Source organism: Mucilaginibacter hurinus (assembly GCF_003324525.1).
Lineage (GTDB): Bacteria > Bacteroidota > Bacteroidia > Sphingobacteriales > Sphingobacteriaceae > Mucilaginibacter > Mucilaginibacter hurinus.
The window spans coordinates 345,076-402,746 of record NZ_QGDC01000005.1; the positions used below are offsets into that span (position 1 = coordinate 345,076).

At 42.9% G+C, this 57,671-nt stretch carries 50 protein-coding genes and 1 tRNA gene (2 of these 51 only partly in view); 26 read left to right on the top strand and 25 right to left on the bottom strand.

Features of this window, described 5'->3' with window-relative positions; translation table 11 throughout:
- Nucleotides 1-312: the beginning of an NRAMP family divalent metal transporter gene (locus DJ568_RS10955; protein ID WP_114005310.1), read on the bottom strand. It extends 1,200 nt beyond the left edge of the window; the window shows 312 of its 1,512 coding nt (coding positions 1-312); its start codon is at nt 310-312; the stop codon falls past the left edge of the window.
- A 347-nt stretch (nt 313-659) separates the two neighbouring features.
- Here DJ568_RS10955 and DJ568_RS10960 point away from each other — a divergent pair, with 347 nt between their 5' ends.
- Both DJ568_RS10960 and DJ568_RS10965 read left to right on the top strand, forming a co-directional pair.
- Nucleotides 660-1,052, top strand: a complete 393-nt coding sequence (locus DJ568_RS10960) for a DUF6660 family protein (RefSeq protein ID WP_114005311.1) — start codon at nt 660-662, stop codon at nt 1,050-1,052.
- A gap of 53 nt (nt 1,053-1,105) precedes the next feature.
- Nucleotides 1,106-3,292 carry a TonB-dependent receptor gene (locus DJ568_RS10965; RefSeq protein WP_114005312.1) on the top strand — a complete coding sequence of 729 codons (2,187 nt, stop codon included), beginning with the start codon at nt 1,106-1,108 and terminating at the stop codon, nt 3,290-3,292.
- Nucleotides 3,293-3,485: 193 nt separating this feature from the next.
- Here DJ568_RS10965 and purU read toward each other — a convergent pair whose 3' ends face one another.
- Nucleotides 3,486-4,313 carry a formyltetrahydrofolate deformylase gene (purU, locus tag DJ568_RS10970; RefSeq protein WP_114005396.1) on the bottom strand — a complete coding sequence of 276 codons (828 nt, stop codon included), beginning with the start codon at nt 4,311-4,313 and terminating at the stop codon, nt 3,486-3,488.
- A 470-nt stretch (nt 4,314-4,783) separates the two neighbouring features.
- Between purU and DJ568_RS10975 the strand changes: the two genes are divergently transcribed.
- The gene (locus tag DJ568_RS10975) at nt 4,784-5,740 is read left to right on the top strand and encodes an acetyl-CoA carboxylase carboxyltransferase subunit alpha (protein ID WP_114005313.1); all 957 of its coding nucleotides are present in this window, start codon (nt 4,784-4,786) and stop codon (nt 5,738-5,740) included.
- Between the two features lie 91 nt (nt 5,741-5,831).
- Here DJ568_RS10975 and DJ568_RS10980 read toward each other — a convergent pair whose 3' ends face one another.
- The 6 genes from DJ568_RS10980 to DJ568_RS11005 all read right to left on the bottom strand — a co-directional run bounded on the left by DJ568_RS10980 (nt 5,832) and on the right by DJ568_RS11005 (nt 11,309).
- The gene (locus tag DJ568_RS10980) at nt 5,832-6,179 is read right to left on the bottom strand and encodes a Spx/MgsR family RNA polymerase-binding regulatory protein (RefSeq protein WP_114005314.1); all 348 of its coding nucleotides are present in this window, start codon (nt 6,177-6,179) and stop codon (nt 5,832-5,834) included.
- 9 nt (nt 6,180-6,188) lie between these two features.
- Entirely contained in the window at nt 6,189-8,621 is a 2,433-nt protein-coding gene (locus DJ568_RS10985; RefSeq protein WP_114005315.1) for an outer membrane beta-barrel family protein, read from the bottom strand.
- 91 nt (nt 8,622-8,712) lie between these two features.
- Nucleotides 8,713-9,273: an aminoacyl-tRNA hydrolase gene (pth, locus tag DJ568_RS10990; RefSeq protein ID WP_114005316.1), complete on the bottom strand. Its 561-nt coding sequence runs from the start codon at nt 9,271-9,273 to the stop codon at nt 8,713-8,715.
- Nucleotides 9,274-9,436: 163 nt separating this feature from the next.
- Nucleotides 9,437-10,015, bottom strand: a complete 579-nt coding sequence (locus tag DJ568_RS10995; RefSeq protein WP_114005317.1) for a 50S ribosomal protein L25/general stress protein Ctc — start codon at nt 10,013-10,015, stop codon at nt 9,437-9,439.
- Between the two features lie 107 nt (nt 10,016-10,122).
- Nucleotides 10,123-11,067 (bottom strand): ribose-phosphate pyrophosphokinase, encoded by a 945-nt coding sequence (locus tag DJ568_RS11000; protein ID WP_114005318.1) that lies wholly within the window; start codon nt 11,065-11,067, stop codon nt 10,123-10,125.
- 171 nt (nt 11,068-11,238) lie between these two features.
- Nucleotides 11,239-11,309: transfer RNA gene (locus DJ568_RS11005), tRNA-Gln, on the bottom strand.
- A gap of 215 nt (nt 11,310-11,524) precedes the next feature.
- Here DJ568_RS11005 and DJ568_RS11010 point away from each other — a divergent pair.
- From DJ568_RS11010 to DJ568_RS11045, 8 genes are all read left to right on the top strand, one after another.
- On the top strand, nt 11,525-14,662 hold the full coding sequence (locus tag DJ568_RS11010) for a DUF2723 domain-containing protein (protein WP_114005319.1): 3,138 nt from the start codon (nt 11,525-11,527) through the stop codon (nt 14,660-14,662).
- Nucleotides 14,663-14,796: 134 nt separating this feature from the next.
- Entirely contained in the window at nt 14,797-16,770 is a 1,974-nt protein-coding gene (locus DJ568_RS11015) for a M1 family metallopeptidase (protein WP_114005320.1), read from the top strand.
- 69 nt (nt 16,771-16,839) lie between these two features.
- Entirely contained in the window at nt 16,840-17,259 is a 420-nt protein-coding gene (locus DJ568_RS11020; RefSeq protein WP_114005321.1) for a GNAT family N-acetyltransferase, read from the top strand.
- 68 nt (nt 17,260-17,327) lie between these two features.
- Nucleotides 17,328-18,440 carry a M42 family metallopeptidase gene (locus tag DJ568_RS11025; RefSeq protein WP_114005322.1) on the top strand — a complete coding sequence of 371 codons (1,113 nt, stop codon included), beginning with the start codon at nt 17,328-17,330 and terminating at the stop codon, nt 18,438-18,440.
- A 91-nt stretch (nt 18,441-18,531) separates the two neighbouring features.
- Nucleotides 18,532-19,431, top strand: a complete 900-nt coding sequence (locus DJ568_RS11030) for a nucleotidyltransferase family protein (RefSeq protein ID WP_114003536.1) — start codon at nt 18,532-18,534, stop codon at nt 19,429-19,431.
- 149 nt (nt 19,432-19,580) lie between these two features.
- Nucleotides 19,581-21,845 (top strand): glycoside hydrolase family 31 protein, encoded by a 2,265-nt coding sequence (locus DJ568_RS11035; RefSeq protein ID WP_114005323.1) that lies wholly within the window; start codon nt 19,581-19,583, stop codon nt 21,843-21,845.
- Between the two features lie 132 nt (nt 21,846-21,977).
- Nucleotides 21,978-23,165, top strand: a complete 1,188-nt coding sequence (locus DJ568_RS11040) for a class I SAM-dependent rRNA methyltransferase (protein ID WP_114005324.1) — start codon at nt 21,978-21,980, stop codon at nt 23,163-23,165.
- 44 nt (nt 23,166-23,209) lie between these two features.
- Nucleotides 23,210-23,668 carry a YciI family protein gene (locus DJ568_RS11045; protein WP_114005325.1) on the top strand — a complete coding sequence of 153 codons (459 nt, stop codon included), beginning with the start codon at nt 23,210-23,212 and terminating at the stop codon, nt 23,666-23,668.
- A gap of 46 nt (nt 23,669-23,714) precedes the next feature.
- Here DJ568_RS11045 and DJ568_RS11050 read toward each other — a convergent pair whose 3' ends face one another.
- The 5 genes from DJ568_RS11050 to DJ568_RS11070 all read right to left on the bottom strand — a co-directional run bounded on the left by DJ568_RS11050 (nt 23,715) and on the right by DJ568_RS11070 (nt 27,672).
- Nucleotides 23,715-24,479, bottom strand: a complete 765-nt coding sequence (locus DJ568_RS11050; RefSeq protein WP_114005326.1) for a TerC family protein — start codon at nt 24,477-24,479, stop codon at nt 23,715-23,717.
- A 72-nt stretch (nt 24,480-24,551) separates the two neighbouring features.
- A complete protein-coding gene (locus tag DJ568_RS11055) occupies nt 24,552-25,877 on the bottom strand; it encodes a hypothetical protein (protein ID WP_114005327.1) in 1,326 nt (441 codons plus the stop codon).
- The gene (locus DJ568_RS11060; protein WP_114005328.1) at nt 25,858-26,421 is read right to left on the bottom strand and encodes a hypothetical protein; all 564 of its coding nucleotides are present in this window, start codon (nt 26,419-26,421) and stop codon (nt 25,858-25,860) included. Before DJ568_RS11060 ends, DJ568_RS11055 begins: the two co-directional genes overlap by 20 nt.
- Nucleotides 26,418-26,978 carry an RNA polymerase sigma factor gene (locus tag DJ568_RS11065; protein ID WP_114005329.1) on the bottom strand — a complete coding sequence of 187 codons (561 nt, stop codon included), beginning with the start codon at nt 26,976-26,978 and terminating at the stop codon, nt 26,418-26,420. The genes DJ568_RS11060 and DJ568_RS11065 overlap by 4 nt, the downstream gene beginning before the upstream one ends.
- Before the next feature lie 151 nt (nt 26,979-27,129).
- Nucleotides 27,130-27,672 carry an AAA family ATPase gene (locus DJ568_RS11070; protein ID WP_114005330.1) on the bottom strand — a complete coding sequence of 181 codons (543 nt, stop codon included), beginning with the start codon at nt 27,670-27,672 and terminating at the stop codon, nt 27,130-27,132.
- Nucleotides 27,673-28,287: 615 nt separating this feature from the next.
- On the opposite strand from DJ568_RS11070, the gene DJ568_RS11075 reads away from it, so the two are divergent.
- Both DJ568_RS11075 and DJ568_RS11080 read left to right on the top strand, forming a co-directional pair.
- Nucleotides 28,288-29,427: an acyl-CoA dehydrogenase gene (locus DJ568_RS11075; RefSeq protein WP_114005331.1), complete on the top strand. Its 1,140-nt coding sequence runs from the start codon at nt 28,288-28,290 to the stop codon at nt 29,425-29,427.
- A gap of 26 nt (nt 29,428-29,453) precedes the next feature.
- Nucleotides 29,454-30,689, top strand: coding sequence for a TlpA disulfide reductase family protein (locus tag DJ568_RS11080; protein ID WP_114005332.1), 1,236 nt, complete (start codon nt 29,454-29,456; stop codon nt 30,687-30,689).
- 43 nt (nt 30,690-30,732) lie between these two features.
- On the opposite strand, the gene pepT is transcribed toward DJ568_RS11080, so the two are convergent.
- Nucleotides 30,733-31,992 carry a peptidase T gene (pepT, locus tag DJ568_RS11085; RefSeq protein WP_114005333.1) on the bottom strand — a complete coding sequence of 420 codons (1,260 nt, stop codon included), beginning with the start codon at nt 31,990-31,992 and terminating at the stop codon, nt 30,733-30,735.
- A 92-nt stretch (nt 31,993-32,084) separates the two neighbouring features.
- On the opposite strand from pepT, the gene DJ568_RS11090 reads away from it, so the two are divergent.
- Entirely contained in the window at nt 32,085-32,435 is a 351-nt protein-coding gene (locus DJ568_RS11090; protein WP_114005334.1) for an MmcQ/YjbR family DNA-binding protein, read from the top strand.
- An 8-nt stretch (nt 32,436-32,443) separates the two neighbouring features.
- Nucleotides 32,444-33,064, top strand: a complete 621-nt coding sequence (locus DJ568_RS11095; RefSeq protein WP_114005335.1) for a rhomboid family intramembrane serine protease — start codon at nt 32,444-32,446, stop codon at nt 33,062-33,064.
- On the opposite strand, the gene DJ568_RS11100 is transcribed toward DJ568_RS11095, so the two are convergent.
- Nucleotides 33,061-34,050 (bottom strand): hypothetical protein, encoded by a 990-nt coding sequence (locus DJ568_RS11100; protein ID WP_114005336.1) that lies wholly within the window; start codon nt 34,048-34,050, stop codon nt 33,061-33,063. The genes DJ568_RS11095 and DJ568_RS11100 overlap by 4 nt on opposite strands.
- A gap of 54 nt (nt 34,051-34,104) precedes the next feature.
- On the opposite strand from DJ568_RS11100, the gene DJ568_RS11105 reads away from it, so the two are divergent.
- Nucleotides 34,105-35,115: a dipeptide epimerase gene (locus DJ568_RS11105; protein WP_114005397.1), complete on the top strand. Its 1,011-nt coding sequence runs from the start codon at nt 34,105-34,107 to the stop codon at nt 35,113-35,115.
- 6 nt (nt 35,116-35,121) lie between these two features.
- Here the strand turns inward: DJ568_RS11105 and DJ568_RS11110 are convergent, their stop codons facing one another.
- From DJ568_RS11110 to DJ568_RS11120, 3 genes are read right to left on the bottom strand one after another with little or no spacing between them, the layout of a single operon-like run.
- On the bottom strand, nt 35,122-35,613 hold the full coding sequence (locus tag DJ568_RS11110) for a hypothetical protein (protein ID WP_114005337.1): 492 nt from the start codon (nt 35,611-35,613) through the stop codon (nt 35,122-35,124).
- Between the two features lie 21 nt (nt 35,614-35,634).
- Nucleotides 35,635-35,823, bottom strand: coding sequence for a DUF6358 family protein (locus DJ568_RS11115; protein ID WP_114005338.1), 189 nt, complete (start codon nt 35,821-35,823; stop codon nt 35,635-35,637).
- Nucleotides 35,824-35,825: 2 nt separating this feature from the next.
- Complete coding sequence (locus tag DJ568_RS11120) at nt 35,826-36,140, bottom strand: rhodanese-like domain-containing protein (RefSeq protein ID WP_114005339.1); 315 nt, start codon at nt 36,138-36,140, stop codon at nt 35,826-35,828.
- Between the two features lie 187 nt (nt 36,141-36,327).
- Here DJ568_RS11120 and DJ568_RS11125 point away from each other — a divergent pair, with 187 nt between their 5' ends.
- The 8 genes from DJ568_RS11125 to DJ568_RS11160 all read left to right on the top strand — a co-directional run bounded on the left by DJ568_RS11125 (nt 36,328) and on the right by DJ568_RS11160 (nt 47,333).
- Nucleotides 36,328-37,446, top strand: a complete 1,119-nt coding sequence (locus tag DJ568_RS11125; RefSeq protein WP_114005340.1) for a DUF4407 domain-containing protein — start codon at nt 36,328-36,330, stop codon at nt 37,444-37,446.
- A 49-nt stretch (nt 37,447-37,495) separates the two neighbouring features.
- The gene (locus DJ568_RS11130) at nt 37,496-39,394 is read left to right on the top strand and encodes a M61 family metallopeptidase (RefSeq protein ID WP_114005341.1); all 1,899 of its coding nucleotides are present in this window, start codon (nt 37,496-37,498) and stop codon (nt 39,392-39,394) included.
- A gap of 1 nt (nt 39,395) precedes the next feature.
- The gene (locus DJ568_RS11135) at nt 39,396-40,709 is read left to right on the top strand and encodes a M20/M25/M40 family metallo-hydrolase (RefSeq protein ID WP_114005342.1); all 1,314 of its coding nucleotides are present in this window, start codon (nt 39,396-39,398) and stop codon (nt 40,707-40,709) included.
- Between the two features lie 63 nt (nt 40,710-40,772).
- Nucleotides 40,773-41,837 (top strand): sensor histidine kinase, encoded by a 1,065-nt coding sequence (locus DJ568_RS11140; protein WP_114005343.1) that lies wholly within the window; start codon nt 40,773-40,775, stop codon nt 41,835-41,837.
- Nucleotides 41,838-41,884: 47 nt separating this feature from the next.
- Entirely contained in the window at nt 41,885-42,535 is a 651-nt protein-coding gene (locus DJ568_RS11145; RefSeq protein WP_114005344.1) for a DUF47 domain-containing protein, read from the top strand.
- 15 nt (nt 42,536-42,550) lie between these two features.
- On the top strand, nt 42,551-43,561 hold the full coding sequence (locus DJ568_RS11150) for an inorganic phosphate transporter (protein WP_114005345.1): 1,011 nt from the start codon (nt 42,551-42,553) through the stop codon (nt 43,559-43,561).
- A gap of 31 nt (nt 43,562-43,592) precedes the next feature.
- Nucleotides 43,593-44,330 (top strand): DUF4197 domain-containing protein, encoded by a 738-nt coding sequence (locus tag DJ568_RS11155; protein ID WP_114005346.1) that lies wholly within the window; start codon nt 43,593-43,595, stop codon nt 44,328-44,330.
- Nucleotides 44,331-44,456: 126 nt separating this feature from the next.
- Nucleotides 44,457-47,333: a M16 family metallopeptidase gene (locus DJ568_RS11160; protein ID WP_114005347.1), complete on the top strand. Its 2,877-nt coding sequence runs from the start codon at nt 44,457-44,459 to the stop codon at nt 47,331-47,333.
- A 110-nt stretch (nt 47,334-47,443) separates the two neighbouring features.
- On the opposite strand, the gene uvrA is transcribed toward DJ568_RS11160, so the two are convergent.
- From uvrA to DJ568_RS11195, 7 genes are all read right to left on the bottom strand, one after another.
- On the bottom strand, nt 47,444-50,311 hold the full coding sequence (uvrA, locus tag DJ568_RS11165; RefSeq protein WP_114005348.1) for an excinuclease ABC subunit UvrA: 2,868 nt from the start codon (nt 50,309-50,311) through the stop codon (nt 47,444-47,446).
- A 159-nt stretch (nt 50,312-50,470) separates the two neighbouring features.
- Nucleotides 50,471-51,157, bottom strand: coding sequence for a fatty acid desaturase (locus DJ568_RS11170; protein ID WP_114005349.1), 687 nt, complete (start codon nt 51,155-51,157; stop codon nt 50,471-50,473).
- Between the two features lie 100 nt (nt 51,158-51,257).
- Nucleotides 51,258-52,109, bottom strand: a complete 852-nt coding sequence (locus DJ568_RS11175; protein ID WP_114005350.1) for a 4-hydroxy-3-methylbut-2-enyl diphosphate reductase — start codon at nt 52,107-52,109, stop codon at nt 51,258-51,260.
- Nucleotides 52,110-52,150: 41 nt separating this feature from the next.
- Nucleotides 52,151-52,828, bottom strand: coding sequence for a carotenoid biosynthesis protein (locus tag DJ568_RS11180; RefSeq protein WP_114005351.1), 678 nt, complete (start codon nt 52,826-52,828; stop codon nt 52,151-52,153).
- Nucleotides 52,807-53,895 carry a glycosyltransferase gene (locus tag DJ568_RS11185; protein WP_114005352.1) on the bottom strand — a complete coding sequence of 363 codons (1,089 nt, stop codon included), beginning with the start codon at nt 53,893-53,895 and terminating at the stop codon, nt 52,807-52,809. The genes DJ568_RS11180 and DJ568_RS11185 overlap by 22 nt, the downstream gene beginning before the upstream one ends.
- Nucleotides 53,896-54,513: a lysophospholipid acyltransferase family protein gene (locus DJ568_RS11190; protein ID WP_114005353.1), complete on the bottom strand. Its 618-nt coding sequence runs from the start codon at nt 54,511-54,513 to the stop codon at nt 53,896-53,898.
- A gap of 8 nt (nt 54,514-54,521) precedes the next feature.
- The gene (locus tag DJ568_RS11195) at nt 54,522-55,745 is read right to left on the bottom strand and encodes a 3-deoxy-D-manno-octulosonic acid transferase (protein WP_114005354.1); all 1,224 of its coding nucleotides are present in this window, start codon (nt 55,743-55,745) and stop codon (nt 54,522-54,524) included.
- Between the two features lie 116 nt (nt 55,746-55,861).
- Here DJ568_RS11195 and DJ568_RS11200 point away from each other — a divergent pair, with 116 nt between their 5' ends.
- A complete protein-coding gene (locus DJ568_RS11200) occupies nt 55,862-56,842 on the top strand; it encodes a UDP-glucuronic acid decarboxylase family protein (RefSeq protein WP_114005355.1) in 981 nt (326 codons plus the stop codon).
- Between the two features lie 5 nt (nt 56,843-56,847).
- On the top strand, nt 56,848-57,671 hold the 5' portion of the coding sequence (gene galE, locus DJ568_RS11205; protein WP_114005356.1) for a UDP-glucose 4-epimerase GalE. The gene runs 199 nt beyond the window's last position; only the first 824 of its 1,023 coding nucleotides appear in the window; the start codon lies at nt 56,848-56,850; its stop codon lies beyond the right edge, outside the window.

Sequence of the window (57,671 nt, forward strand, 5' to 3'; positions counted from 1 at the left end):
CCAATTTGCACGCTTTGTACGCGGGCCGGGTATACCGTTTAAAGCGTCTAAAGGAGTTTTAGACCAGATTACCGTATGCCGGCCAAACTCTACCTGGGTAAATATTTTGATAATGCATCCGATAAGGATAAGCCACAATAGTGTGAAACCTGCCTCGGCACCTAATAGAGTAGTCGCAATTAACTCGCCTGATCCTACTATTGAACCGGCAATGATAATTCCCGGCCCGAGGTATTTTAGCGTTTTAAGAAATGACCGTGGCGGATCAATTACACTATTTGCGGCGGCTTGCTGATCTGCTTCCGTTTTCATAAACAAGGTTTAACGTTTGTAGGATGGTAAACCTAAAATAAAAAACTTGCAAACACAAGTTGCTTGATATTAGCCACTCAGGACACAGTGACTGAAGATTTTTGGTATCCCCGCATGGATATTTAAGATTTGCAGAGATCAGCGCGCAATTTTTAACCTTCCAAAGCTGCTAGCATCACAACCAAAACTACCGCAAGCGCCAGCCTGATAAAAACACTGGATTTTTTCTTGGAGGACAGAAATTGAGGTAAATAACTTGAATTAGTATACAATTTATCCATATGGTTTATACTGATGGACGGCAAATATACATTATTTAATCGATTTAGTATATCAGAAAGTTAAGCATGCAGCCAATTACGTACCGGGCATCAGGTATAATCAACAGGCAGTTTTTAGGGTTATATGCTAAAAAAACATACATTAGCGGCGTGAACTTCCTGTGCATCATACTGTCGTTTTACGTGATATTATTATCAGTTAAGCCATGCTGTACAAATGATTCATGTAATCAACAGACAACTGTTAAGGAATATCCCCAAAAAAATGCGGTGGACGATGACTGCTCGTCATGCTCACCATTTTACCGGTGTGGTAATTGCGCAGGCTTTATAGCTTTGATGCAGGAAACGCAAAACTTACTAATAGCCGAATCTGCTCATTTCACCGGCACGATATATAAGCAGACATACCTACAGCAGGTGCCGCTAGCTATATGGCAACCTCCGCGCTTAAGTTAATATCATAAACGACAAAGTCGTACTCTTCGATTATTAACTTACAATGAATGCTCATGATAAAAAAAATTTTCGTGCTGGCTATAGCTTTATTGGCTTATACAACTGCCGGTGCACAACATATTTTTAAAGCCGTAATTAAGGATGCCCTAACAGGTGAACCATTACCCGGGGCCACACTCTACCTGCCTTTAACCGGCACGGGCACCTCTGCTGACAGTGCCGGGCACATTAAGCTGGATAATATACCGGCCGGCAAGCAGATATTAACTTACCGTCATATCGGTTATAAAAGCAAAACTGATACTACAAATTTTCCGGCTGCCGCAGACACATCCGTCATTGTGCTCATGTTTGCCAATGAAGAGAATGAACTGGAAGAAATATATGTTTCAGCCACGCGTAGCAGTCGTACTATTGCCAATATACCAACGCGGGTAGAAGTAATATCAGGCGAAGAGCTTGATGAGAAAAGTAATATGAAACCAGGTGATATCCGCATGCTGCTGTCTGAAACAACGGGGATACAAACGCAGCAAACCTCTGCCACTAGCTCTAACTCAAGCATACGGATACAGGGACTTGATGGACGGTATACCCAGATTATACGTGACGGATTGCCATTGTACTCAGGTTTTTCCGGAGGACTTGGCCTGCTGCAGATAGCACCGCTTGACCTGAAGCAGGTGGAAGTAGTAAAAGGTTCATCGTCAACCCTGTATGGCGGGGGGGCGATAGCAGGTTTGGTTAACCTGGTATCCAAAACGCCGACAGACGAGCCACAATTAAATTTTTTACTCAACGGTACGTCGGCAGCAGGTGCAGATGCAAGTGCATTTTATGCGGCGAAAAATGAAAAGACAGGCGTCACGGTTTATACGGCGTACAATCACGGGTCGCCTTATGATCCTGCAGGCATCGACCTTACCGCAATACCCAAATATGACCGTTTTGTATTAAATCCAAAGCTGTTCCTTTACATTAATAACCGTACAACGCTAAACTTTGGCATTAATGCCACTACCGAAAACCGAATCGGCGGCGACTTGCATTATATAAATGGCAAAGGCAATGCGCAGCACGCTTATTTTGAACGAAACAAAACAGGCCGTTATTCCACTCAACTGCATTTTGATCATAAGCTTAGCGAACAAAGCTCGCTGATAGTTAAAAACAGCTTAAGCTACTATGACCGCGAGATTACTCTACCCGATTATATATTTGCGGGTAAACAATATTCAAGTTACAGCGAGGCTGCCTACAGCCACAATGGCAAAACTTCTGACTGGGTAGGCGGTCTTAATTTACTGACTGATAGATTTAGCGAGAAAAAAGAAGGTACTTTCCCACTGCGTGATTATGCGCATACCACAATTGGTGGGTTTATACAAAATACCTGGGATATTAACAAGCGGTTTACCTTAGAGAGCGGCTTACGGGCAGACCATCATAACCAATACGGCATCTTTTTACTGCCGCGCCTTTCGGCCTTATGGAAAATATCCCAACACTTCACCAGCCGGTTGGGGGGCGGGTTGGGCTATCAGGCGCCCACTGTTTTTACTGAAGACGCCGAAAGAATACAATTCAGAAATGTTCAGCCTATTATAGCCGCTAATGCCCGTGCCGAACGCTCATACGGCGCTAATTATGATTTAAACTTTACCGCCGGGTTATTTGATAATAATGTGAGTTTAAGTATTAACCAATTGTTGTTTTATACGCGTATCAATAACCCGATTATACTTACTGACTTACATAGCGGGAGTTTGCAATTCATGCAACCTGGCGGTGATATTAACACTAAAGGCGCCGAAACCAATGTGAAGCTGGTTTATAACAGGTTTAAGCTGTTTGTAGGGTATACATTTGCCGATGTAAGCCAGCATATAGGTAATAAAATATCGCCGGCAACCCTTGTGTCAAAACACCGCCTCAACAATGTGCTTTTTTACGAGGTGGAGGATAGCTGGAAAGTAGGTTTGGAGGCATATTACTATAGCAGGCAAAGGCTTAGTGATAATACCATTGGCAGAGCTTATTGGATAACAGGATTTATGGTGGAGAAGTTGTGGAACCGCTTTTCTGTGTTTATAAATTTTGAAAATTTTACTGATACACGCCAAACCAAATTCGGCAGTATTTATACAGGCAGCGCCTCGGCGCCTGTATTCAGGGATATTTATGCACCATTGGACGGTTTTGTAGTGAACGGAGGAATCAAAGTGAAAATATCTCCATGACGGGGATGGCTAACTTGCCGGCATAGGCGTTACTTTGCTGATATTCATACCCAGCTTGCTTTGTGTACCCATGCTTCCTGGCGAGGCTATTACTGTTTAACAGCCCGGGTATTTACAGCGGCATCAGGTTTCCTAAAGATGAAATAATATGAGGCATTATAAAACTATAGTGCTTCATATTATTCAGCTATTGTTATTCAATAACTACTGTACGGTTATTATACACAAATACCCTGTCGTCAAACACCAGTTTAAGGGCCTTCGCCAACACCGATGTCTCTATCTCTCTGCCAGCGTTCATCATGTCAACCGCGGTATGGGCATGGTTAACCGGTATAATTTGCTGGGCGATGATAGGGCCTTCATCCAGTTCATCTGATACAAAGTGCGCGGTTGCGCCTATTAATTTAACACCGCGTTCAAATGCCTGGCGGTAGGGGTTGGCGCCAACAAAGGCTGGTAAAAACGAGTGGTGTATATTGATGATCCGCATGGCGAAATCCTTGTTAAATTGGGGTGATAGTATTCGCATAAATTTGGCCAGTACTACATAATGCGGGTTGTGTTGTTTCACAAGCCCGGCAATCTTTTGTTCGGCTTGCTCCTTGCTTTGGTCCTCGTACGATACATGATAGAAGGGTATATCAAAGCGGTGGCACACATCTGCCAAGACATTATGGTTGCCAATAACACATTTCACAGTGGCGCCTAATGTGCCAAAATAATTACGGATCAATATATCGGCCAAGCAATGATATTCACGCGTTACGAGTACAACTATTTCTTTATTTGGGAGCGGGTTAATAGTTATAGATGCTCCTGCAGGCAATATGTTTTGCAATTCGTTATGCAACTCAGGGTTGGCTTGATCACCATCCACTTCCAGGCGCATAAAAAAAAGATTTTCTGCTACGTCAACATGTTCGCCAAGCGAGATAATATTATAACCGTGTTTCGCCATTAAGGCTGATATGGATGCCACAAGCCCAACCTGGTCGCGGCACTGAATTACGATGATCATTTGCTGTACTAAATTATCGTAAAGGTATAAAATGAAGTGAAAGTTTGGCCTATTTTGGAAAAAGGCGTTTTTCATCATCGTTAATGTACGATGAAAAAAGCCACTTTAATTTATAAGCCATGCTTTTTTGTTTGCAGGCTATGCACAACAGTGTACATCATTTATAGCGCATAAAGAAAGTTGCTGAGGTTGATAACATCCTCAAAACGGATAGCTCAGATAATTTGATTTTTGAATAAGATGGATTAACAATTGCGCGGATACAATTCGCCTGATCGGCCTTTAAATTTAAGGTTAACTGACGGAATTTTTAGTCTTTTCTACAGGATATACCCGCAGCGCAATTATACAGGACTGGATAAGTACAAAAGCTGCATAAGCTAAACAAATTGTGTGTTTAGGCGATTGTATTATAAATGATAATTTGCAACAGGTTTTACTTAAATTTGTAGTCCCGTTAAGGAAAGCATATGAAGATCACATTTGATTTTGAAAAGCCTTTGGCTGAATTACAACAGCAGATAGATAAGGTAGCGCAGATAGAGGATAAGAATAAACTTGATATGTCGGCCACACTGGCCGAACTTGAAGGCAAACTTGAGGCTGCTAAAAAAGAAATTTATGGCAACTTAACCGGCTGGCAAAAAGTACAGATATCGCGCCATCCGGAAAGACCGTATACCCTGCAGTATATTGAACTGATGTGCGATGACTTTATAGAGCTGCACGGCGACCGTACGGTGGGTGATGACAAGGCGATAGTAGGTGGTTTCGGCTCCATTAACGGCGAGTCGGTAATGATCATAGGTCATCAAAAAGGCCGCAACACCAAAGAGCGGCAATACCGTAATTTCGGCATGGCCAACCCTGAGGGCTACCGTAAGGCGTTGCGCCTGATGAAGCTGGCCGAAAAATTCAACAAGCCGGTTATTACATTGATAGATACCCCGGGTGCTTACCCCGGCCTTGAAGCTGAAGAGCGTGGGCAAGGAGAAGCAATAGCTCGTAACCTGTTGGAGATGGCGGTACTTAAAGTGCCGGTTATTTGTGTAATTATTGGCGAAGGAGCATCAGGAGGTGCGCTGGGTATAGGTATAGGCGACCGCGTGCTTATGCTTGATAACAGTTGGTATTCGGTAATTTCACCTGAGAACTGCTCAACCATCCTGTGGAAAACCTGGGAGAACAAAGAGCGCGCGGCTGAAGTTTTAAAGCTTACCTCAACTGAAATGCTAAAGAATAAGCTTATAGACGGAGTGGTAAAAGAGCCCCTTGGTGGAGCTCACCAGGATCCTGTTGCTATGGCTTCGATCCTTAAAAAGCAACTGCTTAAAGAACTTAAGGCACTTAATGAGAAACATATAGACGAGTTGGTAGCGGAGCGTATTGAGAAATTCTGCTCAATGGGCGTTGTAGTAGAAGAGTAATATCATTCAGATCCTCTTATTAGCAGGAGAGCTAAATAATAATAAAAGCGGCGCAAGCCGCTTTTATTATTATTGCTTCTTTTGTTTTATTTTACTTACCAAAATTTTCCTTGTACACACCTTCGTCAAAGCCAAAGAACAAAACGCCTTTGTCTTCAATAACCGGACGCTTAATCATACTGGTTTTCTGTTGGAGCAACTGCAGCGCATCTTCGTTAGTTTTAATACTGTCTTTTACCGCAGGGTCAAGCTGTTTCCAGGTAAGCCCCTGTTTGTTTAAAAACTTTTCGTAGCCTGCTTTTTCATCCCAGTCTTTCAATTTCTCCGTGCTAATGCCCTGCTTTTTAAAATCATGGAATTCGTACGCGACATCGTTGGTTTTAAGCCAGTCGAGCGCTTTTTTAACAGTGTTGCAGTTGGGTATGCCGTAAACTTTCATAGCGCTAAGTTAACCGTTTCCGCCACTTTTGCCGCCCCCGCTTGTATCATCATTTTTAATACCGCGCTGATTTTTTTTAATATCGCTGTTAAGCTTGCCAAATTTATAGCTCACCCTGATGGAAAAATGCCTGTATAACCGGTTGTAATAACCTGTCTGCACAAAATCGCGGGTGGTTGTGTTAGAGGTGTTCTTCCAAAAGTTGCTATATGGATTATTAGCCATAAGGGAGATATTGGCATTTTTATTTAAAAACTCTTTACTCACAACATACGAGTTATATATGAAAAATCGTGAGTTGCCCTGCAAGTTTACATCGCCGCTATAGTAGCCGGTATTCATACCAATGCGGTAACCTTTTTCAAACTTATAGCCTATTCCGGCAAAAGCATTTCCTACGTAGCCGCTGTTGCGGTACATCTGGCCGTTGTAACTGCCCTCAAGCCATATGCGCGAAATTTGCCCATTCAGGTTAACAGACAGTTTTTTTGTAATGTCATGATTGGTGTTAAAATTCAAACCCAGTGTTTTATTGCTGCCGGTGTTTTCAAAAGTAGTGAGTGTTACAGTAGTGTCTATCTGCCTGACAACGTTTTGTATAGCGTTGTTTGAAAACGCATAGCTTAAACCAATATTAACAGACCCTTTTGAGAAATTACTGTAAGTCAGTTCAAAGGAGTTATTTAACTCAGGTTTTAAATCCGGATTACCGGTATTAATAAACGAAGGATTTGACCGGTCGATATAAGGGTTAAGCTGGTAAATGCCCGGCCTGCGTATACGTTGCGTAAACCCTGCATTAATACTGCTGCTTTTTAATTTTCTTTGTATTGATACCGATGGAATTAGGTTACTGTAACTGTTATCAAGTTTTGGCTGGCCTGCATCAAATGTAGCATCAACGGTGGTATGCTCTAACCGTAAACCCGCCTTTGCCGACCATTTATCAAGCTTTAACTGGTATGAATTGTAAATGCCGTATACGTTTTGCTGGTAGTTAAACACATTTGACTGATCTGGATTAGGTATATAAAGGCCGCTGCCGCTATCAAGCGTCTCGGTAGCAAAGTCGGCGAAGTTATTACGTAGGATAGCCTTGCCCCCAGCCTCTATATTAATTTTTTTAAGCGGATGCACGTAATCGATTTGGGCGGTGTGTTCTTTTGTGCCCTGCCTGCTATCTTGCCTGAAATCAGCCTGAGCATAATTAACCCTATTGGTAAAAAAATTCTCATTATAAGCATTGTTAGGGGAATAGCTGAATTTGTATGATAAGGTTAAAAGTTGCTCTTTGCTCTTCGTAAAACCCAATTGATAATTTAAAGCAGCGTCTATACCGGTGTAATGGTTGGTGTTGTTGTTTACCTGGCTATAACGTTCAATTATATTACCTGTAGTTTCTGATGTGCCCGAATTAAAATTTTTCCAATTCTCCCCGTACAACTCAAACGAACCGGATAACAGGTTTAGCGAATCAATCTCGTAGCTTAATTCACCGCTGCCGTACACGTAATTCCCTGTAAATGCATTTTCGCCGGTTTGATTAAGTACAGACGTGATGTTTTGTGATGAATCTAAACGACTTTGTACATTGCCAAATGTGGTAGCATTGCGGGGCTGTTTGCCGAAGCCTGTATAGCCTGAAAAACCGAACTTACCCTGCTTAACAGTTCCGTTCAGGTTAGCGCCCTGTCCCCAGCGCGTATTATGGCGGGCATTTATACCAATGTTGTAGCCCTGATCGGTATTAGCTTTGGTGATGATGTTGATAATGCCTGCCAATCCCTCGGCATCATATTTTGCCGGCGGGGTGGTTATAACTTCAATCTTTAAAATATTGGTGGCGGGCATCGCTTTCAGCACATCTGATGGATTTTTAGCCATCAAGGCCGATTCTTTTCCGTTAACCAGGATTTTATAGGCGCCGCTGCCCTTGAGCTTAATGGCGTCAGAAGCATCTACAGTTAATAAAGGCACCTTTCGCATCATGTCTAACGCTGTATAAGCCTTGCTTTCAGGGTCGGCCTGTACATCATAACTTATCCTATCCACCTCTTGCTTCATCACCGGCTTAACTGCCGTTACAGTTACCTCGTTAAGTTGCCTGGAGGCGGTAGCGAAAAGTATTTTGCCTAAGTCAATATTTGAGGCGGCAGTATCAATATCCAGGGTTTTATTGTTATAGCCTATAAACGCTAAAACAATTTTATAACGTTTGCCGGCAACAGCATTAATTTCAAAGCTTCCATCGCTTTTTGAAAGAACGCTTTTAACAGCGGTTTTTGTTTGTGCATCAAGGAGTGCCACGGTGACGAAATCCATAGCCTTGTTACTCGCTGAATCAATCACCGTCCCTTTGATTTGCTGATTGGTTGGTAATTGCTGCGCAGATAGGCTGGCGGCTACTAAGCAGCAAATAACTGCAAGGATGGTTGATTTCATTTGGTAATTAGTATAACGCCCCTAAATTATATAGGGGTTATATAAGCTGGTGTACATTTAACAAATTTTAACTAAAATATTAGTTAACCTGTCATTTGTTAAATTTTGTCATTGTAAGTTCTGCACCTATTGTGGCAAAACTTTTTATCATCTCGATAGAACGATCAATCAATGCTGGTAACTCAGGTATCTCATCTTCATCAAATCCACTTAAAACATAGTCCACTTGCCTCCCCTTCGGAAAATTATCACCCACCCCAAAGCGCAGGCGCGCATAATTGCTATGTCCAAGTGTTATTTCAATGTGCTTTAAACCATTATGGCCTGCCGGGCTGCCCTTTGGCTTAAGGCGTAAAACACCAAGAGGAAGCGCTATGTCGTCAACAACAACCAACACATTTTCTACCGGTATTTTCAACTCGTTCATCCAATGGTTGAGTGCTTTGCCGCTTAAGTTCATATAGGTGGTTGGCTTTATCAGGTGCAGTGCGCGACCTTTATAGCTTGTTTCTGCATGATACGCATGGCGGCCAATGTTAAATTTCACGCCGTCTTGTTTAGCCATTTCGTCCAACACCATAAAGCCTGCATTATGCCTGGTATCAGCATATTCATGCCCTATATTACCCAATCCAACTATAAGATATTTCATTGAAGAGACAGTTTATTTTTTAGAATGTTACAGCTATTTGAAAATATATACAAAGATAATCCTGTAATGTGGATTGCGCCGATTTATTTAAGGTGGTGTATAAAAAAAGCGATGGTTGCCCATCGCTTTTTGATCACATTTTAAATCGGAATATTGCTTTTTACTACTTTTTAGCAGCTTCCTGCTCCGCCTGGCGTAATGCACGCGAAGTAGTAACTGATACGATAGTATCTTCAGGTGCGTTGGTAATAACCAGGTTTGGTAATTTAATATCACCAACACGGACTGATTTACCAACCTCTAACTCTTCGATGCTTACGTCTACTGTATCCAGGTGGTCTTTTGGTAAACCTTTTATACGCAGTTTCCGTAATTTCTGAACTAATTTACCACCTACCTTAACACCCGGAGAAGTACCTGTAAGCTTAACAGGGATTTCGATAGTGATAGGTTTCTTCTCATCCAGCAACAAGAAGTCAACGTGTAAAATTTGTTCAGTTAACGGGTGGAACTGAATGTCTTTAATAATAGCCTGTGATTTTTGACCGGCTACGTCAATGTCGATGAAATGAACAACCGGTGTGTAAACGGCGGCTTTCAAATCAGCTGCGGACACTGAAAAGTGGGTTTGTGTTTCACCACCATAAAGTACTGCAGGTACCAGGCCCTGGTAACGCAGTTCTTTAGCGTCGCGTTTCCCTACGTTCTCTCTTGGAGAACCGCTAATAGCAAATGATTTCATTTTTTGTTTATTTATTTATTTAGTGCCATGGCCCATAATTAACAGACCATAGTATTTTTAATCCTTTTTACTTGCTATGGACTATCGGCCATAGACCATCGTCTCTTTTACTCTACCTTAAATAACTGGCTTATTGAGCCATGCTCGTTTACATTCATTATCGCCTTAGCAAACAATTCGGCGGTTGATAATACCCTTATTTTGCTGCTTTGTTGTTTCAACGGAATAGTGTCGGTTACAATCAACTCAGCTAATTGCGAATTTTCAATAGTTTCATAAGCCTTGCCTGATAATACCGGGTGGGTACAAACAGCTCTTACGCTGCGTGCGCCACGCTCCATAATCAAACCTGCAGCTTTGGATAATGTACCTGCGGTATCACAGATATCATCTATCAGCACAATGTCCTGGTCGGTAACATCGCCAATGATGGTCATCGACTCAATTTCATTGGCGCGTTTACGGCGTTTATCACAAATTACCACCTCAGCGTTAAAAAACTTGGCAAAGCTGCGTGCACGGTATGAGCCGCCCATGTCAGGCGAGGCAATGGTGATATTACCTAAACCAAGGCTTTTAATGTAAGGCACAAATATTATAGATGCATCAAGATGGTCAACCGGAATATCAAAAAAACCTTGTATCTGTGCGGCGTGCAAGTCCATCGTCATGATGCGGTTAATACCCGCGGCTACCAATAAATTGGCTACCAGTTTGGCGCCGATGGCTACCCGGGGTTTGTCCTTACGGTCCTGACGCGCTAAGCCGAAATATGGAATAACCGCGGTAACATAATGTGCCGATGCACGACGGGCCGCATCTATCAGCATCAGTAATTCCATCAAATTATCTGTAGGCTGGTGGGTTGACTGTATTAAAAATACATCGCATCCACGTACCGATTCATTAAAGTGGGGCTGAAACTCACCGTCGCTAAAGCGCGAAAGAACAACTTCGCCAAGCTCACGTCCGAAACTATCAGCAATTTCTGTAGCCAGGGCCTGTGAACCTGAACCGGAGAATAATTTAACAGGGTTAAATTGTAAAGGCATTTTCTGATTTCGAATTAGGGATTTGAATTTCGAATTGGTTGATTCAAAACGTAATCCTTTTAAGCATCAAACCTGTAAAAAAACAATTCGGATTTTGGATATCCCTGGAACTAAATCCGATCCCGATAGCCATCGGGATGAAAATCCGAAATCCGAAAAAATTATTATTTGTTGCCCGACCAGGATTCGAACCTAGACAAACGGTACCAAAAACCGTCGTACTACCATTATACTATCAGGCAATCTCCGCAGTAAAAATTGCTTTTTTCAACGGACTGCAAATGTAAGACGAAATTATTAATCTTAAAAGTTATTTTTAAAAAAGTATTTTTTAGCATATCCGGCAGTTAACATATATAGTTAAAATATGTTAATCCCCACGTTTTTAATATAAACATCATAATAGTTTTATTAATTTCGGCACCTTATAAATCTGTTTTGTACTTGCATTATAGCGATGAATTATAACAAACTGAATAACGTTTTTGGCTGGGTAGCGTTTTTGATAGCTACGGCAACCTATATTTTAACTCTTGAGCCTTCAACCAGCTTTTGGGATTGCGGCGAGTTTATTGCCTGTATACACCGGTTGCAGGTGGCGCACCAGCCCGGCGCACCGTTGTTCACCATGATTGGTAAAGTTGTTTCCTTGCTGTCGCTTGGCGACGTAACCAAGGTGGCCTACTTTACTAACCTGGCTTCGGCACTGGCTAGCAGCGCTACCATTTTATTTTTATTCTGGACTATTACAGCGCTGGCTAAAAAGCTGCTCGTTAAACGGGACGAAGAAGTAAGTGCAACCAATCTCATACTTATCATCGGCTCAGGCTTGGTTGGCGCGCTGGCATATACATTCTCTGATACCTTCTGGTTTTCGGCGGTTGAATCTGAAGTATATGCGCAATCGTCGCTTTGTACAGCCATTGTTTTTTGGGCTATATTAAAATGGGAGGCCCATGCTGATGAGCCGGGCGCCGATAAGTGGATTGTATTTATTGCCTATATCATGGGCCTTTCCATTGGTATTCACCTATTAAACTTGTTGGTTATACCGGCCATAGCCTTGGTTGTATATTTCCGTAAGGCAAAGCAGGCAACAAGCGCTGGTGCCTTAAAATGGTTTTTTAGCGGCATTGTAGCCGTAGGATTTATACTCTGGGGCGTTATACAATTTACCGTTAAGGGCGCCGCTTTTTCTGACCTGCTTTTTGTAAATACCCTGGGTATGGGCTTTGGCAGCGGTGCTATTACATTTTTTTTGTTGCTGGCCGGGCTGATTGTTTCGGGCATTTACTACACTATTAAGCCGGTTAATGCGGCTATAATAGCAACAGCAGTATGTTTTGTTCTGCTTGCAGGTATCAGCAGCGGCTTTATCGGTTTAATCATAGCCATTGGCTTGGTAGCTTTATTGGAGTATGTTGTAAAGATTCGCGAAAAGCGCTTCGCGCTAAATAGCTTTTTGGTGTGCCTGGCGTTTATATTGTTCGGCTATAGTTCGTTTGTGATGATTGTTATCAGGGCTAAGGCCGGCACAAACCTTAACAATAGCGATCCGCAGGACGCATTCGCGCTTAACAGCTACCTTAACCGCGATCAGTATGGAGATACACCATTAATGTACGGCCAATTTTTTGACTCGAAGTTAATAGACCAAAAGCAGGGTGCGAATATCTATCGCAAAGGAAAAGATAAATATGAAATCGCCGGGAAGAAGATAAAGAACATTTACGACCGTAATACCATTTTTCCGCGCATGTTTAGCGAGAAGTCCGGGCATGACAGGTTTTACCGCGATTGGATGGGCATGGGTGCTGAAGAAAAGCCAACCTTTACCACAAACCTTGGATTTTTTGCCAGCTGGCAGGTAACACAAATGTACACGCGTTACTTTTTATGGAACTTTGCCGGCCGCACCAATGAACTGGACGGCCAGACAGGCAGCAATGTTGACGGTGCATGGATAAGCGGCTTGAACTTTAGCCAGCCATATCCTTACTCGGTTACTAAAAGCAAGGCTTACAACAGGCTTTATTTTTTACCGCTGATTATAGGTTTGCTTGGTGCAATTTATCATTTCAGGCGTAACCAAAAAGATGCCGGTATAGTGGGGGTATTGTTTTTCTTTACAGGCCTGGCTATTGTGTTATATCTTAACCAGGATCCTTTGCAGCCACGTGAACGTGATTATGCTTATGCGGGCTCATTTTACGCGTTTGGTATATGGATAGGACTAGGGGTGCTGTTTATAGCCGATTTGCTGCGTAAAGTAACTGGCGCTAAACCTGCGGCTATAATTGCAACAGTAGCGTGCCTGTTGGCAGCGCCGGTGTTAATGGCAAGCGAAGAGTGGGACGACCATGATCGCTCAACCAAAACCACGCCGCGTGATATGGCTTATAATTACCTGATATCATGTGAGCCTAATGCGATTTTGTTTGTATACGGCGATAATGATACATACCCATTGTGGTACGTTCAGGAAGTAGAAGGGGTAAGACCAGATGTGCGTATTGTAAATCTTAGTTTGTTAGGTACCGACTGGTATATACGCCATATGAAGAAAACCATGAACCAGTCCGCCCCTTTGCCTATTACCATGCCTGATGAAAAGTTTGCAGCCGGAATACGTGACGTGATTTATTACAGCGACTCAAACATCCCGGGATCGGTAGATATAAAAGAAGTTTTTGACTTCATCACTTCTGACGATCCGCGTGCTATGGCCCAAATGCAAAGCGGCGAAAGCACAAACTATTTGCCTACTAAAAACTTTAAACTTTCGGTTGATCGGGATGCGGTTATAAAAAATGGCACTGTTTCGGCTGAGCAGGTAAATAAAATAGCTCCGGTAATTGAGTGGAAATACCCCGGTAACTACATTACTAAGGATAACCTGGCGCTACTGGATATATTGGCTCACAACAATTGGAAGCGTCCGGTGTATTTTGCTGTTACAGTTGGCAGCGAAAATATGATGGGGCTCGACCGTTATATGTATAATGAGGGTTTTGCGTACCGCTTACTGCCTTTAACGCCGGATACTACCATGGCTCCGCTAGAAAATACTAATAGCGGTAAGATGTATGCCACCTTGATGAATAAGTTCAAGTATGGCAACATGAAGAATGCTAAATACCTGGATCATGAATCGCTTACGATGTTTTACCCGCTTATTACCCGTTTGTACATGAACCTTGCCGACAACCTGATAAGGGAAGGCCGTAATGATATGGCTAAAAAGCTTGTAAAAAAATACGACGAGGTTATGCCAGCTATTATACCTGTACAAGAAGTAGCGGTGCGGAAGTATTACCTGCTTGAAAGCGCCTACAGATTGGGCGATACGCAGTTTGGCAACCGCTTGGCCGAGCAAATAGATGATTACCTGGTAAACCTGTTAAATTATACACACGCCATGATACAGAAAGGCAGCATAAATGCCGACAGTCGCGATGTGCAGTTGTCAATGTCCCTGCTGAATGGTTTAGTTGACATGACCAAAGATTATCATCAAACGGCGCTGCATACAAAATATAGCGCCCAGCTTAAAGATTTTCAGAACAAGCTTGGCGTGGTAGACCCCGGCCAGTAAAATTATTGTTTGAAGTAAAAGGAAGCCTCGTTTAACGGGGCTTTTTTGTTAAAATTAAAGGTAACAAAACATTTACTGCCTATTGTAATTATATGATTTGTAGTATACTTGCTACGATTTCAAATTATATTAACATGACCTTTAAATGTATAGCCGGTAGTATGCTGGCTTTGTTAGTAGCGGCTAACACTTGTGTTGCGCAGCAATTGCAACCGGTAGCGGAACAAGCGCAATCAATTTATAACTATCATGAAACATTTGGCCCGTTGTTTTACGCTAAAAATGGCAATGAATACCGTGCAGCTAGCGGTGAACCCGGCCCGAAATATTGGCAAAACCGGGCAGACTACAGGATTGATGCCCGCCTGAACGATCAAACCAATGAGATTACAGGAACGGAAGTTCTGACCTATACCAATAATAGTCCGCAAACATTAGGGTTTTTATGGCTTAACCTCGATCAGAACTTATATCGTCAGGATTCACGGGGCTCGGCAATTATACCCATTACAGGTAGCCGTAATGGCGGGCGCGGGCAGGTATTTGATGCCGGCCATAAAATAAAGTCAGTAAAGCTGGCAGATAGTGGCCAGGAGTTAAAATATATCATTAATGACACCCGCATGCAGGTGTTTTTGCCGAAACAGGTTACCGCGGGCGGTGGCCAGGTTAAGCTAAAAATCGACTTTTCTTTTATCAGCCCTGATTACGGCTCAGACCGTAGCGGCATATTGCAGACAAAAAACGGAAAAGTGTTTGCCATTGCACAATGGTATCCGCGCATGTGCGTATATGATGATGTAACGGGTTGGAATGTTTTGCCTTATACCGGCCCCGGCGAATTTTATTTAGAATACGGCGATTTTGATTTGAATATTACTGCGCCCGCCAACCATATAGTGATGGCATCCGGCGAGTTACTGAACCCGGAAGAGGTATATACTGTGCAGCAACAGCAAAGATGGAAGCAGGCTGCTGAAAGCGATAAAACAGTGCTCATCCGTTCGTCGGGCGAGGTAACCGATGCGTCATCCCGCCCGGCAGGAAAAACCGAGCTCACCTGGAAATACAAGATAAAAAACGCGCGCGATGCCTCCTGGGCTTCATCAGCTTCATTTATTGTTGATGCTGCCAAAATAAATTTGCCAAGCGGAAAAAAATGTTTAGCCATATCTGCCTACCCGCGCGAAAGCACGGGTAATGATAGCTGGGGCCGTTCAACTGAGTACGTAAAAAGGTCTGTTGAAATGAATTCGTCCAAATGGTTTGAATATCCGTACCCCGCCGCTACAGCTGTTGCAGGTAGTGTTGGTGGTATGGAGTATCCGGGCATAGTATTCTGCAGTTATAAATCGCGCAAAGCGGCGCTATGGGACGTTCACGACCACGAGTTCGGCCATACATGGTTCCCCATGATAGTAGGCTCTAACGAAAGGTTATATGGATGGATGGATGAAGGCTTTACAACCTTTATAAACGACCTTACTACCGCTGAATTTAATAACGGCGAATATGCACCGAAACAACCCGTTAATATGCAGCGCGTAAGCATGACCAGACCTGACCTGGAAACAATATTAAGCCAGCCGGCGAACTTAAGGGAATCAAACACTGGCACCTTATTATACTTTAAACCGGCTATGGGGCTTCACCTGCTGCGCGACCAGATTTTGGGCAAGGAGCGTTTTGATTTCGCTTTTAAAACTTATATTGAACGTTGGGCGTTTAAGCACCCTACCCCCGACGATTTCTTCCGTACGATGGAAAACGCCTGCGGGGAAAGTTTGCAATGGTTTTGGCGAGGTTGGTTCATTAACAACTGGCGGCTGGATGTGGCTGTGCGCGATGTGAAATACCTGGATAACAATCCCGCGAACGGCTTGCTGGTTACGCTGGATAATCTGGAGAAAATGGCCATGCCGGTTATACTGGATATAAAATTTAAAAGCGGTAAAACTGATCGTGTAAAGCTGCCTGTAGAGATATGGGAACGTAACGCCAGCTTCATCTACAGACACATGTCGACAGAAGAGGTTGAATCAGTTACATATGATCCGGATAAGGTAATGCCTGACCATAATTCAAGAAATAATGTTTGGCAAAAGTAATAACAGGCTGGGTGTTGCCCGGGTATGTTGAATAGCTATGTTATAAAAATCTTTTTATTTCCAGTGTAAATGACAGACCTGGCAATTGAGCAGATTCGTCCTGAACTTACCTGGCGGCTACGGCGTGACGTGCTTTATCCCGGCAAAAATATGCATGAGATGGAGATGGAGGAGGATAATGATGGTTTCCATTTCGGTGCTTTCAAAAACAATAATTTAGTCGGCGTAGTATCTGTATTTCAAATTGGTGAGGACTTTCAGTTCAGAAAATTGGCAATTGACAGGCTATGTCAAAAGCAGGGGATAGGTAGTGCAGTAATGAAGTATATTATAGATTTTGTGAAAACTAATGGTGGTAAGCGCCTTTGGTGTAATGCCCGGGTGGAGGCAATTGATTTCTATTTGAAACGTGGCTTCTCAGTCACCGGTGAAAAATTTTCCCGTGATGGCATTGATTATGAAATAATTGAGAAAGCATTGACAGAATAAAATGTAAAGCTCACAAGCTTTATTATCTTTGCTTTGGCTTTGCAAATGAGCCTTTTTAATACAAACACATGGCAAAAAAAAAGACTGATACACCGCATATTCCTGTTGTAAACGAAACTTCCCTGGCATTTTTTGAAAAATACATTAACAATGCTTCGCCTACCGGCTTTGAATGGAAAGGGCAGGAATTATGGCTTGATTATTTGAAGCCTTACATAGATGAACATTACGTTGATAACTATGGCACCGCTGTAGGCATCATCAATAAAGACGCCGAATACAAAGTAGTTATAGAGGCGCATGCCGATGAGATATCATGGTTTGTAAATTATATAACCAGTGATGGCTTGATTTACGTTATACGTAACGGAGGTTCGGACCACCAGATAGCGCCATCAAAGAGAGTCAACATCCATACAGATAAGGGCGTAGTTAAAGCAGTATTTGGCTGGCCTGCCATCCATACCCGCCTGGGTGGTGAAAAGGAGGAAGCGCCCAGCCTTAAAAATATTTGCCTGGATTGCGGCTGCACGTCAAAGGACGAAGTAGAGCAATTAGGCATACATGTAGGTTGCGTTATAACTTATGAAGATGAGTTTATGGTGCTTAATAACCGCTATTACGTAGGCCGTGCGCTGGATAACCGCGTAGGTGGTTTTATGATAGCCGAAGTTGCCCGTTTGCTTAAAGAAAATAATATAAAGCTGCCTTTTGGTTTATACATTGTAAACGCCGTGCAGGAAGAAATTGGTTTGCGTGGTGCCGAAATGATAGCACATCGCATTAAACCTAATGTAGCGATTGTTACCGACGTTACGCATGATACCACGACGCCGATGATCAGCAAGATCACCCAGGGCGACCTGGCCTGCGGAAAAGGGCCGGTTGTATCATATGCGCCGGCTGTACAAACCAACGTGAATAAGTTGCTTATAGCCGCCGCCGAAAAAGCCAATATTCCGTTTCAACGCCAGGCATCATCCCGCTCAACCGGTACCGATACTGATGCCTTTGCTTATTCAAACGAGGGAGTGCCCTCGGCATTGATATCCCTGCCTTTGCGCTATATGCATACCACGGTTGAAATGATACATAAAGAGGATGTAGACAATGTAATCCGTTTGATTTACGAAAGCTTGCTGACTTTAGAGGCCGGACAGGATTTCAGATATATCAGGTAACAAACTAATTAAGTTGCCGTAAAACATTTTGCTGTAATCTTGATTTTTTATATCGCGGCGCAAAAATTATTATCCAATCATCTATAAAACAATGAAACCAACATTATTAATATTAGCCGCGGGCATGGCCAGCCGCTATGGCAGCATGAAACAGGTTGACGGCTTTGGCCCCAACGGCGAAACGATTATTGATTATTCCATATACGATGCCATTAAAGCCGGCTTCGGCAAAATCAGCTTCATCATCCGCGAGGAGTTTGCCGAGGCGTTTAAAGCCAAGTTTGAGCCCAAGCTAAAAGGCAGGGTAGAGACAGATTATGTGTTCCAGGGTTTTGACTTGAAGCCTTTTGGTATTGATAAAGAAGTAGAACGTGCCAAACCCTGGGGAACGGCCCATGCCGTGCTGGCAGCACGCAACCAGGTGCATGAGCCTTTTTGCGTAATAAATGCCGACGACTTTTACGGGTATGATGCCTTTGAAAAGATGGCCAAATTTTTAACCACTGAAGCTGCTGATGATACCTACTCACTGGTAGGTTACCAGATAGACAAAACCCTGTCAGAGAATGGATCGGTATCGCGCGGGGTATGCAAGGTTGAGGACGGCAATATGATAGAGATAAACGAGCGCACCCAGGTATATTTTAAAGAAGACGGCAGCGTAGTGTACGAAGAGGGTGGTGTGGAATACCCGTTAGCTAACGATACCCGTGTATCAATGAACTTCTGGGGCTTTACACCGGCAGTTTTTAAACAAAGCGAGCCGATGTTTAAACGGTTTGTTGAGGCAAACGAGGGGAACCCGAAAGCGGAGTTTTTTATCCCGCTGGTAGCTGATGAACTGATAAAAAGCAGAACCGCTAAATTTAAAGTGATCCCTACGGCCAACAAATGGTTTGGCGTTACTTACAAGGAGGATAAACCCATAGTGCAGGAAAGTATTTCGGAACTGGTGAACAATGGCACCTACCCGGAAAATCTTTGGGCCTAACCCCCGGGGGGGGGAATTTAAAAAATGTTATCAGGCGTCATTGCGGATACCAGGCAATCTCTAACGCGCTAAGCCGTTATAATGGCAAAGTAAATAGTTTAGAGATTGGCTAGTCTCTCCCGTAATGACGTTTATTATTAGTAAGAAGAATGGAAACAGAGGTTTTAGGCAATATAGAAAGAACAGAACAGCAGGGAAACGCTTTAGTTATTACTACCAATGAAGCCACAGCTAAAGTATATGTTTATAACGAAGCTATCATCAGGGTTAATGTTACAAAATTCCCCGGCAAGCCTGATACTTCCTTCGCGGTGATTCAACAACCTACAGGTGCCTTAAATTATTCCGAAAACAATGATGAAATCATCATCTCCACCAAAACGCTTAAGCTTCGTATCAATAAATCACCGTTGCGGTTTAATTTTTATACAGCTGACGATAAGGCATTAAGCGAAGATGATTCCCGTTTTGGTGTCAACTGGCAAAACGAGCGTGTAGTTAATTACCGCAAATTATATCCGGACGAAAAATTCATTGGCCTGGGAGAAAAAACGGGCAACTTAGACCGCCGGGGTACACACTATGTAAACTGGAACACTGATGCCTCAAGACATACTATTTATACTGACCCGTTATATAAAACCTTTCCGTTTTTTATAGGCTTGCATAGCACACTTACATACGGGCTTTTTTTTGATAATACGCACAAAAGTTACTTTGATTTTGGAGCTACTACCGACGATGAAATGAGTTGGTTTGGTGCTGACGGTGGCGACATGAACTACTATTTTTTTGGTGCGCAGGGCGTAGCTAAAATTATTGAGGATTATACATGGCTAACCGGCCGCATGGATATGCCACCGTTATGGAGCCTCGGCTACCAGCAATGCCGCTACAGCTATATGAGTGCTGAAGAGGTACTTAAAATAGCCTCCAAATTCCGTAAAAATAATATACCTGCCGACGTGATCTATTGCGATATAGATTACATGGACAACTATAAAATATTTACCTGGAATAAAACTGCTTTTGCCAACCCTAAAGACATGATTGACCAGCTGAAGGAAATGGATTTTAAGGTAGTGGCCATAGTTGATCCGGGGATTAAGGTTGAACCCGGTTACAAGCAGTACGATGAAGGCGTGGAAAAAAACTACTTTGCCACTTACAGTAACGGCGATAAATACATAGCAAGTGTTTGGCCGGGCCGCTGCTACTTTCCTGATTTTTTTAATGATGAAGTGAAGGAGTGGTGGGGCGCCTCGTTCACCGCGCTTACCGAACCCGGTGTTGAAGGGTTTTGGAACGACATGAACGAGCCGGCTGCCTGGGGTCAGAACATCCCGCTGAATGTAAAGTTCGGTGATAAATATATCGGCGAAGTGCGTAATGTGTACGGCATGGAAATGACCAGGGCTACGTATAACGGTACACGTAAAATATTAGGCAATAAACGGCCATTTGTACTCACCCGCGCAGCATATTGCGGTACGCAGCGTTACTCAGCAGTTTGGACGGGCGATAACACTGCCACCGACGAGCATATGCTGTATGGGCAACGATTGATAAACAGCCTGGGGCTGGTAGGCATGTCTTTTTCAGGGGTAGATATTGGCGGCTATACTGGCAATCCCACGCCTGAACTGATGATTCGGTGGAATTCGCTGGGGCCATATATCCCGATGTACCGCAATCATGCCGAGATAGGCACCGCTATGCGAGAGCCGTGGGAATGGGGTAAGCAAAATGAAAAGATAATTAAGAAAGATATTGAACAGCGGTATAAATTGCTGCCTTACATTTATTCAGGTTTTTACCAATCAACCCAAACAGGTTTGCCACTAAGCCGTACACTGGCCATTGAGCACACCCTGGACGAGAATGTTTTTAATGTAATGTATCAAAACCAGTTTATGTTTGGTGATAGCTTGCTTATAGCGCCGGTTGAAAGTACTAAACGCATTGCCGATGTATATTTACCTGAAGGGGAATGGTACCGTTTTGCCGGTGATAAAAAATATAAAGGGGCTAAAGCCCATAAAGTGCCCGCGCCGTTGGATGATTTGCCGGTATTTGTTAAAGCTGGTGCAATTATACCTATGCAGCATGTGGTCCAGAGTACAAATGATGCAGGTGATGGTGTCCTTGAATTACATGTTTGGAATGGTAAGTCAGCTAATGAGTTTGTATACTACGAGGATGACGGAGCAACTTATGATCATGAACGGGGCATTTATCATAAACGTGTGATCACCTTTAACCCGGCAAAAAAAACCGTGAGTTTATCAGTAGCCGAGGGTGATTTTACTTCCCGTTTCACGTTATTAAAGTTGATATTACATGGGTTTGATAAAGTTACGCCTGTTAAAAAGGCGATAGCCTACACAAACGACGAAATAGTTATCGGGTACTAATCACCGTATAAATCTTGCCGTTAGGGCGATGCGTTTGGAACGTGGCACAGCCGCGTTGTAGCTTCGGCGTCGGCCTTTGTTTTTTAACCCACTCTGAACCATGACCATGAACTATTCACTAACTTTGCCGATATGATCAAAGTCATCCTTAAAAAAGGGAAAGAAAAAGCAGTGCTGCAGCGCCACCCCTGGGTATTTTCGGGTGCTATAGAGGCCGTAAAAGGCAAGCCTGTTAATGGTGATATTGTGCGCCTTGTAAACGCAAAAGGCGATTTTATGGCGTATGGGTTTTACAACGATCAATCGCGGGTTGCTTTGCGTTTGTTGGAGTGGGACGAGCAGGTAATAATTGACGAAGTTTGGCTGCGCGATAAGATACGTACGGCTGTCGCCGCACGTATGCAATTGCTTAACACTGATGACACAAATGCGTGTCGGTTAATATTCAGCGAGGCTGATTATTTGCCGGGCTTAATCGTAGATAAGTACGCAGATCATCTGGCAGTACAGGTACTTACCTCAGGGATAGAGAGGCTGATGCCTGTTGTAATTGATGAACTTCAAACATTATTGCAACCCAAAAGCATATTTGATAAAAGTGATGCCTCGTCGCGCTTGCATGAAGGGTTAGAAACCAACAATAAGTTGCTTTGGGGTACCCTTCCGCCTGATTTGATTGAGGTTAAAGAAAACGCTGTTGTATACGGCATTAATATCGCCGAAGGGCAAAAATCGGGCTTTTATTGTGATCAGCGCGAAAACCGGCACATATTAGCACGCTACGCTACAGGGAAAAAAGTGCTTGACTGTTTTTCATACACCGGAGGTTTTACATTAAATTGTATTAAACATGGCGCCGCTTCCGTTACTAGTGTAGATAGCTCGGCATTGGCAATAGAAACTTTGACCGAAAATATACGTCTGAACGGGTTTAACCAGGCTAAACATACTGCCATTAAAGCGGATGTAAACAGCCAGTTGCGCAGATTTAAGGAGGATGGGGAAAAATTCGATGTGATTATACTTGATCCGCCAAAATTTGCGCCCTCGCGCTCGGCGCTTGACCGGGCATCACGTGCGTATAAGGATTTAAACCGCGTGGGCATGTTGTTGTTAAATAAGGGCGGACTGCTGGCGACATTTTCATGCTCGGGAGCAATGGATATGGAAACCTTTAAACAGGTGCTGGCGTGGGCTGCGCTGGATGCAGGCAAGCAGGTGCAATTTATCTACCAGTTTTGCCAGCCCGAAGATCATCCTGTGAGATCGTCTTTTCCTGAAGGGGAATACTTAAAAGGATTATTGTGCAGGGTGTTTTAAATGGTGGTGGATTTCATGACGCAGAGGATATTGATCGAATAATTATGAAAAAGGCATTAGTAATTATCAGTTTGGCTTTTTTTGCTGTCGCAGCTAACGCCCAATCAAAAAACCCTAAATACGATCCGGCATTAGCTTATGAGTTGGGCGCCGATGATTACGGCATGAAGCAGTATGTATTGGCTATACTCAAAAGCGGAAGTAATACCACAGCAGACAAAGCAACAGTTGACAGCGCATTTAAAGGGCACATGGCTAATATGAAACGGTTAGTAACTGAGGGGCACTTAATTGTTGCAGGTCCGTTAAAAAAGAACGATAAGCAGTACCGCGGCATATTTATTTTAAACGTGCCTACTGTAGAGGAGGCAGCCAAATTGGTGGATTCAGACCCGGCTGTTAAAGCAAAGCTGCTTGATGTTGAATTATACGGCTGGTATGGATCGGCGGCATTGCCCGAACATCAGAAGATACATGACAGGATAGAGAAAATGAGTTTTTAGCAATATATAAAGCTTGTTCTGTAATCACCAAAGGCACTAGTGAATCTTACCTTTCAACTATTTCCTTAGCAGTACTCTTGCTTTTAACTTTCAGGTTTAACATTTCTACCATTACCGAAAATGCCATGGCGAAGTAAATGTAACCTTTAGGGATATGCTGGTCTAACGACTCGGCAAGTAAAGAAACACCTATCAGCAATAAGAAAGACAATGCCAGCATTTTAACAGTTGGATGTTTATTTACAAAAGCTGCCACGCTGCCTGATGCCCACATCATTATACCCACAGCAATAACCACCGCTATTATCATCACTTCCACGTGCTCAGCCATACCTACAGCCGTAATTACCGAATCGAGCGAGAACACGATGTCAAGTATCATGATTTGGAAAATAGTGCCCCAAAAAGAGTGCCTTTTTATATTAGCGCCGCCTTCTTCATCACCTTCAATTTTACCATGTATTTCGTGGGTGCTTTTATATATCAGGAACAAACCGCCTATAAGCAAAATAAGGTCACGACCTGATATGGCTAATTTTGCAACCCATTCAGGGTCGGTCATTCCAAACCATTCTGCGGCGTTAAAAAGCGGTTGTGTTAAGCGCATTACCCAGCTGATAGTAAGCAATAACAATATGCGTGTTATAAGCGCCATGGCTAACCCTAACCTGCGGCCTTTAGCTTGCTCTTCCTTCGGCAGTTTATCCGCCAGTATTGAGATAAAAATTATATTATCAATGCCTAAAACTATTTCAAGAACAGTCAGGGTAATTAACGATATCCAGGTTTCGGGACTGGCGAAGATTTCCATAGTTGTAAATAACGGCCTAAAAATAAAAAAACCTCTGCCTATGGCAAAGGTTTTTTATCATCACGAAGAATATTATTCAAATTTCACTCCGCCGTATTTTGAATTAATGGTAATTAGTTTATCGTTGTTGCTACTTTTGCCAAGGTGGCCTTTGTAATTTTTGGTAGGTTTAAAACCCTTTTCATCATCAGGGTTTTTAGCCGTTATTCTTACCTGGTCGTCATCGTAATTAAAACCGCCGTAGTGCACAGTTACATCAAAGTCAATGTTCGACAAATTTTCTACTCCTAGTTTTATCCCGGAGTAGGCAGAGTTTATAGCAAGGTTTTTAAGGCTTTTATCCAATGTGCCAATATTTAATCCGCCGCAATACTTTACGTTTATATTTCCTGATGACTTGAGGATGCCAATATTGACACCGCCATAGCTTACATTGGCATTTAGATTTGATCCTTCAGACAGATTAAGGCTGCCATAAGCAACATTAAGATCACAGCCTGATAAGCCTTCGATATTTGCGCCGCCATACTTTACCTGGATCACATTAGCGGTATTACTTAGTGTTTTAGCCGCCAGGTTTCCGTACGAGTTGCTGACAATAACTTTTCCATACAAATCAGGCAAGTTAACGGCACCATATTTATTTGAAACGGTTAAAGCATTTTTAGCCGGCATAAATACGGTATAGTTGATCTCTATTTTTCTTACTATTCGTCTCCCGATGCTCGACCAGCCTTTATCTCCGTTGTTAAACTGAGTTTCAAAGCGTACAGTAGAACCCTCTTTAGCGTCATGTATTACAACGTTATCCAGCATTTTCTGCGCAGCGCCTTCATCACTGCTTGAAACCTTAATTCTAACGTCAACTTTAAATTCGCTTTTATTCCAGGTGTTTACCGTGACGTTGCCATATTTATTGCTAATTTCCAATACATCATTCGGCCCTGCGCTATAGCTCTTGCTGTATATTTTTTCTCTTTCTTCAAAAAAACCTGATGTAATACCTGTAACCGGCCGTTTCTTACTCAAGTTATCGGTTTCGTTGTCATTACCCGTATTGACCTCTACTCTCAGATCATTTATTACAGCCGAAACATCGGGTATAGCGTCTGAAATATTTACCGTAATACTCTTTTCAAGGTTTCTGAGTCTTTTCGTTAAGCTTTTACTAAGGGATTTATCGAGCCTTTTTAATTTGACATTCAATCCGTCAAATTTTGTACTTGGTAAATCAATGGTCAACGGTTGTATATCCGGCACTATTACTTCAGGTACAGCCGGCAGCTCTGTCATCGGTACCGGCGGTACAGCAACGGCTTCCTGAGCTATGGCGGGCAGGCATGCTGTCCAAAATGCCATAAGCATTAACATGGACTGCTTATATATCTTTAATTTCATTGCTTTGTTCCTTTTTCATTTGATTAAACTGTTCAATTACGCTTAATTGCTGGTTTAGCACCTCGGTTTGTACCTGCAAATTCCGGATCATCGCACGTAAAACCCTTTCCTGGTTAGGGCTGGTGGCCAGGTCGCTGTTAAGCTTCTTATATACCGAGTCCATTTTATGTAACTCTTTGCTGAATTCTTTATATAACTGCGGGTCTGATTTTGCTAATTCCTTAAGTTCACTGCGTTTGTTTTGAACTACCGACGCATAATGCATTTGCTGTTTAGCATAAGCAGGATTTATATCAGCAAGGCTAACCCCGGCCGTGTTTTGATTGCGCAAATACAGGGCAAAACAAACTCCCATAACGATGATAACGCTGGCGGCAACTTTTACTACAAATGCCAGCGAGAAGGTTTTGGCTTCACGCGTTGTAAGCCGGGGTTTATTTAACTGTAAATTTTGCTCTATTTTCCCCCATAATTCCGCACGCGGTTCAATGTCATTGAATTCGTCCTTGTTTGCCCTGATGAAATCTTCTAATCGCTTGCTCATGATGTAACTCCTTTCCTTTTTAAAATTTCACTCAATTTCCTTTTTGCTCTCAAAAACTGGGTTCTTGATGTATTTTCTGTTATATTTAATATCTGGCCTATTTCTTCATGGTCGTACCCTTCAAGCAGGTATAATGATAGCACTACACGGTAACCCTCTGGTAACTCCTTTATAGCCTCTTTCACCACAGCCACTTTGTAAAGTGTTTCCTCTTCATCAGCCGGCATTTCATCAGCTATATTTTCTAAACCCTCATCATCCATGTCGGCAAATTCAAGCTTACGCTTGCGCAGGGCATTAATGCAACGGGATACCACAATTTGCTTAAGCCATAGTCCGAAGGTTGTTTCCTGCCTAAAGTCATGCACCTTGTTAAAGGCATGTAAAAATGCCTCTTGCAGCACATCCTCAGCTTCGGCAATGTTACCCACTATCCTAAAGGCGACATTAAGCATCGCTTTAGAATACAGACGATAAAGTTCGTAACAGGCCTTTTTACTGCCCTGCTTACACTCAACCACCAGGTTATAATGTTTGTCGATGTATATAGCTTCCAATTGTGATATTCAGCTTTCTGTGTTATATGACAGCGTGTTTTACACAACGTTGCACGTGGACTGATAAATTTTGTATTTAATGTTGATACGCTAAAGATTTCCTTACAATAATGTGCTGCAGGATATTGCTGCACCGGCCCGAATATTTCTCTTAGCCTGTTTTGCTTAGAAAATTATCCACAGCGGCTACTGCTTTATCATACCGTTGTTGTTCCAGGCCTGATATAACTACATACCGTGCATTCAGCGCCTGCAGCTCTTTGTGCCATAGTTGCATAAAATGTGAGCGTAAGGTGGGAAAGTCACGCAGCGGGTCGTCAACCCACGGCATATCAATATCAAGTAAAAGGTAAAAGTCGTAAGTATGGCGGGGCAGCTCGTCAAGCACTTCGGGAGGTGTTTTGCCAAACAAATGATCACTCCAAATTTTTATTGTAATAAATGTAGTGTCGCATATCAATATCTTACTGGCCTGCGGCAACATTTTTTCCTCGAGATCTAGCTGGCCATAAAACATGTTTACTTCATCCTGATAGGTACAAGGCGAAGTTAGTTTTTCGCAATACTGGCGCGCAAACTCGGGCACCCATACCGTGTGGTAATGTTTTGCCAGGTACGCCGACATCGTTGATTTTCCAGTAGACTCTGGTCCTACGATAGCGATTTTAATTATGTTTGGCAGCGGGTTGCTCATGCAGTTTTTGGTAAAAAGTTAAAGATTAATAACAAGAGTCAAGCATGCTGGTTCTTGCAGTCACAGTTACAGCCTTTGGCAGACTTTAATAACGCCTGTATTATACACCTTGTTCACGTAACCCTGACCACGCCGCTACTGCAAAGTACATTTCAAATATAATTAAAAGTACGTGTAGGTTAATTTGTACATAAACCGATTGGTGTATTAAATAAAATACACAATAGTGTGGTAAATTATATACAACTGTAATTAACCCTAACAATACAAAGGGTTTTAAGTAACATACATAGGCTTTTTATTATCACCAGCATGCTTATTTTAGCTTTGTAACACGTTAGTTACCTCAACTTGTAAATGTTGGCGTCGTGTTTGTTTCAATGGAAATGACCTTGCATCATCTGTAGAAACATCAAGAATTACATCTACCTATGTAAAACTTAAGTTGAATTCTCAGACACCCAGGCTGGGATTTTATGTTCTTTGTTTTGGGTTTAATCAATAGTTTAAATTAATTAGGGGAAAGGGAGCTTCAAAAAAAGCTCTCTTTTTTTTTGCCATAAATTTATTATGCCTGCATATTAATTAAGCTATCTTTATTTTAAAATTTTTGCCATGGATTTCCAATTATCTGAAGAGCAGTTAATGATTAGACAAGCTGCCCGGGATTTCGCTCAAACCGAACTTAAACCAGGCGTCATTGAGCGCGACGAACATCAAAAGTTTCCTGCGGAGCAGATCAAAAAGTTAGGTGAACTGGGCTTTTTAGGTATGATGGTATCGCCGCAATATGGCGGCAGCGGACTTGATGTCATGTCGTACGTGCTGGTAATGGAAGAACTTTCAAAAATTGATGCTTCGGCTTCGGTAGTGGTATCAGTAAATAATTCGTTGGTGTGTTTCGGTCTTGAAGCTTACGGCAGTGAGCATCAAAAAGAAAAATACCTTACACCGTTGGCTAAAGGTGAGGTTATTGGAGCGTTTTGTTTATCAGAGCCCGAAGCAGGGTCTGATGCTACATCGCAGCGTACCACGGCGGTTGACATGGGTGACTATTACTTGCTTAACGGGACAAAGAACTGGATAACCAACGGCGGTACGGCTTCAACTTATATCGTTATAGCGCAAACTGATCCTGCAAAAAAGCATCACGGCATAAATGCGTTTATTGTTGAAAGCGGTTGGGAGGGCTTTGCCGTAGGACCAAAAGAAAATAAACTAGGTATACGCGGTTCAGATACGCATTCGCTAATGTTTACGGATGTAAAGGTGCCAAAGGAAAACAGGATTGGTGAGGACGGATTTGGCTTTAAATTCGCCATGAAGGTACTGGAGGGTGGTCGTATAGGCATTGCTGCGCAGGCACTTGGCATAGCGTCGGGCGCATATGAGCTAGCCTTGCAATATTCGAAAGACCGCAAATCATTTGGTAAACCAATATCAGAGCACCAGGCTATACAGTTTAAGCTGGCCGATATGGCTACGCAAATAGAGGCGGCACGTTTGTTATGCTTACAGGCGGCATGGTTAAAAGATAATGGCCAACCCTACGCGAAGGCCAGTGCCATGGCTAAGCTATTTGCCTCAGAAACTGCTATGAATGTAACAGTAGAAGCGGTGCAGATACACGGCGGTTATGGATATGTAAAAGAATACCACGTAGAGCGGCTGATGCGCGATGCCAAAATAACCCAGATATACGAGGGTACCTCTGAAATTCAGCGCATCGTCATATCCCGCGAAGTGTTGAAATAAACTCTGGAGTTTTACGTATCTATAGCATGGTTAAAAAAATACTGTTAATTGTTATCATGTTAGCGGGGCTGCTATATCAAGCCGCTGCTCAACAAATAACGAAGGGGATTTGGCGCGGTACGCTCAAAACTTCGTCAGGCCATGATATACCGTTCAATTTTGATGTTTCAGATAGTGCCGGCAGGCAACTCATTACTATTTTTAACGCTACTGAGCGTTTTAAAGTTAACGATATAACCTATCGCGGCGACTCGGTATTTATACAGATGCCCCTGTATGGCAACGAATTCAGACTGAAGAAAACGTCCGGCGGGCTAACCGGTAAATGGATAAAGCTTACATCTGCAGGCTATAGGGCAATGGACTTCAGTGCTACGCCAAACACCGCATGGCGTTTTTTTAAGGTTTCGCAAACTGCAGTTCATAATATTTCAGGCCGATGGTCGGCTGTTTTTGGCACGGGTGCAAAAATCGATACCGCGGTAGGCGAGTTTATACACACCGGTGATAAGCTAACCGGTACGTTTTTAACTAATACGGGCGACCATCGTTTTTTAGAGGGTACTGTTAAAGGCGACAGCCTGTACTTATCGTGTTTTGATGGTGGCAATGCTTATCTGTTCACTGCTAAGATTAACGACGAGCAAACGCTTACGGGTGGTAAGTTTTATTCGGAATATTCAAGTGTAACTCCATGGACAGCTTACAAAAACGACAAGGCAAAGTTGGCAGACGCCTACTCATTAAGTACATTGAAACCAGGTTACACCAGTCTTGACTTTTCGTATCCTGATCTTAATGGCAATAAGGTGTCATTAAGTGACGAAAGGTTTAAAAATAAAGTGGTAATCATTCAAATACTAGGCTCGTGGTGTCCAAATTGTATCGATGAAACTGAGTATCTTGTAGTGCATTATTACAAAAAGTACCAACCGCGCGGCGTTGAAATAATTGGTTTGGCTTATGAGCGCACTAATGATGTTGTTAAATCTGCCAAAGCTATACAACAGTTTAAGGCCCGGATGGGTGTACCTTATCCCTTGTTAATAACCGGCTATACACCTGCACGCGCGCAAACAGCTAAAAGTTTGCCTATGCTAACACAGGTAATTGCTTTTCCTACTACTATTATAATAGATAAAAAGGGTAATGTGCGTAAAATACATACGGGGTTTAACGGACCGGCGACAGGAGCATATTATACCGATTACATTAAAGAGTTTGAAGCTCTTACAGAAGAGTTATTGTCAGAAACCCCTTGACCCCTCGGTATAGAACCAGGAACAAAGTTAAAAAGAGTATATATCAAAATTGAGCAGGAGGATTTTCCCAAACTATGCATAAATGTAGTATGGTTTGTACAGCCTTTTGCATATCCTGTACGGATACCCACTCATGTTTACTGTGAAAGGCGTGCTCGCCCGCGAAAATGTTAGGCGTTGGCAATCCCATAAATGATAGCCGTGAGCCGTCGGTTCCACCGCGTATACTGCATAATTTAGGTTGCATGCCGGCGCGTTTTATGGCTTCAAGTCCATATTGTACTATTTCAGGGTGGTCGTCCAATACCGATTTCATGTTCCGGTATTGCGGAGAGATTTTTAGTGAATATGCGGAAGCGGGATAGCTTTGTAAAACAGCGCTAACTACATTTTTTAAAACTTCGGCATGTTGGTGCAGCTTTTTTTCGTCAAAATCTCTTATTATAAAATCAATAACAGCCGTTTCTACCTGCCCCGAAATATTTACAGGATGTATAAAGCCTTGCTTGCCATCAGTATCCTCGGGCGACAAATCTTTGGGGAGCCTGGCAACAATCTCGCAGGCTATTTTTATAGCGCTCTCCATTTTGTCTTTCGCAAAGCCGGGGTGTGCGCTTATACCGTTTATGGTTAATTTTGCGCCATCCGCGCTAAAAGTTTCATTCTCCAAATTTCCTGCGCTTTCTCCGTCGACGGTGTAGCAGGCATAAGCGCCCAGTTTTTTAACATCTACATTATCTACCCCTCTGCCAATTTCCTCGTCGGGCGTAAATAAAATCTTCACAATACCATGTTTAATTTCGGGATGGTTAACCAGCTGGTAGCAGGCGTCCATAATTTCTGCTACACCAGCTTTATTGTCAGCGCCCAGCAGCGTAGTGCCGCTGGCAGTTATAACGTCGTTACCTAACTGGTTCCGCAGGTCAGGGTGTTCATTTAATTTAATTATCTGCGTGTGGTCATCAGGTAATACAATGTCTTCCCCGTCGTAATTTTCATGGATGATGGGTTTCACATTCGCACCACTGCAATCAGGCGAGGTATCCATATGCGAGCAAAAACATATTACCGGAACGTCCTTATCTGTATTAGCCGGGATGGTGGCATACACACAGCCATATTGGTCAAGGTGAGCGTCGCCAATCCCCATTTGTTTTAATTCGTCGACCAGCAGGCGGCCTAAGTTTTTTTGTTTTTCAGTAGACGGCGATGCTGGCGATTCCGGGTCAGACTGGGTATCGATTTTTACATAACGCAGAAAACGTTCGGTAACAGTGAAATTGAGTGATGAAATGGTATGCATTGTACTATATTTATCCCGGAAAGCCGGGATACAATTATAACTATCCCGTGCCGTTTAAGTTTAAAAAAAGCTTTTTGTTGTAAATTTCCAGTATGAATATTGAAGAACTGCGTGATTATTGCCTTGCTAAACCCGGGGTAACCGAGAGCTTCCCCTTCGGCGAGGATACGCTGGTTTTTAAAGTCGGCGACAAACTATTTCTGCTTACAGGGCTTGAAGATGGCGACCGTTTTAATGTAAAATGCGATCCTGAACTAGCCGTTGAGCTTAGGGAACGTTATAACGAAGTGAAGGCAGGCTATCACATGAATAAAACGCATTGGAACACAGTTTTTATGAATGGCAGCCTTACCAGCAAACAGTTGTGTGAGATGATAGATCACTCGTACAGTCTTGTGTTAAAAAGCTTATCAAAAAAGGCGCAGGCCCAAATTAATTTATAAAATTTATTATGATAGAATATCTGCAAACCGCACCTGTCGCGTCCATAATTTTCGCCATGACACTTATGACTACCCTATATGGTTTTTATAACGATGCGGCACAGAACAATATGATACTACATCCCTATAGCGTGGCGCGTAAACAGCGTTTGTACACATTAATAACAAGCGGCTTTATACACAACGACTGGATGCACTTGTTTTTCAATATGTTTTCATTTCATGCGTTTGCTTTTATCCTTGAACAGACTATAGGCCACTGGCAATTTTTAGTACTATATGTTATCACTCTCGTGCTAAGTGACTTGCCAACAGTATATAAAAACCGTGAAAATTATTATTACCGCAGTTTAGGTGCTTCTGGTGCTATTAGCGGGATCGTCTTTAGTGCTATTCTGTATTATCCTAAGTCAGACATGAACTTAATCATATTGCCGGACGTTGATATCCCGGCCTACATTTTTGCCGTGTTATACTTGGTTTATTGCACATATGCCTCAAAGTATTCACAAGATAGAATAAATCATGACGCGCACCTATATGGGGCGTTAAGCGGTATTGTAATTACTGTTATTTTGAATCCCGGTGTAGTAAGCCACTTCTTAGAGCAATTTGGCGTCGGTATTTAAACCGGCAGCTGTATTTTATCAGCTGGTATAAATTCGCCTTTCGCATCTGTTAAAAAGCTCATAGGGTTTTCTGGATCTTTGATAATTTCAAGCAGTAAAAAGCCCCAGTTTTTCCAAAAGTTTTCAAGTACCTGGCCGTAAGTTTTATTTACCCAATGGTCAAACAGTGGTTTGCTGCTGATACCCTGCAAGGGCATGGCCTCAACGTAAATATCATCATTTACAGGTAGTATGCTGTACTCCGGCAATCGGTTAAAAAGGTAAGCTGAATAAAAAAAGCGCGCATTCAGCTCTTCAAATTGTATGGGATGCAAGGTATGGCCTTGCACCTTTTCCAGTATCTCTTTGTGGTAACGCTGGTTAACGCCGTTATCCTGCAGGCAAATAATAATGCCGAAATCCTTAATGCGTAGTGAAAAGGTAAGCGTGTTTATTTCGTCCCGGTAGCCGAAGATATCTTCGGCATTATTTACTCTGAAAAGGCAAAGACTAAAGGGCTTAAATCCGTCAAAAATGACCGGCTGGTTAATGCTTTGCAGCATTAAATGCAGGTTGCTGAACTTATGAATTATAGCCTGCGACATATTAAATTCTTCTCCCTGCGCGTGCTGCTGCTTAATGCCGGCTTGTATCTCGTTAAAAATAATGCCGTAAAGGAGCTTCCCTGCCCACTGAAAAAGTTTCAGCTCGTCTAATTGTTCTACCCCTTCATAACCGCGCTCAAAAGCTGCGGCTATTTCCTTTTCAAGCGGCTCAACATACTCCTCATTTACGGCAGCATCACAAGGTATCTTCAGATCTTTGTAAGTAGCCATGCTTTCGTCAAGTAATTTAAAAGGCTTATCCTGCAGGCTATACCGGCTCATCAGCCATTGTGGAAATACCTGTATTTTTTCCTCTTCGGTGCTCAGGCGCCTGCCTGTTAAAAAGCAATTACGATTACCAAAATTAAAACTGGTGAAAGGAGTATAAAGTTGTGCCGGCATGCCCGCAAAGATAAGCAGGAAATTGACCGTAAAAATTTTAGCTTTGATTTTAACATGCGTCTGACTTATCAACCTTTTGAATTAAAGCTTAAACATCCGTTTACCATTGCTAAGTTTACGCGTACCTCTACGCCGCTAATGTTGGTGCAGTTGCAATATGAGGGTTTTACCGGCTATGGTGAGGCATCCATGGTTCCGTACATGGGCGAAAGCCACAAGAGCGCAGCGGAATTTTTGAGTAAGGTTGATGCTGGGTTTTTTAGGTACCCGTTTCATTTCGAAAGCATAATTAATTATCTGGACAGGCTGGCACCCGGCAACCCTGCCATAAAAGCCGCCCTTGACATAGCCCTGCACGACCTGGATGGAAAGTTGAAAAACAAAACCTGCTGGCAGCTTTTGGGTAGCGATGCGCAAAAAATGCCGCTGACGAGTTATACAATCGGCATTGACGCACCGGAAATAATAAGGGAAAAGGTACAACTTGCAAAAAGTGTAAAGGTGCTGAAGGTAAAACTGGGTCGGGATACGGATAAGCAATTGGTGAAGGCCATCAGGTCGGTAACTAACGTGCCGCTGTATGCAGATGCCAACCAGGGCTGGACAGATAAGCACCACGCGCTGGATATGCTGTTTTGGTTACATGAGCAAGGCGTGCAATTGCTGGAGCAACCTATGGATAAGGACGATACCGATAGCAATGCCTGGTTAACCGAACGCAGCCCTATCCCGGTTATCGGGGATGAAGCGGTACAACGGTTGCCTGACGTGGATAAAGCGAAGGGAATATATCACGGCATCAATGTTAAGCTGATGAAGTCGGCAGGTATGCATGAAGCTCTTCAGATGATTAAAAAAGCACGAAACCTGGGGATGAAAGTGCTTATAGGCTGCATGAGCGAAACGAGTTGCGCAACGCTGGCAGGTGCGGCGCTAGCGCCACAGTGTGACTGGGCCGACCTTGATGGCCCTTTTCTTACTACTAACAATCCTTACCAAACCCCGGCTTTTGACAATGGCAAATGGATATTAGATACTTCGACCGGATTAGGAATCAGGGATTAGGTAATGTTACTCACCCCAGCGGTGATACATTGACATGCGGCGGCCGCGATTGCCAAGAACAACATACCCGTTAACCTCAGTTTTTTTACCTGTTGTAGGTTCAACAAGTAGCCACCCTGTTTTAAAAGCATATATTTTTAAAGGTCGGCCAATATACTGGGATAGCCCGGCAAATGAATTGTCGAATGGTGAAAATTTAGCGAAAGCTATGCCATTTTTCTTCCACCGGGATACAGTAGCGGAATCCGCTTTGTAAATTTTAACGAGCTTCCAGCCGTTGCGTTCTGCAAACTGTCGTGCTTCAGGTCCGGTAAAGGTTTTATTGCTTGATGCTTCCCAGTGCATAAAATTATAGCCTCCCTCAGGCTTCATATCGTGCTCATTCTTTACAATAGCTTTGGTATGGTAATCGCGCCAAAAGCTAGCCGGCACTTCTTTCGTGCACGATAACAACGGCGCACAGCATAATAACAGGAAAAAATAAAACAAAGTACGCATCAAATAATATTTATCAGTAAGTTATCGTCGTTTGTTTAATTCCCTTACCTCTTTAACCAGCTTTATTTTCAGCACAACTAAAATGGCACCTATGAATACCGCGCCGAGAGTCCATGAGTAATTTTTTGTGGCTATGCCTTCGTATCCCACAAACAAGCTTATAATAATGCCTACGTTATAAAGAACGTTCAGCGCTATTTTTTTACCCATAATTAGTACACCTGTAAATCCGGGTCTATCTCTGCCTGCCAGGCCAGTATGCCCCCCTGCAAATTGTAAAGATTGGTAAAACCTTGTTGCTCAAGCTGGGCAATGGCAGCTGCGCTGCGTTTGCCGCTTCGGCACATAACTACTACTGGCTTATCTTTATATAGCTTGTCTTTTTCTATCAGGATGCCGCCCAAAGGAATATGCTGGCCGCCCAGGTTTGAGGTTTCATATTCAAAATCTTCCCTTACATCTATCAATTGGAAATCCTCTCCGCGATCGAGTTTTTGTTTAAGTTCCTGTACGGTAATTTCGTTCATAGTAAAAAATTTAACACCCAAATGTATTGATTTTACCTTTAACGCCTAACGGGAATAAAAAATATTTACACAGTAGTGTTACGGGCGCAGGATGGTTGCTAATTAGGTATTTACTTCATCTAATTTAAAATGCAACTGTAACAATCGCACACTCCGGGCGTTTCATAGTAGATTATGTAACTTGATGATGAAAAAAATTACCCGCTTCTTTTGGTTTTGTTCAGGAGCGCATATTGATACCTTAAAAAAATACCCGGTTGAGCACAATAAATATATTGGCATTGGAGCCACTATTTTTTTCACCGCTCTATTTGCCGCCCTTTCCGGTGGCTACGCCATGTATTTCGTATTCAGCGGCAATGCCTTTGCCGTAGGTTTTGCTATACTTTTCGGCCTGCTTTGGGGCACTGCCATTTTTAATATGGATAGGTATATAGTATCCAGTATCAATAAAGAGGGCACTACCAACCAGCAGATATTGCAGGCATCGCCACGTATTTTACTGGCTATTATGATAGGTATTGTTATATCGCGTCCGCTCGAACTGAAGATATTTGATAAAGAGATTCGGCAAAAATTAAAGACAGCTTATATTAAAGGCCAGCAAAGCAAAATAGATACGCTGCAGAAAACCTATCAGCAAAAATATACCATGGAAATGGGTAAGGTGGGGGAGCTCAAAAAGGAAAAGGATTCGCTTGAAAAAGATATCAACCGTACCCGTTACCAACTAAACCAGGAAGTGTTTGGTGATAAAACTAATCAAACATCGGGCGTTGTGGGCTACGGCACTTACGCTAAACAAAAAGCCGCTGTTTTAAAGGAAAAGGAGGATCGCCTTAAAACCGTTACCGAAAATTTAAGGCAGATGGATGGTTACTTAAGCGCAAGGAAAGATTACGAGGGACTTAACAGCACCAAGCTATTTTCAGAAACGCAACTTGATAGTTTGGCGGCTGTTGCCGGGTTTTCAGACCGTAACTGGGCACTGGGGCAGCTATCTTACAACCAGGATGGCAGTCGCGATCTGGATACTTACCTGGCTATATCATTTATAGGCTGGCTATTTATTTTGTTTGAGTGTTTACCTGTTTTTGTGAAGCTAATGTCGCCGCGTGGGCCTTATGACGTGGCCATTGCCAAATTATCTGAAGCGGGCGAACATTTGGCCGAACGTGACAAGCAGCGCGATATAGCAGTAACTGACGAGGTATATGATCATCACCTTGAAGCCGATATTGACAAACGAAAGCGCCTGATTACAGGCCAATCAGAATATGATGTAAGCAGGCATAGCTATGATTGATGACGCATTAAAAATAAAATAGTAATTTTCCGGCCGTTAACTGTACTTCATGAAGAAACTCCTATTACTGCTGGCATTATGCGTGTTTACAATCGCAGTGTTTGCCCAGCGCAGGCACAAGCGTTACACCGCCGGGCCGGCAACACCCATATATTATACCGTGTCGTTCCCTAACGCGGTACACCACGAAGCTGAAATAATGATAACCGTGCCGCAGGCGCCGCGCGGCCCATTGCGTTTCCGCATGAGTCGTTCGTCGCCAGGTAGATATGCCACCCATGAGTTTGGTAAAAATGTGTACAACGTGAGCGCATTCACAGACAAAGGCACCATGCTCACTGTAAAACAGGTAGATGGTGATATATATGAAATACCTATTCACCCGTCTACCGTTAACATCAGTTATACACTATTTGGTAACTGGGTTGATGGTACCTATGCAGGTATTGATGCCGGGCAGGCCCACTTGAATATGCCGGCAACGTTTATGTGGGTGGTAGGTGCCGAGCGCAGGCCGGTAAAGTTTAGGTTTACTGACCTTGATAAACACAACTGGAAGGTATCCACGCAGCTGAAGTATGAAGGCGGAAATACTTACAGCGCGCCTGATTTGCAATATCTGATGGATAGCCCGGTTGCATTGTCAGCCTATAAGCAAACAAGCTGGGATATCACCAACCCAAACGGGCGCCGTCAGCGGATAAACCTGCATGTATACTCTGATGACAGTCAGCAAGCTATTGAGTCTTTCGGCAAAATGGTACATAAACTTACCCTGGAAGAACAAGCGGTTTTTGGCGAACTCCCGCTGTATGATAATGGCGAATATACTTTTATGGCCAACGTGCACCCAAGCGTGAATGGCGACGGTATGGAACACCGTAATTGCACCGTGATTACAGATCCTTTTTATAAAATTGAAGGTAACGAAAAAGCTGCGCTGGGCACCTTTGCGCATGAGTATTTCCATAGTTGGAATGTTGAACGACTGCGGCCAAAATCATTACAGCCCTTTGATTTTACCCACTCCAACCAAAGCAGCGAACTTTGGTTTGCCGAGGGCTTTACCCAGTATTATGGTGAAATGTTACTTACACGGGCCGGTTTTTACACCGCTGATGATTATGCCCAAGTTTTAGGCTTAGTAGTCAACGCGGCATTGAATACCCCCGCTGCAAAAAAATATTCGCCTGTACAAATGAGTAATTACGCAGTTTTTGCCGATGCAGGGGTATCTGTTGATGCTGTGAATAACAGCAATATTTTTACCTCGTACTATTTGTATGGAGCCGCCACCGCACTGGCACTTGACCTGCGCTTGCGGAGCGAGTTTAACCTTACACTTGATGACTATATGCGGCAGGTTTGGTTAACTTACGGCAAAACGGAAAAGCCATACACTATACAAATGCTGCAGTTGGCCCTGGCCCGGTACACTAAAGAACCGGCATTTGCATCTGACTTTTTTAAAGAGTTTATTTATGGCGCTGATAAGAATAATTATGAGGGCTTGCTCGCCAACGCAGGCTTTTTAATGCGCAAGGCTCAGCCGGGCGCGGCGTGGGCCGGGCCACCGTTTAATTCGGTAGGGCGCAGCCGGGCAGGGCAATCGCATTCCGCGGCTGCAGCCGAAGGCTTGTTGATTGCCACAACTGTTGTGGAGAATACCCCAGTTTACAAAGCCGGACTTGATGCGGGTGATGTGATACTACAGGCAGACGGGCAGCCAATAACCAACCAGGCCGACTGGGATAGTATAATCAACACAAAGAAACCCGGCGAGAAAGTAAAGGTTAAATACAACAACCGCATGGGCGTAAGTGAAGTAGACATTATATTGGAGGAGAACCCTGTTTACCAGGTTGTTACTTTTGAGCGCGCCGGGCAAACTTTAAACAAAGAGCAGGAGGCGTTTCGGGATGCTTGGCTGCGGTCGAAAATTAAATAGTATGATAAAGAAATTAATATGCGCGGCCTATTTTGTTGCTGCTGCAGCCATTGCAAATGCACAGAATGTAAACCAGTTAATAAACAAGGCTGACGTAAGCCGGATTATACAAAAGCTTTCGGCAGACGATATGGAAGGACGCGGCTCGTTCACTGCGGGCATAGAAAAGGCTGCCACTTTTATAGCGAAGGAATTTAAGGCAGCAGGATTAAAGCCGCTGCCTGCTGAAGCAAATTTCAGACAAAGCTTTCATGTTATACAATCCACGCCGCTGAGCACGCGCGTTACAATAAACGGAAGTGCCATAAACCCGGATAATGCCATCGCCTTTGCCGGCGATTCGTTTACCTGGGATAACACTGCAGGCGTAGAAATAGTAACTGTTAAACCGGGTGATAATTTCCGCAAAATTTTTGGTGATTATTATAGAAGTAATAAGAAAGCACTTTTAATGGTTGATACATCTTTTGCTGATGTTTTTAAACGCATAAAACAGCACTTTAGTCACGGTAGTGTTTCCTTTGATAATCCGGGGGCAAAGCAAGTTGTAATGGTGCTGGGAAAATTTCAAGACGTTACAAGGTATACCGTGCGTTACGAGGCGAAAGTGGAGAATAAGCCATTGTTTAATGTCGCCGGCATGATAAAAGGCAAAACAAGACCTCAGGAGTTTGTTATTTTTTCAGGCCATTATGACCATTTGGGTATTGTAAAAGGTAAAGATATTTTAGCTGGCGACAGCATTGCCAATGGTGCGGATGACGACGCCTCCGGTACCACGGCGGTTATTGCACTGGCAAAATATTATAAAAAACTAAATAACAATGCCCGCACGCTCATATTTGTTGCATTTACTGCGGAAGAAATAGGGGGCTTTGGTTCGCAGTATTTTTCCAAAAAGGTAGATCCGGATAAAACTGTTGCTATGTTTAACATTGAGATGATTGGCAAGCCATCAAAATTTGGTAAAAATTCAGCATTCATAACAGGTTACGACCGTTCCAACTTTGGGGCTATCCTGCAAAAGAACCTAAAAGGTACTGCATTTAAATTCCATCCCGATCCTTATCCGGAGCAAAACCTTTTTTACCGGAGCGATAATGCTACGCTGGCAAGATTAGGTGTGCCTGCGCACACCATTTCAACTGATGAGATAGATATTGATAAATATTACCACACGGTAAATGACGAGTTTGCAACCCTTAATGTAGACAATATTGTGGCTACCATACGGGCTATTGCCCTGAGTTCAAAAAGCATCGTGGCTGCCAAGGATTCACCTACCCGCATACCTAAGCTTTTGGATGATAAATAGCCCCTAACTGCTATTGGTTAAGCGCTACTATAAATAGTCGTCGGTAAAGCTTAACTTTACTATATGAAATTGCGTGTACTGGTTTTTATCAATGCTTTCGCGGTGGCGCTAACATTGTCTGTAGCTAACTATTATTTTCAGCATAGCTGGAAGGCGGTAGCGGTAACCTTCTCGGCAACTATTGTGGTAAGCTTTATCATTTTCTACTACCTGATAGAGAAGTATGTCTATTCCAAAATAAAGCTGATCTATAAACAAATACATAACCTTAAATTAGGCCGGGACCTGCGCGACGCTATTGGCGAACATGTATCGGCCGACCCGATAAATGACGTTGAGCAAGAGGTAGAAGAGTGGGCTGCGCAAAAAAAGAGCGAGATAGAAAGCCTGCGGCAACAGGAAAAATTCCGGCGCGACTTTCTTTCAAACATATCGCATGAGTTTAAAACACCTCTTTTTGCCATACAAGGTTATATTGACGCTGTTCAGGATGATGATTTTGAGGATAAGGATATGGCCCGTAAGTTTTTGGAGAAAGCCGCGAAAAACGTTGACAGGCTAAGTTACCTGATCAAAGACCTTGACGAGATATCAAAGCTGGAGTCGGGCGAGATACCTATAAATTATACCCGGTTTAAAATAAATGATTTGATAAAAGAGGTAATTGAAGCTTCAGAAATGAAGGCACGTCAGCATAAAATAAAGCTGGTATTTAAGCATAAATATGACGACGCTGTGTTAGTAACCGCCGATCGCGAAAAAATAAGCCAGGTTTTTATTAACCTGGTAGATAACTCAATCAAATATGGAAGGGAAGATGGCACCACATCCATCAGTCTTTTTGAATTGCATGACCAGGTTTTGATAGAAATTACGGATGACGGCATTGGTATCGAAGAAAAATATCTCCCGCGGTTATTTGAGCGTTTTTTCCGTACCGATAGTAGCAGGTCGCGCCAGATAGGCGGTTCGGGATTAGGTTTGGCCATTGTTAAACATATAGTTGAAGCCCATGAGCAAACGATTAACGTACGTAGTACTGAGGGCTTAGGATCAACCTTCGGGTTTACTTTACAGAAGGCAAAACAACAGATTCAATTTCCAAATATTCCGGTGCTGAAAAATTAACATTAACTTAACATTGCAAGATTACCTTTGCTGTATAAAAGGTAACAATGTCATTAAACAGTATATTCCAGTACTTTGTCCCTAAGGATAAGAAAGTATTTTTCCCTTTATTTGAGCAGGCTTCAAGTAATGTAGTCGGCATGGCTACAATTTTAGTTGAAGCTGTTAACTCTACAAACACCGCCTCGCGCGAGGAGATGTTTAAACAGATTGATAAACTGGAAAACAAAGGCGATGAACTTACCCACCAGATTTACCTGGAGTTGGGAAAGAATTTTATCACGCCCTTTGACCGTGAAGATATCCATGCGCTGGCAACAGCTATAGACGATGTTGCCGACTATATCCACGGTGCGGCTAACCGTATGAACCTGTACAAAGTAGAAGGCCCTAACGAACATATCAAAAAATTATCTGAGCTTATATTGCAGGCAAGTGTTGATCTTGAAAAAGCAATTAAGGAATTAAAGGATCTACGGAATGTGAGAAACATTGCCGACTCATGCATCAGGATAAACAGCATAGAGAACCAGGCCGATTACGTATTCGATCGTGCGGTAGCAGACCTGTTTTTATACGAAAAAGATGCTATAACCCTTATAAAGTATAAAGAGATATACGCTGCGCTTGAAACCGCCACAGATATGTGCGAAGATGCCGCTAACGTGATGGAATCAATACTAGTTAAAAACGCTTAAGCATATCCTTTATACATGGTTACCACGCTGCTTGTTGTTGTAATTTGCCTGGCAATAATATTTGATTTTATCAATGGCTTTCATGATGCGGCTAACTCTATAGCAACCATCGTATCTACCAAGGTATTAACGCCTTTTCAGGCAGTGTTGTGGGCTGCAACGTTTAACTTCCTGGCGTTTTTTGTTATCAAAGATCATAAGGTGGCCAATACGGTGGCCAAAATTGTGATACAGGACTACGTTACGATTAACGTAATTTTAGCCGGCCTTGCTGCGGCAATCACCTGGAATTTAATAACATGGTGGTTTGGTATTCCGTCAAGTTCATCACACACCCTTATCGGCGGCTTTGCCGGTGCCGGGATGACCAACGCGATTTTTATGGGCGTTAATCCTATTGAAGCTGTTAAAATGGATTACATAGGTACAATTGCCATGTATATAGTTTTAGCGCCTTTTATAGGCTTGTTTATTGCATACATAATTACAATACTAATTATGAATATCTGCCGGAACGCACGGCCGGCGACCGCCGAAAAGTGGTTTAAAGCAGGGCAGCTTATCTCATCCGCGGCATTAAGCTTTGCACATGGTGGTAACGACGCGCAAAAGGTAATGGGTATTATCTATATTACGCTGGTAACCGGCAAAGTGATAACCAATGACGCAGCTATGCCCGACTGGATACCGCTTACTTGTTATTCGGCAATCGCGTTGGGCACCATGTCTGGTGGTTGGAAGATTGTAAAAACCATGGGCTCAAAAATAACTAAAGTTACCCCGCTCGAAGGTGTTTCGGCCGAAGCTGCGGGCGCGATAACGTTGACTATTACCGAACGGTTAGGTATCCCGGTGTCTACTACGCATACTATTACGGGTTCTATAATCGGGGTTGGATTAACAAAGCGCGTTTCGGCGGTACGTTGGGGCGTAACTATCAACCTGTTATGGGCCTGGGTAATTACCATCCCTATCTCTGCGCTTCTGGCAGGAGGTGTTTACTCGCTTATCAGGCTATTCGCTTAAACTTTTTTGCCCCGGGATAGTTTAACTCTTTATGAAAAGAACTATCCTGTTAATACCTGCTGTTTTTATAATCCTTAGCGCCTTTTCAGGCTGCGATACATTGAACCAGGTGGCCCGCACTGCCGGGCAAACGCTTGGTAATCCTTCAGCTTTTGAAATCGCTTCGGCCTTAAAACAGGCACTTGAGCAAGGTACCAACAAAAGCACTGAAAAATTATCGGCTAAGAATGGTTTCTTTGGGAATGCAGTGGTAAAAATACTATTTCCGCCCGAGGCCCAAAAAGCTGAGCAAACATTGCGTGCACTGGGTTTAAACAACCTGTGCGATAACGTTATATTGTCGCTTAACCGCGCTGCCGAGGATGCGGCTGATGAGGCCAAGCCGATATTTATCAATTCGATAAAGCAGCTTACGCTTCAGGATGCTACCAACATACTGTTTGGCGAACCCGATGCAGCCACTCAATTTTTTAAGCGTACAACCATTAACCAGCTTACCGCTAAATTTAAGCCCATAATAAATACAAGCCTTAATAAAGTGGGTGCAACCAGGTATTATGGCGATGTGGTTAATACTTATAATAAGATCCCGCTGGTTACCAAAATGAATCCTGACATCAGTGACTATGTTACCCGGAAGGCGATAGAGGGCTTATTTGTCGAAATTGCAAAGGAAGAATTAAACATACGTCAAACACTGTCGGCGCGCAGTACGCCATTAATGCAAAAAGTATTTGGCTACGCTGATAGCAGCAAGGGCAGGCGTTAATTAAAGTATTGCTGATTTTCGGGGAGCAATTTTATTTGGTTTTTTGAGTTACATTAAACGGTATTTATTTAATATTTTGCAACTCAAATTTCGTTTTGCATCTTAGTGTTTATTCCCTGATTAAATATGCGTATTAATTTTAGATTGTCACTGGCGGCATTAGCCCTGCTTGCTGCCTCAACAAGCGTTTCAGCACAGGTAAAAAAGAAACCTGCAATTTCTCCCCGGTCAAAACCCGTTAATGTAGCGCAGCAGGTAAAAAGTAATGCTGCATTATTGCCGGTTGACGCCAATGTTGTTATTGGTAAACTTTCTAACGGGCTAACCTATTATATCCGCAAAAACAGTATGCCTCAAAATCGGGCCGAACTTTATTTAGTAAATAAGGCGGGGTCAATTTTAGAAACTGATGCCCAGCAAGGTTTGGCACACTTTGTTGAACACATGGCATTTAATGGTACCCGTGATTTCCCGAAGAACCAGCTGGTTAACTTTCTGCAAAGTTCAGGCGTAAAGTTCGGGGCTGACCTTAATGCCATGACGTCTTTCGATGAAACAATATACCAGTTGCCGCTGCCTACCGACAGCGTAAACGTATTTGAAAAGGGATTTGATATACTGGCTAATTGGGCCGGCCATGTTACCTTTGACCAGGCCGAGCTGGATAAGGAGCGCGGCGTAGTGTTAGAAGAACTGCGTTTACGTGGTAAGAATGCGCAGGAACGTATACAAAACCAGATATTGCCAACCATACTTAGCAACTCGCGATATGCCGACAGGCTGCCTAAGGGCAAGGAAGATGTAATAAAAAACTTTAACCTAGCCACTATAAAGAGCTTTTACGACGATTGGTACCGCCCTAACCTGCAGGCGGTGATAGCAGTAGGCGACTTTGATCCTAAACGGGTTGAGCAACTTATAAAGGATAAGTTTTCTGCGCTGAAAAACCCGGTTAATCCTAAACCGCGTACCGAATATGCTGTTACGGCTACACCCGGCACCGTAGTAAAGTTCGCTACCGATCCGGAGTTTCCGTATACCCTGGCCGAAATTATTGTTAAACACCCGGGCACCAAGGTTAAAACAACTACAGATTATTTGCAAAGCATGCGCTCAAGCTTGTTTAACCAAATGCTGAACGCGCGGCTAAATGAATTAATGCAGAAACCATCACCTCCTTTTCTGTACAGCAATGCAAGCTATGGCGCCTTTATAGGTAAGCAGGATGCCTTTAGTTCGGTAGTGGTAGCACGCCCCGGCGGACTGGAAGAAGCTGTAACCAACCTTGTAGCCGAGGTGGAGCGCGCAAAAAAATTTGGTTTTACGTTAACAGAGTTTGAACGCGCCAAACAAAACGCGCTGATACAAATAGGCAACGCTTATAAAGAACGCGACAAAACACGTTCTGTAAACTTTGTAACCGAATATCAGCAGCACTTTTTAAATGGACAGGGTATCCCGGGTATAGGGTTTGAGTATCAATTTTACCTGGACAATATTGATAAAATAACCCTTGAGCAAATGAACGCGCTGGCTGCTAAGTTTATTACCGATCAAAACCGCACCATTATTGTAGAAGCACCTGATAATGAAAAAGACAAATTGCCAGATGAAGCAACGTTACTGGGTTGGATAAGCGCCGCCGGTAAAAATCTTACAGCATACGTTGATAACGTAAGTACAAAGCCGTTGCTGGAAAAGATCCCGGATGCGGGTACAATTGTTGACGAGCAGCGCGACGACTCATTAGGCGTAACAACCGTTACGTTTGCTAATGGGTTAAAGGTTATGCTAAAACCCACTGACTTTAAGAACGATCAGATACTAATAGCAGGTTACGGCTTTGGCGGAACCTCACTGGCCAGTGATGTTGATTTCACTTCGGCCAGGCTCGCTTCGGATTTGGTGGCAAATGGCGGAATTGGTGAATTTAACCAGATACAGCTGCAGAAGATGATGACCGGTAAAAACGTCAGGATAGAGCCGTATATAAGCGACTATACGCAAGGGTTTAGCGGTAGTTCATCGCCTCAAGACCTTGTGACTGCCATGCAGCTGATACATCTTTATTTTACACAGCCGCGTAAGGACAATGATATCTGGCAATCAAATATGAGCCAGGTGCGCTCGATGTTGGTTAACCGGCATCTCGACCCTCAGAGTGTTTTCCAGGATACAGTGACAGCTGTATTAAACAGGTACAATTTCAGGGCAATGGTGCCAACTATTGGACGATTAAATACTGCTACGGCAGATAAAGCTTTTGATTTTTATAAAAGCAGTTTTGCCGATGCAGGAAGCTTTACCTTTACGCTGGTCGGTAATTTTGATGTTACCTCAATAAAGCCGTTACTGGCCACGTACCTGGGTAGCCTTCCTGCCGGTAATACCAAGAAAGCTTATGTAGATAGAATGATGTATCCGCCTGCCGGGCAAGTGACGAAAACAGTTAACAAAGGCATCGGCGACAAAAGCAGTGTGCAGCTTGTGTTTAGCGGCGACTATGTTTACAACGCACAAAACAACATACAGTTAGATGCGCTTGAGGAAGTTTTAAATATTAAACTGATTGAGCGTTTACGTGAGCAGGAAAGCGGCGTATACGCACCGCAAGTAAGAGCGCGCTACCAAAAAATACCTGTGGGCAGGTACAGTATTACCATTAGTTTTGGATGCGCGCCTGAAAATGTAGATAAACTTGTAGCCGCTACAATGGATGAAATAAACAAGATAAAACTAAACGGCGCACAACTAACCGATATTAAGAAATTCCAGGCTGAAGACTTACGTGCGCAGCAGGTGCAGCTGCGCGAAAATTATTTTTGGGTAGGTTATATAGCAAGCGGCGCCCAAAACCAGGATGACCCGCACCGTATACTACATTATCCAAAAACGCTGCAAACGGTTAATGTGGCAAGCACTAAGGATGCCGCCAATAAATATTTAAGCGGTAAAAACCTGGTGAAGCTCATACATATGCCGGAGAAAAAAGCTGAGAAGTAATATTATTTATAATAGGAATGCGGGCGCTAAACAAATCCTTCAACGTGTCATTATGTTGGCCGGATACAATGATTTCTTTGGCACCCGCATCGTTTTTTACTAAGGGAAGTTTAAACGGTATGGTACCGCTCTTTTAAAAACGTCCCTGTATATGAGTTATTTACTTTAATTAAGTCCTCGGGTACGCCTTCAAACACAACATTTCCGCCCCTGTCGCCCCCTTCCGGGCCTATGTCAATCACCCAGTCTGCGCATTTGATCACATCCATATTGTGTTCAATCACCACTATGGTATTACCGTTATCCAGCAGCGCATCAAACGATTTTAATAATTTCTTTATGTCAGCAAAATGCAGGCCGGTGGTAGGTTCATCAAATATGAACAGAGTTTTGTTGGTGTTGTTACCCTTTACCAGGAAAGATGCCAGTTTTATACGCTGGGCTTCACCGCCGGATAAGGTATTAGAAGACTGGCCAAGTTGTACGTAACCCAAACCCACATCAACCAATGGCTTTATTTTAGCGATGATTTTTGGTTCTTTTGCAAAAAATTCAAGCGCCTCATCAATGGTGAGGTGCAATACTTCGGCCACGTTTTTTTCATTGTACAACACGTCTAAAACAGGCTGCTTAAAACGGTTTCCATTGCAGGCTTCGCAGGTTAAAAATATGTCGGCCATAAACTGCATCTCTATCTTTACCTCACCTTCACCCTGGCATACATCGCAGCGGCCGCCCTCAACGTTAAATGAAAATGCCGATGGCTTTAGCCCGGCGGCTTTTGCGGCAGGCTGCGAGGCGAAAAGGTTTCGTATTTCGTCCCATGCCTTAACATAAGTAACCGGGTTTGAACGCGATGACCGGCCGATTGGGTTTTGGTCGACAAGTTCAACCTGCTCAATTTTGTTATAGTCGCCCTCAATGCTGTCATAAGCACCTGTTTGCTCGCCTGAGTAATTGCCCAGTGTTTTTTGCAAGGCAGGTGCCAATATACGCTTTACCAAACTTGTTTTACCCGATCCCGAAACGCCCGTAACCACGGTTAAAACACCTAACGGAAACTTGGCGGCCGCATTTTTTAAATTGTTTTCACGTGCGCCTTTAATGGTAATGTGGTCATTCCACTTACGGCGGGTAGTCGGAATGGCTATTTCCTCTTTGCCGCTCAGGTACCGCCCGGTAAGGCTGTTATCGTCATTGATGATCTCGTTATATGTACCAGTAAACACCAGTTCACCGCCGTGCGTACCTGCTTCCGGCCCAATATCTATGATATGATCGGCGGCTTTCATAACTTCTTCCTCGTGCTCAACAACCAGTACAGTATTGCCTACATCGCGCAATGATTTTAGCACGCCTATAAGGCGCTGAGTATCGCGCGGGTGCAAGCCTATGCTTGGCTCGTCTAAAACATAAACGGAGCCTACTAAACTGCTGCCAAGCGATGTGGCGAGGTTAATACGCTGCGATTCACCACCTGATAATGTATTTGATAGGCGGTTAAGCGTAAGATAACTTAACCCTACATCGTTTAAAAAATTAAGGCGATTAGTAATTTCCATCAGCAAACGCTTGCCTATTTTGGCATCATTTGCCGCCAGTTCAAGGCTCTTGAAAAATACATAAGCTGTGTCTAAAGGCATCAGTACAACATCTGTTATAGATTTGCCTTCTATTTTAACATAAGATGCGTCTTTACGTAAACGGCTCCCCTTGCATTCTGGGCAAGTGGTTTTGCCACGGTATCGAGACAGGAGCACACGATATTGTATTTTATAAGTTTGTGCCTCCATTTCCGTAAAAAACTCGTCGAGCCCACGGAAATATTTATTGCCTTTCCACAGCAATTCCTGTTGCTTGGCGGTAAGCTGATTATATTGGCGGTGTATCGGAAAATCAAACTTTATGGCGTTTTTCACCAGCTGATCGTTCCATTCGCGCATCTTTTCGCCACGCCATGGGGCTATTGCACCCTCGTATACAGTTTTGCTTTTATCCGGAATCACCAGGTCTTCATCAATACCAATTACTTTGCCATATCCTTCGCATTTTTTGCACGCGCCATAAGGATTGTTGAAGCTAAAAAAATTTGGCGTTGGCTCTTCAAAACGTATGCCGTCCAGTTCAAACCTGTCACAAAAAAAACGTTCCTGCTCGCTATCGGCTGCAGGCTCCTGCCACCGTACGTAGGCATCGCCCTTGCCTTCAAAAAAGGCAGTTTGTATACTGTCACCTAACCGGCTTATTGTTTCTTCTTCGTTATTTTTAGTGATACGGTCTATCACCATGCGTACCTGTTCATGGTCCTGGTCAGACTGGCCATGGTCGCCGCTTTTGGTGCCGGCGGCCTTCCATGTTTTGTCAGCAGCTACATTGTCGTCTTCCAGTAGCGCTTCAATTCGCGCAAGTTTTCCGTTATACTCTACACGCACAAAACCTTTTTGCAACAGCACGGCCAACTCTTCCTTTAAACTGCGGTTATTATGGGGGTGCAAAGGGCAAAGCACGGTAACCTGCGTATCATCAGGCAATGCCATTATAAAGTTTATAACATCTGTAACGCTGTCTTTTTTTACCACCTCGCCCGAAACCGGTGAGTAAGTTTTACCAATACGGGAAAACAGGAGTTTCAGATAATCATATATCTCTGTTGAGGTACCTACCGTAGAGCGTGGGTTGGATGTAATCACTTTTTGCTCGATAGCGATAGCCGGAGCGATGCCTTTTATATAATCTACCTCCGGCTTGTTCATCCGGCCCAAAAATTGGCGGGCATATGATGATAAGCTCTCTACATAGCGGCGTTGCCCCTCGGCATAAAGCGTATCAAACGCAAGGGATGACTTGCCCGACCCCGACATACCGGTTATCACTACAAGTTTATTTTTAGGAATAGCTACATCCAGGTTTTTTAGGTTGTGTACCCTTGCACCTTTTATAATAATATTACGCTGCGCGTCTTTTTCTGTTTCGGTCATTTGTCAGTCGGTCGTCCGTGCCTCATCTTAAAGTATATCAACTATGGTTTTATGGACTCTCAACCATGGTTTACAATATCAAAGTGCAAAAATCCTAAAATGTTTAGCAAATAGCAAATATGGACCCGAAATAGTTACCGCTGTTGATACAGCGGTTTTTTAATTTTTAGGATTTACAGGAGTTTGCCACAATTTCCACCAGGGAGTACCCGGCGAGTCATGATGTTCATAGTGATACCCAAAAAAATAACAGCTGAAAAAGGCTACCAGATGGTTGCGTGGCTGGCTGCGGGCAAAGTGTTTATTATCGTGTTCGCCCTTATGTGGTAGATAAGTACCGAAGTAAAATAGTTGCAACGTGCTGAGCAGTGATGGCGCCACCCAAAACAGCAATAGATTTGTTTCGGGTATCCAAATTTTTAGAATGTTATAAGCAATAGCCATTATTATGATTTGCCATACCGACAAATAATTGCGCATAAACCTAAAGTACCAGGCTAAAAAACCACCCTGATGATAATCCGGATCAACATCAGTATGTACATGGCTATGATGCATGTGATGTTTTTTATACAGGTGCGGGTACCAGAACGACGCATATAAAAACGTACAGATAATGCCGACGCCGTTGTTAAGGTAGCGGTTGGATGACACGGTGCCATGCATAGCATCATGCGCGGTTATAAACAAACCTGTATATAAGTGCATTTGCACCAACATAAAAATATAAGTGAGCGGGTTGGTAAAACTTACCTGCCACTGCATCAGCATAACGATGCTGACTGTCCAGCAGCTTAACACAAGTACAGCAACAAAAAAGCCGGTATTTGAAGACGCTTTAAACATGTTTGTTTCTATTTACCCTTGCAACGGGCAAGGCATATTATCGATTTTAAGCGCGCATTAAACAGCCATAGCCATATATGTACTGCAAGTTTTTGCTGTATCAATAAGTCTCAAGTTCCTTTTTTATATCCTGCATAAGCCACATTGGGGTGGAGGTTGCTCCTGCTATGCCCACAGTATCACCAGGGTTGAATAAACTTATATCCAATTCGCTAACTGCCGAAATAAAATAAGTGCTGGGATTGTATTTGCGGCAAACTTCATATAACACTTTACCGTTTGACGATTTGCGACCCGAGACAAACACGATTTTGTTAAAACGGCTAACAAACGCCGGTAGATCTTTATCACGATTTGATACCTGGCGGCAAATGGTATCATTAGCTTTTACCTCATATCCGCGTGATAAAAGTTCATCTTTAATATGATAAAACTTCTCCATGCTTTTGGTGGTCTGGCTGTACAACGTAAAGCTTGATGGTAACTCAACATCATCTAACTCGGCAAGATCCTGGAAAACCAATGCTTCGTTATTGGTTTGGCCTTCAAGTCCTATTACCTCTGCATGCCCATGTTTGCCAAAAATTAATATCTTCTCCTTATTGTCAAAGGATGTTTTAATCCGGTTTTGCAGCTTTAGCACAACCGGGCATGAGGCATCAATTAACGTTATGTTGTTTTCTAGCGCGAGTTTATAAGTTTCGGGGGCCTCGCCGTGCGCGCGTATTAACACTTTTTCGTTGCGCAAATCTTTCAATTCCTCGTGATCTATAATACGCAATCCCTTTGCTTTCAGACGGGCCACTTCTTCATCGTTATGCACAATATCGCCCAGGCAGTATAAATAACCATCTTCGTCCAAAATCTCTTCGGCCATATCAATAGCAAATACCACCCCAAAGCAAAAGCCCGAATCCTGATCGATAGTTACTTTTAAATTATACGCTCCCATTACTTTACAAATTTACGGCAAAAACGTGATAAACAAGCAGCTTATATCCAATGCAAAACAACAAAGAAGATAAACTGTGTTAGCAAAAACACCGGCGCCACCATGCTCTGGCGTTTAAACTTAACTGCCTCAAACACGTACAGCATTACAGCACTAGCCAAAAACCACCCCATGTAATTGCTAAAAGGTACCTTGTAGCCTTCCCACTGCCATTGGTCTTGTTCCTGCGCAACCGGTTCTATCAAAAAATCAAGTATCACCAGCAGTAAGGCCCCGGCTATAACTCTCCCAAAAACAGTTTTAAACATGTACCGCTGCATACTTACTCCCGTGGCGTATATCAATAAAAACCAATTAACACCAATTAGTAAAGGGATATCAAATAATTTTAAACCAAGTGTTTCGCCATAACTGTAATTGCCGAAAATTAAGCCTGTATGCACACCAAACCATTCAACCCAAAAACCCAGCAAGTAAATAATTACTACAAATACCCAAAAATTTCCATTTATGCCATTATGGCTGTAAATAATACAACCCAGCATAAGTAACAGGTGAAAAGGCACCAATTGCAAAAAGATATCATGGGTAACAGACGAAGAAAAACCAATTACTCCTACAAAGTGAAACAACACAATGATTAAAATAATCAGTCCGTTTTTGGCAGCGGCCATGTTGCGCGATTTGTGCACAGAACTTATACTTTTCGGCCTTTCCATACGGTGGTATTAGTAAGATGTTTTTGAACTGATAAAAAGGCTATTACAACTAAATTGAACATTTGCAGCGGATGTAATATTACATTAAGTAAAGCATTTTGCCCGGCAGATAAGGCTATCATAATGCGTGTAAGCAGGATAAGGCCGGTCATAAAAAGTATGAGCTGCAGGTTTAATGTGGTAATTACAATAAGTGGCCCTGCAATCAGCACCGTAATGTATACTAAAAAACCGGGTATGCTGTAATTAAATGCAGCCAGAAAGTTTTTGCCGAAGCCACTAACCGCTTCATTATAGCTTTTATACATACGGCAGGTTATCATGCCGTTAGCCAGCATTGTTTCGCCATTGTAACGGTTTGATTTTACGCATTTCATTATTTCAACATCTTCCACAATTTTATCTTTTACCATTCGGTGCCATTGATATTGCCGGTATACAGCGGCATCAAACAACATAAACTGCCCGCTCGCAGCGGCAATAAGCGGGTTGCGCAACAAGTAAACCAACCGTAAAGGCAACAGGTTTAACAAAATATAATGCATTAGGGGCACAACTGCCTTTTCCCCAAACGTTACCATATGCTGGTTGGTAAAAAGACTTAGCAAACTTAAGCCGCGTAGTTGCATACGGTGTACGGCGCTGTTTATTAAATTGTTGTGTACTATCTCATCAGCATCTAAAAAAAGAAAATATTGGCCCTTTGCGTGTTGGGCCAGTTGATAGCACGCAAAGTTTTTGCCTAGCCAGCCTGTGGGTAACTCATCGCCTTTTATAACTTTGAAATTATGGTGCATATCAGCAAAGCGGCTACATATCTCATAGGTATTGTCGGTAGAATTATCGTCTAAAACGATGACCTCGTAATGGTGATAGTCCTGTTTTACAATGGATTGAAGCAACGCAGTAATATCGTCCTCCTCATCCCGGGCAGGTATAAGTATAGACACCAATGCGTTATGCGGATGAGCTATATGCGGCAACTTAGGGTTCGATAAAAAGTTAAACAAAGTTACAGCGAAGCGCAAAACGATAAAGAAAAGCGTTATAGATATGGCTATGATCACTTATATAACTTTTTTAGTTTGCTGTTGCTTTGACATGCTGTAATGATGCTGATAAACTGCAGCCAATTCACCACCGTCAGCAACGTTTGCGGCAGACTTAAGATAAACGTTGATTGTAGGAAGTTTATGTTGCAGATGCTCGATAAAAGATGCTGCGAAAATCAATTGAGGTTTTTCTTTTACTTGTTCATAAATCTTAAAGGCGCCCTTTTCGAAGTTAATATCATCAACAAAATTAGAGTGTAATTTACCTTGTGGGAATATAACTAACAGGTTTGCCGGATTATTTAGTATACCTGCTGCATAATTAATTGAGGTTAGGATATCCCTACTGTTTTTAGCGACAGAGAATGCGCCCATGTATTTAATGAACGATACTTTACGCACGGTTTCTTCAAGTACCATAATATGAAACCGCTTTTTAAATAATAGTGTATTCAAATGGTATAAAATAAAACCATCCCACCAGCTAAAATGGTTAGCGATGAGCAAAACCGAACGGGTTAAGTCAACCTGCACCGTGTTATATTTTACGCCGTGGAAGTTTTTGTTAACGATATAATTAATATAGCGATGAAAAAACCAATGAATGAGCTTGTTACTTTTTGTAGTTATCATCCGCACAGTTAATTACCAGGGTATATATGCTTAATTATTATGTTAGTTGCCCCTTGATGATCTTCAACATACATTTTGGCATTTGTAGCGGCAAAACTATATAATGCTGCATCACTGGATAAGTTGTCTATTGTATTACGTAGTTCCTGCTCATTGCCTATGCTGAAGCCCGCTCCATGAGCTATCAGGTCAGCGGCTTCTTTAAACTTAGCGTAGTTGGGGCCAAATATAACAGGTAGTCCAAAGGCAGCGGCCTCAAGTGTGTTATGTATACCCACACCAAAACCGCCGCCTATGTAAGCAAGGTAACCGTATTGATATAATGACGAAAGCATACCAATATTGTCAATTATAAGTGTTTGCAACAAAGGCAGGTCATCTGTATGATCATCTATATGCGAATAGCGTATGGCATTTTTTTCTGGAAGGGTGTTTAATAACCTGGCTATCTTATCCTCATTTATTTCATGCGGAACAAAAATAAACTTAAGATGAGGGTAATCGCTTACCATCGCTGTTAACAACGCCTCATCCGCGGGCCAGGTACTGCCGCAAATAATGGTTTTCCGGCCTTCAGTAAATTTTGCAATCCCCTCAAAATGGTTAGGTTGCATGGCATTTTCCCAAACGCGGTCAAAACGGGTATCGCCGCTAACGGTAGTGTTTTGCAGGCCAATGGTTTTAAGCAGCAGTTTTGAATTTTGGTCCTGCAAAAAGAAATGCGTCACGCAGCTAAGCATCTTTCGGTGCAGATTGCCGTACCATTTAAAAAATATCTGCTCGCTCCTGAATACACCGGAGATGATGTAGAGCGGTATGCTTTTTTTATGCAGCTGATTGAAATAATGGTACCAATACTCATATTTGGTAAATAAAGCTATTTCCGGATTTATGGTATCTATAAATTTAATTGCGTTGGCGCGCGTGTCTAGCGGGAGGTAGTAGACGGCATCGGCCAGGGGATAGTCTTTACGCACCTCATACCCTGAGGATGAGAAAAACGTAATGACTATTGCTTTAGCCGGATACAAAGCCCTTGTTTTTTCTAAAACCGGCCGCCCCTGTTCAAATTCGCCAAGTGATGCAAAATGAAACCAAATGCTGCTATTGTATCGTACAAGTGATTGTTCCTTGCGGCCTTTTACCCATTGTTTTGCTTTAGGGTTAAAATAAGCGGCCTGGCGAACCAGCAAGGAATATATACGTAAGCCAATATTATATACAAAAAGCATTTTTAACAATGAATTATTATCTTCGTCGGGATAAAAGTAACAACTATAAATTACATAAGTTGTTCCCCCTATCTCTTACAACGTAACAATTACCCAGTATTTAAATAAACAACCATATGGCAAGGAAGCGGATATTAATAACAGGAGCAGCGGGTTTTTTAGGATCGCACTTATGCGACCGGTTTATCAGCGAAGATTATCATGTAATTGGCATGGATAACCTGATAACAGGCGATCTGCGAAACATACAGCACCTTTTTAAATTGGAAAACTTTGAGTTTTACCATCATGATGTATCCAACTTTGTATATGTACCTGGAGAGTTGCACTATATTCTGCACTTCGCTTCGCCGGCCAGTCCTATCGATTATTTAAAAATTCCAATTCAAACGCTTAAGGTAGGATCGCTGGGTACGCATAACCTATTAGGTTTAGCCAGGGTTAAAGGGGCAAGGATGCTTATTGCTTCAACTTCGGAGGTGTACGGCGACCCTAACATTAACCCGCAACCCGAAGAATACTGGGGTAATGTGAACCCGGTAGGCCCCCGCGGAGTTTATGACGAAGCCAAGCGTTTTCAGGAAGCAATGACTATGGCATACCATACTTTTCATGGATTAGAGACCCGTATAGTACGCATATTTAATACCTATGGCCCACGTATGCGGCTGAATGATGGCCGGGTGTTACCAGCATTTATAGGCCAGGCTTTGCGCGGCGAGCCGCTTACAATGTTTGGTGATGGTTCGCAAACACGTTCATTCTGCTATGTCGACGATTTGATAGAGGGTATTTACCGTTTGCTTTTCAGCGATTACGCGCAGCCGGTGAATATTGGTAATCCTAACGAAATAACTATACGCGAGTTTGGCGAAGAAATAATAAAACTAACGGGTACTAACCAGCAACTTATTAGCTTGCCATTACCTGTTGACGATCCGAAGCAACGTCGTCCGGATATTACCAAAGCAAAAAGCATATTAGGCTGGGAGCCTAAAGTTTCGCGTGCGGAAGGGTTAAAAATTACTTATGATTACTTCAAATCCTTGCCGGAGCACGAGATACAGCATAAGGACTTTAGCAGCTATAATAAATAAGTAAAATGAGAAAGATACTGGTTACCGGGGGATTAGGTTTTATCGGATCGCATACTGCTGTTGAGCTTGTAAATTCAGGTTATGAGCCGGTGATTATTGACGACCTGTCAAACTCTAACCCTAAAATATTAGACCAGTTAACTAAGATAATAGGCTATAAGCCGGTTTTTCACCAGGTTGACCTATGCGACGAGAAGGCAGTAGCAAATTTGGTTGCTAAGGAAAACGATATAGCGGGCATTATACACTTTGCGGCGTTTAAAGCGGTTGGCGAATCTGTAGCTACCCCATTAAAATATTACCGGAATAATTTCTATTCGCTCATTAACCTGCTTAATGGTTATTATGGTAAGCCTGTAAACTTCGTATTTTCGTCAAGCTGTACCGTTTACGGGCAGCCAGAAATACTCCCTGTTACCGAAGACGCGCCTGTACAGCCGGCACAATCACCGTACGGCAATACCAAACAGGTGGCTGAAGAAATATTAAAGGACATGGTTACTTCGGGAGCATCATACAAAGTAATATCCCTGCGGTACTTTAACCCGGTAGGTGCACATGAGTCGGCATTGATAGGGGAGTTGCCCATTGGAGTGCCGCAAAATCTTGTGCCTTTTATAACCCAAACAGCAATTGGTAAACGCGACAAACTCACGGTTTTTGGCGATACTTATAACACGCCTGATGGCAGTTGCATACGCGACTATATCCATGTTGTAGACTTGGCGAAAGCCCACGTATCAGCTTTAAGATTGATGGAGCAAGATAGTTTTACCGGCTATGACGTGTTTAATTTAGGTACAGGTAAAGGCAGCTCGGTACTGGAGGT

Excerpts from the sequence above, each read along its gene's own strand:
- DJ568_RS10960 (WP_114005311.1), top strand. The coding sequence starts at position 660 with ATGCAGCCAATTACGTACCGGGCATCAGGTATAATCAACAGGCAGTTT.
- DJ568_RS10965 (WP_114005312.1), top strand. The coding sequence starts at position 1,106 with ATGATAAAAAAAATTTTCGTGCTGGCTATAGCTTTATTGGCTTATACA.
- purU (WP_114005396.1), bottom strand. The coding sequence starts at position 4,313 with ATGATCATCGTAATTCAGTGCCGCGACCAGGTTGGGCTTGTGGCATCC.
- DJ568_RS10975 (WP_114005313.1), top strand. The coding sequence starts at position 4,784 with ATGAAGATCACATTTGATTTTGAAAAGCCTTTGGCTGAATTACAACAG.
- DJ568_RS10980 (WP_114005314.1), bottom strand. The coding sequence starts at position 6,179 with ATGAAAGTTTACGGCATACCCAACTGCAACACTGTTAAAAAAGCGCTC.
- DJ568_RS10985 (WP_114005315.1), bottom strand. The coding sequence starts at position 8,621 with ATGAAATCAACCATCCTTGCAGTTATTTGCTGCTTAGTAGCCGCCAGC.
- pth (WP_114005316.1), bottom strand. The coding sequence starts at position 9,273 with ATGAAATATCTTATAGTTGGATTGGGTAATATAGGGCATGAATATGCT.
- DJ568_RS10995 (WP_114005317.1), bottom strand. The coding sequence starts at position 10,015 with ATGAAATCATTTGCTATTAGCGGTTCTCCAAGAGAGAACGTAGGGAAA.
- DJ568_RS11000 (WP_114005318.1), bottom strand. The coding sequence starts at position 11,067 with ATGCCTTTACAATTTAACCCTGTTAAATTATTCTCCGGTTCAGGTTCA.
- DJ568_RS11010 (WP_114005319.1), top strand. The coding sequence starts at position 11,525 with ATGAATTATAACAAACTGAATAACGTTTTTGGCTGGGTAGCGTTTTTG.
- DJ568_RS11015 (WP_114005320.1), top strand. The coding sequence starts at position 14,797 with ATGACCTTTAAATGTATAGCCGGTAGTATGCTGGCTTTGTTAGTAGCG.
- DJ568_RS11020 (WP_114005321.1), top strand. The coding sequence starts at position 16,840 with ATGACAGACCTGGCAATTGAGCAGATTCGTCCTGAACTTACCTGGCGG.
- DJ568_RS11025 (WP_114005322.1), top strand. The coding sequence starts at position 17,328 with ATGGCAAAAAAAAAGACTGATACACCGCATATTCCTGTTGTAAACGAA.
- DJ568_RS11030 (WP_114003536.1), top strand. The coding sequence starts at position 18,532 with ATGAAACCAACATTATTAATATTAGCCGCGGGCATGGCCAGCCGCTAT.
- DJ568_RS11035 (WP_114005323.1), top strand. The coding sequence starts at position 19,581 with ATGGAAACAGAGGTTTTAGGCAATATAGAAAGAACAGAACAGCAGGGA.
- DJ568_RS11040 (WP_114005324.1), top strand. The coding sequence starts at position 21,978 with ATGATCAAAGTCATCCTTAAAAAAGGGAAAGAAAAAGCAGTGCTGCAG.
- DJ568_RS11045 (WP_114005325.1), top strand. The coding sequence starts at position 23,210 with ATGAAAAAGGCATTAGTAATTATCAGTTTGGCTTTTTTTGCTGTCGCA.
- DJ568_RS11050 (WP_114005326.1), bottom strand. The coding sequence starts at position 24,479 with ATGGAAATCTTCGCCAGTCCCGAAACCTGGATATCGTTAATTACCCTG.
- DJ568_RS11055 (WP_114005327.1), bottom strand. The coding sequence starts at position 25,877 with ATGAAATTAAAGATATATAAGCAGTCCATGTTAATGCTTATGGCATTT.
- DJ568_RS11060 (WP_114005328.1), bottom strand. The coding sequence starts at position 26,421 with ATGAGCAAGCGATTAGAAGATTTCATCAGGGCAAACAAGGACGAATTC.
- DJ568_RS11070 (WP_114005330.1), bottom strand. The coding sequence starts at position 27,672 with ATGAGCAACCCGCTGCCAAACATAATTAAAATCGCTATCGTAGGACCA.
- DJ568_RS11075 (WP_114005331.1), top strand. The coding sequence starts at position 28,288 with ATGGATTTCCAATTATCTGAAGAGCAGTTAATGATTAGACAAGCTGCC.
- DJ568_RS11080 (WP_114005332.1), top strand. The coding sequence starts at position 29,454 with ATGGTTAAAAAAATACTGTTAATTGTTATCATGTTAGCGGGGCTGCTA.
- pepT (WP_114005333.1), bottom strand. The coding sequence starts at position 31,992 with ATGCATACCATTTCATCACTCAATTTCACTGTTACCGAACGTTTTCTG.
- DJ568_RS11090 (WP_114005334.1), top strand. The coding sequence starts at position 32,085 with ATGAATATTGAAGAACTGCGTGATTATTGCCTTGCTAAACCCGGGGTA.
- DJ568_RS11095 (WP_114005335.1), top strand. The coding sequence starts at position 32,444 with ATGATAGAATATCTGCAAACCGCACCTGTCGCGTCCATAATTTTCGCC.
- DJ568_RS11100 (WP_114005336.1), bottom strand. The coding sequence starts at position 34,050 with ATGCCGGCACAACTTTATACTCCTTTCACCAGTTTTAATTTTGGTAAT.
- DJ568_RS11105 (WP_114005397.1), top strand. The coding sequence starts at position 34,105 with ATGCGTCTGACTTATCAACCTTTTGAATTAAAGCTTAAACATCCGTTT.
- DJ568_RS11110 (WP_114005337.1), bottom strand. The coding sequence starts at position 35,613 with ATGCGTACTTTGTTTTATTTTTTCCTGTTATTATGCTGTGCGCCGTTG.
- DJ568_RS11115 (WP_114005338.1), bottom strand. The coding sequence starts at position 35,823 with ATGGGTAAAAAAATAGCGCTGAACGTTCTTTATAACGTAGGCATTATT.
- DJ568_RS11120 (WP_114005339.1), bottom strand. The coding sequence starts at position 36,140 with ATGAACGAAATTACCGTACAGGAACTTAAACAAAAACTCGATCGCGGA.
- DJ568_RS11125 (WP_114005340.1), top strand. The coding sequence starts at position 36,328 with ATGAAAAAAATTACCCGCTTCTTTTGGTTTTGTTCAGGAGCGCATATT.
- DJ568_RS11130 (WP_114005341.1), top strand. The coding sequence starts at position 37,496 with ATGAAGAAACTCCTATTACTGCTGGCATTATGCGTGTTTACAATCGCA.
- DJ568_RS11135 (WP_114005342.1), top strand. The coding sequence starts at position 39,396 with ATGATAAAGAAATTAATATGCGCGGCCTATTTTGTTGCTGCTGCAGCC.
- DJ568_RS11140 (WP_114005343.1), top strand. The coding sequence starts at position 40,773 with ATGAAATTGCGTGTACTGGTTTTTATCAATGCTTTCGCGGTGGCGCTA.
- DJ568_RS11145 (WP_114005344.1), top strand. The coding sequence starts at position 41,885 with ATGTCATTAAACAGTATATTCCAGTACTTTGTCCCTAAGGATAAGAAA.
- DJ568_RS11150 (WP_114005345.1), top strand. The coding sequence starts at position 42,551 with ATGGTTACCACGCTGCTTGTTGTTGTAATTTGCCTGGCAATAATATTT.
- DJ568_RS11155 (WP_114005346.1), top strand. The coding sequence starts at position 43,593 with ATGAAAAGAACTATCCTGTTAATACCTGCTGTTTTTATAATCCTTAGC.
- DJ568_RS11160 (WP_114005347.1), top strand. The coding sequence starts at position 44,457 with ATGCGTATTAATTTTAGATTGTCACTGGCGGCATTAGCCCTGCTTGCT.
- uvrA (WP_114005348.1), bottom strand. The coding sequence starts at position 50,311 with ATGACCGAAACAGAAAAAGACGCGCAGCGTAATATTATTATAAAAGGT.
- DJ568_RS11170 (WP_114005349.1), bottom strand. The coding sequence starts at position 51,157 with ATGTTTAAAGCGTCTTCAAATACCGGCTTTTTTGTTGCTGTACTTGTG.
- DJ568_RS11175 (WP_114005350.1), bottom strand. The coding sequence starts at position 52,109 with ATGGGAGCGTATAATTTAAAAGTAACTATCGATCAGGATTCGGGCTTT.
- DJ568_RS11180 (WP_114005351.1), bottom strand. The coding sequence starts at position 52,828 with ATGGAAAGGCCGAAAAGTATAAGTTCTGTGCACAAATCGCGCAACATG.
- DJ568_RS11190 (WP_114005353.1), bottom strand. The coding sequence starts at position 54,513 with ATGATAACTACAAAAAGTAACAAGCTCATTCATTGGTTTTTTCATCGC.
- DJ568_RS11195 (WP_114005354.1), bottom strand. The coding sequence starts at position 55,745 with ATGCTTTTTGTATATAATATTGGCTTACGTATATATTCCTTGCTGGTT.
- DJ568_RS11200 (WP_114005355.1), top strand. The coding sequence starts at position 55,862 with ATGGCAAGGAAGCGGATATTAATAACAGGAGCAGCGGGTTTTTTAGGA.